This window comes from Pseudohalocynthiibacter aestuariivivens (assembly GCF_018457175.1).
In the GTDB taxonomy this organism is placed as follows: Bacteria; Pseudomonadota; Alphaproteobacteria; order Rhodobacterales; family Rhodobacteraceae; genus Pseudohalocynthiibacter; species Pseudohalocynthiibacter aestuariivivens.
The window spans coordinates 1-41,990 of the sequence record NZ_JAGFNU010000017.1 but is presented as its reverse complement, the minus strand read 5'-3'; the positions used below and the strand labels follow the sequence as shown (position 1 = coordinate 41,990).

The following is a 41,990-nucleotide window of genomic DNA, read 5'->3' as shown; positions in this document are numbered from 1 at the left end:
TCCACACCCAGCCAACCCCATCATGAGCCCGTCAGCTCGAAGAGAACCAAGGCAACCTCAGACGTCAATTACCCTGCAAATATGAAAAGTGCACATTGACAGATTAGAGAACAAAATAAGCTCAATTCGGTCGTTCGCCGCAGTATTCACCGATGACCGCTATGCAGGGCGGTTTCAACGGGTTGACGCAACACTTTAATCTTTAAGAAAAGATGGAGTGTAACATGGCCAATCGCCGCCGGATATTTTTCACGGATAAACAGAGGTCGGAGATTTGGGATCGCTGGCAACGCGGAGAGTCGATGAGTTTGATTGGACGCAGATTTGATCGCCCCTCTTCTTCGATTTACCCATTGTTGACCCGTAAGCATTTGCATTCGTCGGATCGATCTCCGTGGCTTTGTCAAAGTTGGCTAGCGCATCCATGAATGCTTTGAGCTCATAGCGATAATACGCCGCTGCAGGACGAGGGCTTGTTTGTCGTCATGCAGGGGCAGATCGCGCAGTTTCCAGATCAGGGCGTCGCCGATCGAGATTTTCCGCTCTTCGTCCCGGATCCGAACCTTCCGCTTTAGCACCCGCTTCAAGACCATGTTCAGTTCATCTCGCTTCCGGGGGCGATCGCGCGGATTGCATGACAGGTCAATTAATGTGTAAAGAACATGATCAATGAAGTTCCCATTGACTACTTGATTACTGATGGTTACGCATATAAGCGATGTACTTTGCGGTAACCTGGCAGCTAGATATGGCACTTAAGATGCGACATAATCGGAGCCCTAACCCTCCACAGCCCTGCATGCTGACCGAATGCATGTCGATCATCGCGGGAGCTTGGGCCCCGAATGTAATATGGTCATTGCGTGCCGGGCCGCGGCGGTTTAGCGAGCTTCGGTCTGACATTCCGCCGATTTCTGCGAAAGTGCTCTCAACGCGACTGTCAGAGCTAGAGAAGCGGGGTATTCTTCTTCGCCATGTCCGCAGAACTTCTCCGCCGTCGACGGAATATGAACTGACACCACTGGGCGAGGAACTGATCCCTGCGCTCGATGGGATTGTACAGGTTGGCCATCGGTTAAAGCAATTGCAGTCGGCTGATACGGATCTCGCGGGCACTAGCACCTGACTACCCAATAATCGATCAAACGGATCTAGTGAGGGATGTTTCCTCATTCGCCGAGGTTGAGTTCGATCAATAAAATCGTTCAGCATTCGGCGACCGATTCTATCAATTCGATAACCCGCCCGATGTGCTGGCTACCACGTAAGGTGCTGCGACACCTCATTGATACCGTGCTAGCCTCCACCATCCACTTGCAGGCTTAGCTCGGCGGGATGCGCGGTTCAATTCCCGTTATTGCTGTGCGGTTCCGGTCGACATCGTATCCACGATCGGCGCGCAGCCAACAAGCGTCTGGCAGGTGCCCCCACGATCTCCCCAGTGTGGTGCAGATTGAACAGTTGATAGCGGTCAGAAACTGCTTGGCTAGCGGCCCACGCACGCTATTTGCGCTCCAAGTCGATCAAAAGAGATCGTTGATGTCACCGCGGCGTACTCTGATGGAAATAGAGACTTCTTTTTGTGTCACGCGAGGCGCGCCACTCAGCGCGCTTCGGTGTTTTACTGCTAATCAGAGGCTTGAACCGTCGATACGGATGCTCTGTTCCATTGCGAGGCATTGGTCGTAGATGTAAACGTCGAATCCCGCCATGCGATCTTCCCAATTTGGTGTCAGCGTGTTCACGCATTCGATCACCACTCGGTCGATGTAGTTGTCGAAGACGGCCCACGGGTTCGCCAGATCTTCGGGATTGACCGTTTCGCCGGGTGTGACAGATCCCAGCGCACCGGCTGCGGCATTGTGCAGGTCGGTCATAAACTCTACTTGCAAATCGACGTCGGCTTTAGTGCCGGGGCGCCCAACGTGACCGGCAATTAGCGTCTCGAAGTCGTACCTGTCATTAAGCGAGCGGATTGTGTCAAATGTGCCTGGAATATCCTCGGCCAACGCCAGTCGGCGCCACATCATCCAGCCTGGAAATACAACGTCGATCAGCATCAGGGTCGAACTGGCTTCGTGCCAAATCTCGATATTGCCGTGCTGATGATTGGGTGCCGGGTAGGTCAGCGATAGCGCTTGCCCACCGACGTTAAACTCAAAAACTTTGCCCTCAGTATCGAACGTGACGGATGGCAATGGCCGACGCGCGTCTCCAGCCCGTTCCAACTTGTCCAGAGTCAAAGCGTGCGCAACGATCTCGACATCGGGGAACGTAGCAGCTATTTCTGCGGCAAAGCCGATGTGATCCACATGAGCGTGGCTGTAGATCATGTGTGTGATCGGTTTGCCGGGCGCGATCTCCTCTGCGGCAGTGAGAAGGCGAGAACCGATATTGGGCGGTGCGTCCGCGAGGATCAGCCCGTCGTCATGTTCAATGAACATCACCTGATAGACGCCTTCAGTTACAAAATACGCCCCGTCACCAAGATCAACAACGGCATAGCCTTTGTCAGGGTCGATAGGTATACCCGCCGAAGCGTCGGGGATGTCGGCGTATTTCTCAATATAGGTTAGTGGTGTCGCGATAGACCCTGTGTTCGTGTATGGCGTCAGCAAGGCATCGTGATCGCCGTGCGCGTGCTCCTGTGACACTGCTGCCGTTGCAAAGATGCTTGCAGCGAGGGCTGCGCCAAGCCGTTGTGAAGTCTTCATTAGAGATCCTTTCAAGTCCAGATGGGAGATCAAGTTTCGTGAGATTTCCGGAGCCATCGGCAAGTCCCCAGCGAGTACCCCATCTGCGATCGGGAATGTTGCCGGCAAATGCCAATTTTCTCCGCGCCGGGGAGGGCATAGAATCATTTTCCATAAACCCAAGACCAAGCCCGTACACGCATGTCAAAGACTGTTTCTAATCGCAACCTGATTACCATCAGAAACTTTTAAAAATAAGTTACTTTACAGTAAGTTGGTATCTTTAATGGCTAAAAATATGCGGCAGATCAAAGCATATGATTCACAGTGACGTGATGCCCAAGTCAGCCATTCTTTTACTTAGAGATCGACCTTGTGTCCCATCAGCCTTTTCAGACTGTCGTCCTTCAAAATGAAGATGTGGGTAAATGCGCCATAAAGGTGGAGAACCAGCCCGCCGAGAAAGAAAGCGACTCCAAGCCAGAACAGCGGAGTGAGCCACCAGCTACTCGCGGTCGCTACAACCTCCTTGGTCCAATACAGGATCGGAAGGACGACGCCTGCCAGCAGCATTCCCATTGCAACACCACGCCCGGCCAGCACTTGTGCCGGATTTGCGCCGCCGAGAGGCGCAGGATGGAAGTTTGTAACTCTCCAATAAAGGCGAAATGCATAAATCGGAGCCGTGAGCAGGGCTATCCAGAGTGTGACATCTCGCGTAGAATTAAACTTAGCGTCAAAGAACTCCGTTGCTGCAGCGCTTAAAAGAAACGCCGCAAGTATCGTCGCGCCTCCCCAGTGACCAACTACGGAAACAAGCCCAAAGTGCAGCCCATTGTCTCTTAGTCTCATCGTTCATACCTCGCTAATGCACGAAAACTAGCAGGTCATTACATTTTTAATAGATAGCAATATTCGCATGTATCCTTCTTAAAAAGAGAATGAAATAACTTCTATCTCACGCGATCGCTAGGTCTGAATCATTAGGCAAAAGGATGAATTTGAGGAACTCCCCGACGGCTCCGTTCCGATGCTGCTCCGCATTATGCATCGCGTATGTATCAATGAAACGCTCTGGATCATCCAGAGGATGTATTGTGAGTAGCTCACTGTACTGGCTTCCCTCGATGACCGAACGCGGAAGACAACTGATGCCCACACTCGACGCCACACATCCAAGGATCCCATCCAAAGTTCCAAGCTCAAAGATGTCGTTTGGGGCCAAACCCGACATGCGCATCCACCTTCTCGTGTAGTCGCGATACGAGCACCCCTGCTTGAACACGACTATAGGTAGCGAACGAAGCCGATCCACTTCCTTCAATTCAGCGGAGGAAACCATGACCATTTCCTCTGCGAATAGTGCTTGCCTCTTTAACCCGGGCCGGGTGAATTTTCCTCCAACGAAGGCGACGTCAATCTGATCCTGCACCAGTTTGTGGAGAAGTTCTTCCGTCGGACCTGAATCAATCTGAAGGCGCATCTCGGGGTGCTTATTGCGAAATGACGCAATGATCTTCGGCAGGCGAACAGCAAGTGTGCTTTCCATACTGCCTATCCGGAGGAACTTGACCGAGTTGCCAAAATCCTCGACCGATGCCCGAGCACGCCTCTCAGCGCGCATTACGTCAAGAGCATAGGGCATGAAGGCAGTGCCAGCGGCTGTCAGGGCCATACCTGATCGGCTACGATTAAACAGTTCCACTCCCAATTCAGCTTCAAGTGACTTGATCCTCGTTGTCACGTTGGATTGGACGCAATGAAGTTTCTTTGAGGCGTTAGCCACAGACCCGGTGTCCGCTACTGCGGCGAAAGTTCGGAGATTTTTCAGTTCCATCATCATTCTCAATTATAAAACGTTACATTCTATTTAATTCACTTTAACTGATCGATATCATCCTGTCTACTCCACGCACCCGCTCTACAATTAGGTGAGAGATTTCGATGCCAAATCCTAGGAAAAGCCAGCCAACTCTCGGCCACGAAAACTCTCCCGAAACATCAGCCGGCTCTCTTGCGGAAATGTGTGAAATTGCTGTGCCAGTCTTTCAGGCAGGGATGGCTGGGCTCAGCGGGCCTTCTCTTGTCGCTGCAGTCAGCGAGGCCGGTGGTCTGGGACATTTAGGCGCGCTGCGCGTACTTCCTAAAACACTGAGAGGTTGGATCAGGCAAACAAGGGAACAGACGGACAAACCCTTTGGAGTAAATCTGGTGCCGCAATACGGAGGACCTGAGTTTTTCGAGGCAGGCTTCAGCGTTGTTCTCGAGGAAAGGCCGAAGGTCGTTTCATTGTTTTACGGTGACTTTCGGGAAGTTATTCCTCGCGCGAAGGACGCCGGCATCATTACTATGGTACAGGTTGGGACCGTTGCCGAGGCGAAGAAGGCCGTTGCAGACGGCGCAGATATCATTATTGCTCAGGGCATCGAGGGCGGTGGGCATCTCACGCAGGGTAGGGTAGGATTGATGGCCCTCTTGCCAGCCGTGGTGGATATTGCCGAAGGCCGCCCAGTGATTGCAGCCGGTGCGATAAACGAGACGCGGGCGGTTCGTGCCGCCAGGTGTTTGGGTGCCGCGGGTGTTTGGTGCGGAACCGCGTTTCTTGCCTCACGGGAGTGCGATGCGCACGGTGCCTACAAGGAAAAGATTGTTATCGCCGACACCGATAAGCCCAAGTTTTTGACCGGTTACTCTTACGGTTGGCGATATGGCACACCCCATCGTGCAATTGTCGGTCGTGGTGGATGGAACCTGCTTCGCTTCATGGGAGGGGGGCTCCGTCAAATTGACGATGCGACCATGGCAGAAAAACTCAGCCTTTATGCCGGTCAGGGCGTAGGCCAAATCACTAGCATCAAACCTGCTGCAGACATCGTTCGCGAACTCGCCGCTGGGTTTTTGGATTAATGCACAATTTGGAGCAAAAAGATTGCTTGGCGCACGCTGCATTGTTGGAGTTTGGTTTCGGAGCTAGCGCCGACAGCCTCTGCCGAAAGTATGGCATCGAAGCACGAGAACTCGAGACCCTCATTCTTCAAACAAGCGGCATGCCGATTTTAGATGACAGCACGCTGTCCGACCTGGAAGCCGCGTTACGCGACCTGGCCGCCAAAACGCCACCCGCCCATCGGCATCCGTCATTCAAATCAGTGAGCGTATTGACCAAAGACAGGTCCGGAACAGCGGCGCTCAGTACAACAGGCCAAAAAAAGGACGAAAAATGACCCTCAATAAGTATCTCAGAGAAGCAAACTTGGTCGGCGGAGAATGGATTTCCGCTGACAGCGGGGAAGCAATTGACGTCACGAATCCGGCAACGGGTGAACTAGTTGGGACGGTTCCGAATTGCGGCGCGGACGAGACCAACCGCGCCATTGATGCCGCTTCCGCGGCTCTTGCGGGATTTGCATCTATGCCGTTGCTTGAACGCGTTGGCTTGCTCTGGAACTTGCACGATGCTCTGTTGGACAACCAGCAAAGCCTGGCCGAACTCCTGACCATCGAGCAGGGCAAGCCACTCGCCGAATCAAAGGGTGAAATAGCAATCGGTGCCGCGTATATCCGTTGGTTTGCTGAAGAGATTAGACGGGCCAAAGGCGAAATTGTCCCAGCACCAACGAATGGTCGGCGATTTCTCGTGACGAGGCATCCCGTAGGTGTGGTCGGAATGATAACGCCCTGGAACTTCCCATCATCCATGCTTGCGCGCAAACTCGGCCCCGCACTTGCGGCGGGTTGTACCGTTGTCGCGAAGCCAGCAACCTCGACACCTTACTCAGGCTTGGCGTGGGGCGTTCTCTGCAAAGAGGCAGGCATTCCCAAAGGTGTGGTGAACATCCTGACAGGCTCAGCGCGCAAAATCGGAGGGGCGATCATGGCGTCGCCGGACGTTCGTAAGGTTACGTTTACTGGGTCTACCGAGGTTGGCAAGGAACTGATCCGGCAGTCGGCGGACACGGTCAAAAAGGTCAGCATGGAGCTGGGAGGCAATGCACCGTTCCTCGTCTTTGAAGACGCCGATCTGGATGCGGCCGTCGAAGGTGCGATGATTTCGAAGTTTCGAAACGCTGGTCAAACCTGCGTATGCGCCAATCGGATTTATGTGCATGCGAACGTACAAGAAGAGTTTCTTGCCAAGCTCGTTGAGAAAACCAGAAAGCTGAAAGTGGGCGACGGTCTTGACGCCGGGACAGAGCAGGGTCCGATGATTGATTTGGAGAGCATGAAAAAGGTCGAAGCGATGATCGCCGATGCAACGGAAAAAGGCGCGCAGATTGTGCTTGGAGGAAACCGTCATCCAAGGGGCCATTCGTTTTTTGAGCCGACGATCCTCACCCACACCACCCAGAATATGCGCGTTGCCAAAGAAGAGATTTTCGGACCCGTGGCGCCCGTCTTCACATTCAACTCTGAGACGGAAGCCATCGACATGGCGAACGACACGGAGTTTGGGCTATGTGCGTATGCTTATACCCGCGATATCGGCCGCATCTTCCGCCTGAACGAGGGGCTTCAATACGGGATGATTGGAATCAATTCCGGGCTGATCACTACAGTTGAAGCGCCATTTGGCGGAGTGAAAGAGAGCGGATTGGGAAAGGAGGGCGGCAGCCAGGGACTCGACGACTATTTGGACACCAAATACACCGCCGTGGATTTCTGATTGAATGGCTTTCTCGCGACGCGGAAGCGAGTCAAGGACGTGAAAGGAGTGATTTCGGCAAGTCCACGCCCGTCGGTGAATTGGTGTCCCACGGGAACAGGCATTTCTTGAACACTGAAAATGGAGACTGTCGAAGCGCTGCAATGCCCTGATTATTCTCGAGTCATAAGGTCAGGTGAATTCTCTCAGTGTCTCGAGGAGACGATCCGTGTGAGCGATAGTTGAACTGCGACTTTTGTCGGGGTCAGGGTAGCGTTTTCACTACAATTCCTTCAACGTGTTTTCACGGAAGACTTCGGCGGGTGTTTTCCTGCCCAAGCATTTACGGGGCGTGTTGTTGTGGCGGTCGCAGATCACTTTTATATGGTGATCTGAGAACCGCCGGATGTCTCGCTTGCGCGGAACCGACATCAGTTTGGTGTCCGGTCAGAAAACTTGGGCCAACTTAATCTGACCTTCAAAGGAGACGAGCATATCGCCCACTCCGTGGAGGAATAGACCAAACCCGCCGTCAGATCTGAAGATGGCAAGCAGCGTAACAGCGTCTGCAGGAACACGCTAGAGGGGGTTCAACGGACGGGCACGATCAGCTTACGCAGTCTGTGCATCCACGAGTTGCTGTAGAATTCGCGCGTAATTCTCCTCGCCCTGCGCCCCGGTGACCAGGTGGCGGCGCTCGAAAATCATCGCCGGCACTCCGGTCACGCCGCGCGATGTCCAGAATTGCTCCTTCTGCCGGACGGCCTCCACCCGCCCTCCGCTTTCGAGAATTGCGAGCGCCGCTGCGCAGTCGAGACCGACGCCCTCGGCTGAATCGGCCAGCACGGATATGTCGTTCAGGTTCTCGCGCCGGGTGAAGAAGGCGGCGAAGAGGGCGAGCTTCATATCATGCGCGCGGCCCTGATCCTCGGCCCAGTCGATCAGTTGGTGCGCGCGGAAGGTGTTCACCATACGCATATCATCGGCGTAATTGAAGGTGAACCCAAGCGCAGCACCCATCTCAGCCAAACGTGCACGTGCCTTGATCGAGCCTTCCAACGTGGTGCCGTATTTGGCAGCGAGGTGCTCGCGCAAATTCTCGCCTTCTTCGGCCATGCCTGAGTTCAACTCGAACGGATGCCAATGCACCTCGATGCCGATACCGGTTTCGCGCGTGGCTTTTGCCAGCTGGTGATACCCGATCACGCACCAGGGGCAGACCACGTCCGAGACGAAGTCGATTCGAATTTGACGGCTCATGGGATCACTCCTTGCAATTGATAGCTTTGGCATCAGCGGTATGGATTTAGCCTTCTCCGAATACCGAGGGCCGTGGGATGGACAGTTGAACCGCTGCCTGCGAGGCCAAGCGGTTGAGGGAGGTTCGTGACTAATGGCGCGGTGCTATTTCCTCGCACGGGTGTTTTGGACCGTTGTCGACGCGGGTGACCAATGGCAAACAACATTCAGCCGAAGAGAAGATCACGATCGTGTTGTATGGCCTTAAAAGTTCCCTCATGCGTAACGAGAGCTTGCGGGGATCAGATCAGTTGGTCAGCTATGAGGGTATCAAGGCCGCAATACTGGTCGAAGGAATTGACGATCATATCGACGAATGCAGTTACTTTTTTCGGCCAGTTCATATGCGGCTTTGCAGTCATCATCTTTCATACTATCGATGCGATAGGTCTCGTAGTCTGCCATCGAAGGAAATGAAAAAAGAGTTACGGCTAAATCGTTCGCACTCTCGTGCGGAAGAAAATAACCGTGGTGAACGCCTCCAAATTTCTCAACAAGTGGAATCCAAAGTTTAGCGTAATTTTCAAAATCAACGATTTTTGAAGGGTCGATTTCATATCGCACGTAGCATGTGATCATCGGGTTTCTACTTTCTTTGTTAGTAATTGTGGCGACATCTACGAAAAAGTAACTTTAAGGCGGAACAAAGATGCCAGATTCAGCGCCTTCTCTCGGAGCATTTTCGCACGACCTAACTTTACTCGTGTGGAAAAGAACTAAAAATCTCAGCTGTGTCTGCTAATTTATCCCACTCGGCACGTTCAACATGGAAAATTCTACTCGAGGAAGTGAATTTAGGTTCGGTATCCAATGAGCCAGCAGGTACAACAATTGCTGTGCTGCTTTGGTTTAGATAGGGAACGCCAGATCCGCACTCACCACAAAAAGCATTGGTAAATCCCCGATTGGGATAATCAAAGCGCTTTACAATTTTTTCTCCTGCGGTCCAGTTAAACCCTTCCGGGTCGCCGAACAAATTTGATGCATGAGCGGACCCGGTAATTTTTCGACACTGGGCGCAGTGACAAAGGAAAAACCGTTCAAACTTATTTTTGATCTCGTATTTGACTTTGCCGCAGAGGCAGCTGCCCATAATATTTTCAGACATTGTTTTCTCCATCCCCATATTGCCATGCCGCTTTCCGGCGACAGATAGTCTCTAAGCCGTTCTAAATATCAACGAATTTGGAAATTTCTTTCGCTCTCTCGCTGTCGGACACAATTTCGGAATCAGGTGGAATGTTCACACCGCGCGCACATGCGGGGCGTTCGGCCATAGCTTGCATCCAGCGCTGTAAATGTGTCAGGCCGTCAATTGAAATCCCCGACCATTCATGACGACGCACCCAACACCAGTTGGCAATATCTGCGATAGAATAGTCATCAGCTAGCCAGGTATTCTCTGCAAGTCGACGGTCCAGAACCTCGAATAGCCTGCGGGATTCTTTCTGATATCGATCGATGGCGGGTTGAATTTTTTCAGGATGGTATCGGTAAAAGACGTTTGCCTGCCCCATCATCGGGCCGATGCCACCCATCTGGAACATCAACCACTGAATTACCCGACTGCGCGCTTCTGTTTCGGTTGGCAGTAATCTCCCCGCTTTGTCGGCGAGATACATCATGATGGCTCCGCTTTCGAAGATTGCAAAATCGCCGGCATCCCGGTCGATTATCGCTGGAATTCTACCATTAGGGTTAATCTTAAGGAACCAGTCCTCTTTCTGTTCCAGCGCCGATAAGTCAAGTTCATGATAGGTGTAGGGTAAGTCGAGCTCTTCGAGAGTTACCGAAACCTTGTAGCCATTCGGCGTTTTCGCTGTGTATAGGTCAATCATAGTTGATCATCACTCATTGTGTGTTGGGCCGTATCCGTCAGATTATCGAGGGAAATAAAATCGCGTATCCGTTTGCACCCCTCGCGAACATCGTCATCTGAGGCGGCTGTGGATATTCGAATACTTGATCGTGTCGAATGTCCGAAGGTTTCGCCTGGGGCAGTGGCGACGCCTTTCTCTTCGAGCAAACGACGCACAAATTGATCCGAGTTAAGATTGGATTTTGAGATATCGACCATGGCATAGAATGCACCCATCGGTTTACTGATGAGTAGCCCCGCAGGTTCAAGAATCGAAACGGCTATTTCGGCGCGTCTTTTATAGGCAGCTTTCATTTCCGCGACACAGTCCTGCGGGCCATTTATGGCCGCCTCAACGGCGGCTTGCGCAACTGAAGAAGGACACGAAGCGATTGGCTCCACCAGTTTTGAAACTGCTTGTATTACCTCTTCACGTGCGACTACCCAACCAAGCCGCCAACCTGTCATGGAATAGGACTTGGAGGCGCCGGATATCATGATTACCCGCTCCTGAGAGGCATGAGACAAGGCAGAAACATGTGTCCCCTCAAAGACGAAATCTTCGTAAACTTCATCCGAGATAACCTGCAAATCGTGATCTTCTGCAAATTTTACTAGTTTTGACATTTTTTCAACAGAAACAGTCGCGCCAGTCGGATTACTTGGATAGTTGATCATGATCGCGCGGCAGCGAGGTGAAACCTTTGACGATAGCGCATCCAGATCCATCCAATAACCATCCGATGGGTCGAGCTTGTAAGGAACCACCGTACCGCCGACCATTTCAACTGCGCTGATGTAATTAGGCCAGCCGGGGTCCGGCACCAGAACCTCATCTCCAGGTTCGATTACAGCCATGAGCGTTAAGTACAATGCCATGACAGCACCAGACGTAATACAAACGTTCGCGCCGCTAACCCTGATCCCCGAGCTTGCTGAGACCTTCGCGGCGACACTATCTCTCAAACTCTGCACGCCCGCGTTTGGTGTGTAACCGGTAAATCCGTTCCGCGCGGCCGCAAAGCCAGCCTCAGTAATATGAGCTGGAGTTGGGAAATCTGGCTGCCCGACCTCCATATGAATAACAGGCAGCTCACGCTTCTGCCGCTCTGCCGCCAGGGCCATAACTGTACGAATACCGGAAAGATGGAGTTGTGAGACGCGTGCAGCAATTGGCATTTCGGAGTCCTTAAATTTGTGCGAGCGCTTGCTCGATCTCCTGAAGAATGTCAGCAGTATTTTCGATACCCGCCGCAAACCGGATCATGCCCGGGGTAATTCCCTGTTTCGCGACGATTTCTTCAGAAAGCCGTCCGCCGAACATAACAGCGGGTTGAATGAGCACCGAGTGCACACCACCCAGACTTCCTGCATTTCTGGCTAGGTCCAGGTTTTCTATAAATTTTTTCCCCGCCTCATATCCGCCAGCAAGTTCGAACGTTAGCAATCCGCCAAAGTCAGACATCTGAGTTTCGGCGAGATCGTATTGGGGGTGAGAAGGTAAACCTGGATAATAAACACGGTTGACCGCAGGGTGTTCCTCCAGAAATTTCGCGATTGCCATGGCGTTGGCATTTTGCTGACGAACACGAAGCTCTAAGGTCCGGATTCCGCGCAGTGCCAACCATGAGTTAAATGGCGCCGGAATTGCTCCGGTATTCATACTCATTTCCCAAATGCGTTCCGCCAACTTTTGAGAGGTTGTGATGCTCCCACTCAGAAGATCATGGTGACCACCGATATATTTGGTAGCACTATGCATAACGATATCAACGCCTAGCTCCATTGGCCTTTGATTTATCGGAGTGGCAAAAGTGTTATCGCAAAAAGTGAGGATACCCCTGGAGCGTGCTAAGTCGCTGACTGCTTTTAGATCGGTCAAATGCATTAACGGATTTACCGGACTCTCAAGCAAAATTAGTTGGGTGTTCGGCTTGAGGGCACGTTCAAAGTCATCGACTGAACGTTGGTCTACCAGCGTCACCTCAATGCCATACTGAGGCAGTATGTGGCGCACCATTTCAGTTGTGCCTATATAGTGACTTTCCTGAGCGACGACATGGTCTCCGGCCTTTAAGAAAGTTAATAACGTCGTCGTAATCGCACCCATTCCAGATGCAAAAATGAGTCCGCTTGGCCCGCCTTCAAGATCGGAAATTACCTTGGCAAGGCGTGATGTTGTCGGATTTCCATGTCGGGCATAGAACTGATCGCCAAGGGGAACAGACGACATTTCAGCAAATTCATGCGCATCGGCCGCAACGCCATTTACCGATTGATGTATGGGTGGCGAAACACCCCAATCATCAGATAAATCCATGTCGGAGTAAAGTAATTGAGTGGTTGCCCCATATCGCCTATTTTCGCGAAAATGGGTCATCCTGCGCCTCCATCAAGTTGCTGCTCTACAAAGCGATCGCTCACGGAGTTTCGTAGAACTCCGATCCCCTCAATTTTCACTTCGCAAATATCCCCTGGTTGCATGAATATTTGTGGTGTTCGACTGATCCCAACGCCAGCCGGCGTGCCTGTCAAAATGAGATCGCCAGGGAGCAGCGTCATGATTTGGCTAATTTCCGACACAAGATCTGCGACAGGAAAAATGAGTTGGTTGGTATTTGAAGATTGTATTTTTTCGCCGTTTAGTCGGGTCTCGATTTTTAACCCATCGGCTCCCGGCGGGACGTCATCCGCCGAGACGATTGAGGGCCCAAGCCCCCCGCTTTTGTCGAATATTTTGCCCGAAATCCATTGCTGGGAGCGAAATTGGAAATCTCTGGCCGACCCGTCGTTAGCGATCGTGTACCCGAAAACATATTCAAGTGCGTGTGCGGCTGAAACGGAACGCGCCTTTTTTCCAATGACGACGGCAAGTTCACCCTCAAAGTCAAACTGGCTCGACCCGGCGGGATAAAACAGAACCTGCTCATGCCCTGTAAAGCTACTTAAAAACCGCACAAAAAGGGCTGGATATTCCGGATCCGGTTCACCCAGCTCGGCTGCGTGATCACTATAATTTAATCCTACGCAAATAATTCGAGCCGTATTTGAAACAGGCACTCCCCACCCGTCGTGTTCTTCCGTAGGTAATGCAGCTTCTTCAAGCCACTCGACTTTGGCAGGCCCTAACACACGGCCGTCCGGCCCAGTCTCGACGAGCCGCGCACGGCCATTCTCTATTCGGTTTGAAAATCTCAAAAAATTCTCCTGACGTTCCTTGAAAGTTGGACGTTCTAAATTACGCCCATTGCGCTGCTAGGCCCGTCGTGAAGCATTTCAGCCAGTGGCTCTAACTCTGAGCTTTTCATTGTCTCATTCCTCTGTAACGGGCCTAACCGATTGGCGCATATGCCGTATGCGCTTCTCCGCTTGCTAAATCACTCCATGAAGGGTGGCTTGCGCGGCGGGCGCACAGTCGAGGACCAGATCCAGCAAGTGCGGCTGACGCGCCAGAGACCACGTGATGAAACCTACCCCGATCCGTGCATCGCCCGCAGCGTCGAACTCGCGGGCGAGCCAGTCTGCGTCGCCGTAGACACCACCGATCAGACCCAAACCGCCCGCCCTGCTTATTGCCGCAGCAAGCGCCCCGCCGCTGACACCCGCCATCGGTGCCAGCAGGACGGGATGTTTGATACCGAGGAGATCACAAAGAGGCCTGCGAATGGTCATTACGGTCAACTCACACGTGCGCGCCGGTATTGTTCGACTGGCACACCGCCGACCCCCCAATCCTCAAGCGAGACCTCATCGATCACCACGACGGTCGTCTTCGGGTTTTTGTTGAGAACCCGGACCAGCAAGTCGGTAACACCGCTTATGAGTTCGGCTTTCTGATCGGCGGTAACGCCTTCGCGCGTCACCTTGATGTTTACATAAGGCATTACGGTTCCTTTCAGATTTCACGTTCAGTGATCTGGAAAATCTTGGCCATGATCCGCCATGCGCCATCAGTTCGCACAAGGGTCAGGAAGTCGATAAAATCCTTCGTGCCGATGGAACACCGCACGCGGGCAAAGGCAGTGTTCTCGCCCGCAAATTCTATGGACTCGATCACATCACGCCGGGGTTCATCTCGAGAGGCCGGGGATACGCGCTTTGCCACTACAGGGAAATATTCATCCATCGTGCGATAAAGCAACGGCGTTTCGTCTGCCGTTGCATAGATCGCTTTTGGATGAAACGCGATGGCCAACTTGTCGGTGTCAGCGTGATAGAGACCGTCGAAATAGGTCTCTAACACGCCAGCTACTGCGGCGAACTCGATCATGCAGCCTGCTCCATAAGACCCTCTGCAACCATCGCTTTGATTGCGGCGGGACGCGCTGCGATACGCGCCACGTAAGCTTGGGTTTTCGGATGCGCGTCAAGGCTCACCCCGACAAAACCAGCCCAATTGAGCACTACGAATGCATAGGCGTCCGCAATGTTGAATGTATCGCCGAGAAGAAAGGTACGGCCATCAGCAAGGATTCGTTCGATGTGTGCTGCGCGGCGTCCGACACCGGCCTCGGCCTTCTGCCTTGCGTCGCCATCAAGTTCCTTACCCGAGAAAAACGGACCGAAGGATTTATGTAGTTCTGACGATACGAAGTTGAGGGCTTCCTGAAGACGTGTGCGCTCCAACGTACCGTTTGGCGGCGCAAGCCCGGCTTCGGGTGACTGATCGGCAAGATACTGAAGCACGGCAGGATTTTCCGTGATGATCTCACCGTCGTCGGTGACCAGCGCCGGAACATAGCCGTTCGGGCTGATTTTGCGGAAATCTCCGCCTGTTTCAGTTTTACCCGCATCGGTGTCTGTCTTGTCGAGGTCAAACGAGACGCCGAGTTCGTTGAGGATGATATGGGATGCCATCGAGCATGCGCCGGGTTTGTAATGAAGTTTCATTTGAGGTTCCCTTTCCGAGGTTTCACCATGTGCTTTCGCAGTACCGTACCGATAATCCTGCTTCATTAATAATATTGAATTCTCATTAAAATGATCTAAAATATCGATCATCTAAAGCGAAAGGTCGGGTTGCGTGATTACATATGAACAATTGGTCGTGCTGCACGCCATAGTTACAGAAGGGACCTTTCGGGGCGCGGCTGAGCGGCTGAACAAATCCCAATCAGCCATTAGTCACATGCTCAAGAAACTTGAGACAGAGATCGATGTCATTCTGCTATCGCGTGAATCGTACAGACCAACCCTGACCCCGGAAGGAGAGGTGTTTTATCGGCAGGCAACACGCGTAATGCTGCAGATGAAAGAGCTGAGTACCGTTGCGAAAAACCTAAGCGCCAAACAGGAGCCGGAGGTCTTTCTGGCTGTGACTGCGACGTTTCCCTTGAAGCCGGTTCTCGAAATCATCGGCAGCATCAGGGATCAATTTCCAGCTACGCATATTCGATTGTCCCGCGAAAGCATGGGGGGACCGATTGAACGATTGCTACGCAATGACGCCGACATCATCATTGCATCTATGGATGGCGTTCCTGTTGAGCAGGTAGAGGCATTGGCCTTTGCGCAGGTCACAATTGTGCCTGTGGCCCATCCAGATTTTGAGCCTGCGCGCAGTTCGCACATGAAAACGATCCGCGAGATGCAAAGTTATACTCAAGTGGTCGTTGCCGACAGCAGTAGTGGCGAATTTGTCCAAAGCAGAGACTTGCTGCCAGGCGGTCTTCGCTGGACCGTTTCGGACTTTGCAGCAAAAAAGGAGATATTGTTGGCGAATCTGGGTTGGGGCGGTATTCCCACACACATGATCGACAATGAATTGGCCCAAGGCGAGTTGGTAATTCTCAATGTTGAAGGCTATCAAAAGCGTCAATCACATCTGTTTCAAATGCGCAAACGAGACAAAGACGTTGGCATTGTCGCACAGTCTATCTGGGAGCAACTTTCGACGATAGCGGTGCATTTGCCCCTTGGGCCTTTTCAGAGCAAAACTGTTTGAGGCGAACCCGGTGGTTTCGTAGCGTTCGGGCATGACAAAATACGACCCATTCAAGTATTTCACCTCCCGAGACTGCCTGCAGAACACAATCAGCGGCCGCTACTGCGTCCTTTGTCAGCTTCATGTGTGGCAGATCAAATTGAATTGGAGCGTCTTTTCTGGGCAGCTCGACGCGTTCCGTACACAGGCGCAGAGCCGTAATGTCTCCATCAAGAGCGAGTTCGATGGCCTTGCGGGCCAATCCTTCCGCTTCACCCTCAAGCAAGCCTTCGACTGCAAGTACGTATTTGTGCCGTGAACCCTTGGGGCGACCGGGGTTGCCAGCAGCGAGCTATCACGTTTCATAGACAAGACCCCAGTTTCCAAATGCAGGGGCTGCAACACGTCATCATCAAAAGCCGCCAATATCGTTCAAATTGTGAACTTCACGCCAACGCGCGATTGCGACCTTCAGCTGGTATAGAGTTCCAGGACGATAGCCTTGCTGGAACGCGCTGCCATTATAGACTTCGGGCACTGCGCTGGAGAGTTGTTCGAACGAAGAATTTGATCCATCCAGAGCATAAGCCTTATGCAAATTTATCCATGCCAATGCATTTGCCCGTGTAAGCGGTTCTAAGGTTTCCACCTGCAATTTTCCGATATCAAGGCGCTCAAGCGAAGGCATGTCTGCCAAAGGTGAAAGATCGGAGACCCAAGAGCCGCCGATGTCCAAATTGGTTAGCCGTGGATGGCTGGCTATCGGCATAAGATCAACAACCCATGTGTCACGGAGCGTGAGGCGCGTGAGGTCTTGATGTACCACAAGTGCGCTTAGGTCAGAGATCTTGGTTCCCGATAAATCAAGCGTGAAGAGAGAACCGACTTCAGCTAAGTTAGAGGGCAGAATTTTTAGCTCTGGAAAGCCCGTTAGATTAATTGTCCTATCGCCCTCTGCAATGAGGTTGGCAATATATTTATGAGCGTTTGATGCGGCAGCATTCGATAGGTGTTGCTGTTGTAAGTAGCGATTGCCGACCAACATTGCGAACACGGCAAAGCAGACCAGGATGGCAATCAATAGTATGCGGGTATTCACTTTAAATTGTCCGTCGTCATATGAGGTGGGTATTTTGAGCGTTCTGAGTTTTAGAGGCTCTGGTTCGTTTATATGATTGATTATACTGCTTGTTTTTGATGTTGCAAGCGGCCATGTCGGGTTGTCTGTTTCTTGATCTTCTCCCTTTCTCTGATGATGGCTTTTTCGCGGCCAAAGTAAACGTCGGCTGGTGTGACGTTGTTCAGGCTCTCGTGGTAGCGCTGGTTGTTGTAGTAGTCGAAAAAGATGCCGATCTGGTGTTCAAGATCGCCTAGCAGGTAATAGTTTTCCAGCAGAACACGGTTTTTCATGGTTTGGTGCCAGCGTTCGATTTTGCCTTGCGTCTGTGGGTGGAACGGTGCGCCGCGCACGTGACCCATCTTCCGTTTGTCCAGCCATTGGGCCAAATCGCCAGAGATTTAACAGGACCCATTGTCACTGAGCAGTCGTGGTTTGTGTCGAACGACGGCTTGATCACAGCCAGAAGTCGTAAGAGCCATCTCAATTGTGTCGGTCACATCATGCGCTCGCATAGTAGTGCAGAGTTTCCAGGCAATGATATAGCGGCTGTAGTCGTCCAGGATCGTGCTGAGATAATACCAGCCCCAGCCAATGATCTTGAAGTATGTGAAGTCAGTCTGCCACATCTCGTTGATAGCGGTCGTCTTGTCGTGGAATTCCGCTGCTGCTTTGATCACCACATGGCTTGGTGCGGTGATCAGGTCCGCGGCCTTCAAAATGCGATACGCCGAAGATTCTGAGATAAAATACCGCTTCTCGTCGGTGTATTTAACCGCCAATTCCCGTGACGTCAGGGCTTCAAAATCCAAGGCAAACTCAACAAAATCATCCCGTATCTGTTCAGGAATACGGTTCCAGACGGGCTTGGGGCATGGCGATCTATCTGCCAAGGCATCCAAGCCACCATCAAGGTAAAGGTCATACCAGCGATAATAGGTGGTGCGTGGAATGCTCGGTATATCCAGAGTTTTCTTTGTCGGCAGGTGAGAGTTTTCAACGGTGCGGATAATCTCCAGCTTTTCTGATTCAGGATGTCTCATTCCTCGAACTCCCCATCTGTCACCCGGCAGGTGATGCCTGCATCATCGAGAGGGCCCGATCATGCTTTTTTTGAGCGGGCGGTTTTCAAGAGTAAGGTCAGCAACGCATTCCTTCAGGTCCAAGGACTCTGAGCGCAGTTCCTTCACCTCCGGTGACGTGGCTTGACGACGGACAACACTCCCGCTTCCTCGCTACGGTCGCAAAGGTACGCCTGTGGGCATGAGGACCCCATTTCATCCGCTCGGGTTTGCCAACATATCCTGATGAAGATTTGGGAGACGGAAACACCCACTCCCGACTGAGCCCACGCAAGGGTGCCAGGATTTCATGGTGGAACTGCAGTATGGGCAAATCAAAGCTACGCCCATTTTTCGTCAGCGGTAGGTGGATGTGATCTTCACACACATTCTTCCACTCCAGAGACAGCGCCTCGGCCTTCCGAAGCCCCGTAAACAGAACAAGTTCATAGAAGACCTTGTGAATTGGATTGTGGAGGTTGTTCACCGTCACGCGCCATTGCTTGAGGTCTTCAATGATCGTGCCGTTGGGCCGCTCTTCATACCATTCGATTGCCATCGTCGGGCATTCCGGCAAGCCGATCGTCCGGCGCGTGTGATTGTAGACAGTTCGAAAGTACTTCAGCGTATGGTTGGCCGCCGACGGTGTCTTCGCCATTTCCCGATGACGGGTGGCAACCATTGATTTGCTGATCTCATCCAGCGGCAGTTTTAACCAATCCTTCAAATGTCGACTGAACTGCAATCTCATCCCGGTCTTGTGCGCTTCCGATCGCAGTTTCGGCCGCATCAAATAGGCTTCCATCGCAGCCTCCAGCGTGGGTGCCCCAATCTGGATTTGCTTACCAGCCCCCCTGCCCCAATCCAGGGCAAACGCAAGTGCGGTCTGTCGGGCCGCCTGCGCCGAGATAACCGGAAAGCGCCCGATCAAAACCCGCTTGGTCTGACCGCCTACATCCTTCTGAAAATACCAAGTCTTGGAACGTTTGCCGACAAACAGCACAAGCCCCCGGATCTCGCTGTCCCGGTGCTTGTCCGTGCCCGCTTTTGTCTGGGGAACCTTGAGGGCGAAGGTCTCTGTGAGCTTTGGCATTTTGTCTGCTTTTTGTAGTCCCTGAAGTTTCAAAAATCTCAGAAAAACACGGCGAGAAATTTGTGTGCAAGTAACGAAGCGGTTTAACCGTTCAAACGGATTAACAAACTTAGCTTAGGCAAGGGCAAGCAATGCATTGATATTATTAGCAATTAAATGGTCTAAAATCTTTCAGGACTTCTGCATCCACAATTACTCAAGCGTCCTTAAACAAAATAGACTTACCAGCCCGTAAATTCGGCAACAGCTTCATCTGAAACATTTCCTGCAATCGCATCTTCGATTGAACGTAGAATTATTTCTGTTCCTTTGTCCGCTTCTTCGCGGGTCAAAGTTAGCGGAGGGGTTAATTCCAACACATTTGACTGCATGCCAACGTAGTAGAAAACCGCACCAAGTTCCCAGGCGCGGTAAACAACTTTGCGGGTAAGGTCCGTCGCTGGCGTTTTTGCGTCATTGAGGACTAGCTCGATCCCAATTGCGAGACCACGCCCCCGCACATCACCTATCACCGGTTGTCCGGACTGCACGCTCTTAAAGGTTTTTATCAGGTAATCACCTGTTTCAGCGGCTTGCGTGATCAGGTTTTCGCGTTGAATTGTATCCAGAACAGCCAGAGCCGCTGATGCGCAAACCGGGTTTCCATGCAAGGTTTGCATCGAAAACGAGACTGTAACATTCATGATTTCTGCGGGGCCAATAACCGCAGAAATTGGCAAACCACCGCCAAGACCCTTGCCCAAAACAACGATATCGGGCGTAAAATCTTCCCACTCAAAACAATTCATCTTACCGGGGCGGGCAAGCCCTACTTTGACCTCGTCGCATACTGTCAGAATTTCGTATCGCGCACAGAGCTTTGCCAGCTTTCGCAAAAACCCCGCAGGAGGAACGATCAACCCACCATCAGCTTGTATCGGCTCGATGAAAAATGCAGCGACCTCTTCTCCGGGACAAGAGGTTTCAAGCAGAGTTTCGATATGAACAAGCAAGGCATTGCCGTTTGGGTCACCCTCATAGGGTCGGTACGGGTTTGGATAAGGCACAAGGGTGAGACCGCCGGATTTCGCAACACCTTCTTGCGCAGAATGGCCCGATATCGCCATCGAGCCCTGCGTGCCGCCATGATAGGCCCCCGTGAAAGCAAGAATTCGGTTGCGACCTGTCGCAGCGACCACTGCCCGTGCGACAGTTTCATTCGCGTCGCTTCCGGAATGCCCCAACCAGACGCGTCGCTCGCCCGACCCCGGAACAATTTGCAACAAACGTTCCGCTAACATTACTGCGGGCGCATTGGTGGAGGACAATATCGACGCGCCGGCCTGCGATTGCAGTGCAGAGTCAACACTCTGACGGATAGCCGGGTGACCATACCCAAGGCTGGCAGCACCCCAAGCACCCGAGAGATCAAGCAAACGTCGGTCGGAATCGTCGATCACATAGCGCCCATCGCCGCCTCTCAGCGCTAATGGAAAGAACCGCAATTTTTGCAACGCCGAAACGGACTTCCGGTCGCGATCATAGAGCGTTGCGTCTGACGTCATGGTTCCACCGTTTATGCTTGTAGTTCCGAGATCAGCTCGTCTGTTGTGACTTGCCGACAGTATCCTTTGATCGTTGAGACAGAATTATCGTGCCGTGCCTGAGTATAGGTCAGGCAGGCGTCCGTTACCTGCGTAACCAGATAGCCCAAATCACAAGCATCCCGGATTGCGCTTTCGACACACTGGTCGGTCAGAAGCCCAGAAAGCACCAATTGCTTAACTCCAAGATTGCGCAGAACGTAGTCGATATGCGTAGAAACAAAAACTGAAGAGGATGACTTTGGAAATACCATCTCGTCCCCCTCGGGTGCGATCTGGTCAATCACTTTGCCGTCCCATGATCCCTTTGGCACGTTAAAACCGGTTATCTTGTAATCAAGACTGCGGTCACGCCCATCCAGCGTCAGACTTTCAATGGTTGTATACATGACTTCGACGCCGGCCTTTCTGGAAAAAGCCTGTAGCCGTTGCATGTTTGAAATAATACGCGTTTCAAGCTGATCAAAATACCAGCCATATTTTTCTTCAAACTTTGCGGGAAGCAAATCTGAAAACTCGGCGCCATCACGATGCGCACTGAAATTCTGAACATCTATGAACAGAAGTGCAGAGTCTTCCGGCACCAGAGGAATATCTCTTGTAAGGGTCATCTCATATTTCCTTGAGTAAGCGATCAAATGCGTCCGAGAGTATCTCAGCCCAAAAAGCCTGCCCTTCAGACGTTTCGATATGGTCATTGCGAATTTCGATGAGGCTGTGTGACAGCCCGCACGCTTCGCCGTGATTTGGCACGAACCAATCAGAGACATCGTCTATCTGATAGGGCTGATTCATGCCTATTTTCAGTTCCGGTCGCGCGTCGGCCACAAACTTTGCCAAACATTCTGATGTGCGGGTGTCCCTGCGATAAAGAAACCCAATATCCCAAGGACGGTTCACACCGCTCATGGACCTAGTGAAACTATGTATCGAAAACGTGGCGCGGCGGGGGAAACTGGAAAGCTGTTTGGACACAACATCCTGAAACGGATCAAAAATCTCCTGTACGCGTGCGTTGCGGGATTGTGCATCCAGTAACGAATTCCCCGGAATTGATATTCCGTCACTGATCTCCGGAATTGCGTCTGGTGCTCCCGTCGGTCTGTTGCAATCAATCACCAGACGGCTGTAGCGCTGAAGCACGGCAGGTGCCCCCAAAATATGCGCTATGCGCCGGGTCACACCCTCGGCCCCGATGTCCCAACCAATGTGGCTATCCAGCGCTTCAGTGCTTATTCCCAAATCGCCCAGCCGTTTTGGAAGAGCTTGCCCGGCATGTTCGCAAACCAGAAGAACCGGATGGGTGGCTTCCGCATTCACAACTTCGACCGGGGCTGGATCATCAGGCCCAAGAAGTTGGGTATCAGTTACGTCAAAATGAACGAGGCTCATACCTTTATTGCTTTCAGGGCGGCTGACGGTATCAACCCATTCGGCCGGAACAGCAAAACAAGAACGACGATCCCAAGGCCTATAGGTTCACGGAATTCTTGAAATTCATGTGGTAAAAACGCCGCTAGGTAAATTTCGATAAAGCCGAGCAGGAACCCTCCGGCCACCGCTCCACGTAAACTGCCCAACCCACCAAGAATTGCGGCAATAAAAGCTTTTAGAACTGGCATAAATCCCATCAACGGGTCTACTGACGCGCGCTGACTTACCCAAAGCACAGCAGCAACACCTGCCAGCAGACCTGACAAAGCAAAGGCCCCGGCAATTACCGTATTCGCGCGAATACCCATCAATCGCGCCACACCAAAATCCTCGGCGGCTGCGCGCATGGCGATTCCGGTTTTCTGGTGTTTCATAAACCGATCAAGAACAACCAGCATCACGAGGGTTGAGACGATCGCAGCAATTTTGTTAACACCGATTACAAGACCACCAATCGTTACACTGTCAGACAAAAGTTGAGGAAGCAGAACCGGTTGCGATCGCGTTGAAATCAGGTTTTGAAAGAGTACCTGCAAAATCATCGCGACAGCAAAGCTCGTCACAAGCATTGTCGCCCCGGAACTGTTCCTGACAGGGCGAAACGCAATACGCTCCATAAGGACCGCAGCAACCATCGAGGCCGAAATAGCAAGCGGGACAGACAACAGGAACGGCAATCCCGCCAACCCACAATACATCAAGACATACCCGGCAATTGTCATCAGTTCGCCGTGGGCGAAGTTGATCAGGCCCATGATCGAAAACACCACCGCGAGCCCAAGTGCCAAGAGGGCGTAAGTGCCGCCTAGGGCAAATGCATTGACGGTTTGTTGTAAAAACAGGTCCATATCATTCACCTCCCAGATAGGCAGATTGCAAGGCATCTGATTGTGAAAGCTCAGATGCGCTGCCTGCCGCAACGATCTTTCCACTTGAAAGGACATATCCGCGGTCTGCGATGTTCAAAGCCATCGAGACATTCTGCTCAACAAGGGCAAGCGTGACACCTTGTTCGCGCAGCAAAGATATCAAATCAAATATCTGCCCAACAATTTTGGGCGCAAGCCCAAGGGATGGTTCATCAAGCAAAAGAAGGCGTGGATTGCTCATCAGCGCGCGGCCTACGGCCAGCATTTGTTGTTGGCCGCCCGAAAGAGTACCTGCAAATTGGTCTCTTCGTTCGTGGAGGATCGGAAAAAGCGTATACACACGCTCCCAGGCGTCGTTGACAGCGTCTTTGTCTTTGATGCTGTAAGCCCCCATTAACAGGTTCTCTGAAACGCTTAGTGTTCCAAAAACATGCCGACCTTCGGGTGACAAAGTCATCCCTGCTGGCGCAAGTGTTTCGGGCGGCCAATCGGTGATATCGGAACCGTTAAATGTAACTGTCCCGCTTGCAACGGGCACAAGCCCGACAAGCGCATTAAGTGTCGAAGATTTGCCAGCGCCATTAGCGCCAAGGAAGGCGACGATCTCGCCTTCCTTGATTTCAAAGTCGATTCCAAGCACCGCTTCGATAGGGCCGTACCGTACTTGCAACGACTGAACTGAAAGAAGAGGTGCCATGATATCTGACCTTACTGCATGCGTGGTGCTGGGATCAGCGAGGCGTCCGGGCTGGGCTGACCTACAAGTTCACGCGCACCGTCTTTCACACGAATAAGGGTGACTTCACGCACTGGCATGCCGTCTGTCCCCTTGTAGGTGATAAGGCTGGTTGCGCCCTGTACGTTTTCAAGATTTGCAATCGCATCCCGCAGTTCTTTTGGATCAGTGGAACCGCCCGCCGCGATCACCGCAGCTTCCAGCACTTTCACCAGATCGTAACCAACTGCGTTGAACACGGTTTCCGACGGGTTGCCGGTAATTTGCTCGTACTTGGCGTTAAAGGCTGCCAAAGGGCTGCCCTCGGTCGCGTGACCTGCGGTGGTGAAAACTACGCCTTCCCCAACATCACCAAGCGAGAAGGTCGTCGGGCTGTCAATCCCGTCAGATCCTATCACCTGGCTTGTCACACCTGCTGCCCGCAACGCTTTCAGCATCGATGGAAAATCAGGCTCGTAGGACGATGTCATAATTACGTCAGGTTGCGGTGACAATGCCGCGATCCGCGTTGCTATAGCTGAAAAATCCTGTTGGCCGATGGAATGTGTATCCTGCCCCAGTATTGTTCCGCCAAGCTTTTCAAACACTTCAGAGAAATAGAGCGGCATTGTCGTGTACTGAGTATCAGGTGAGTAAACAATGTAAGCAGAGGTATGCCCCTGTTCATATGCCCAGCTGGCGGAGACTGTCGCCTGAACGTTGTCTCCTGGGAAATTGGCGAACATGTACTCCCCACCAATCATAGGCAGCGTTGGCGAAGAGGCGCAGGTTGAAATGGCCGGTATTTCCGCCGAGGAAACGATACCGATAGCTGCAAGCGCCGGATCTGCATCGCAGGGCAGAATCAGCACAGATACGCCTTCGTCCACCAGCTCCTGCGCTGCAATTGACGTTTGCGCAGCATCAGAACGTACATCTTTTTCAATGAGCTCAATCATCACATTGCCGCCGATTCCACCGGCAGTGTTGATTTCGTCAACAGCTATGTGGAAACCCTCGACGACAGGCGAGTCATAGCCAGCAAGCCCACCCGACTGGGCCGTGGCTAAACCGATGCGCAGCGTTTCTGCTGCTGCTGGCATGCTAAACGCTGCTGCACCAAGCATTGTTGAGATAAGCAGGAATTTTTTCATTGGTTTTCTCCATCTGTTGTAGTGACAGTCAGTCTTTGTTTGGGCCCAGATAGGCCTCGATTACGGCGGGGTTGTTGCGAATTTCTGACGGTGAACCTTCGGCTATCAGGTGCCCTTCGTTCAAAACCGCGATGCGGTCACATAACTGGTTGATCAGCTTAAGATCATGGTCGACCAACAGAACCCCGATCCCCAACTCTTTCGCTAGCATCCGCAGCGTTTCCATGAGGCTGTCCGTTTCTTCCCAGTTCATTCCCGCTGCAGGTTCATCGAGGAACAGAAGCGACGGCAGACAAGCGAGCGCACGCGCGATTTCTACGCGGCGCTGATCTCCGTAAGACAACGTCCCGGCGTCATCATGCGCATGTCCGATGACACCCATTCGTTCAAGCGCAGCATCCGCACGAGCGGCGGCATTTACACCGCCTTTAGTTGACAACGCTGCAACCAGTACATTCTGATGTACGGTAAGATTTGGAAACAAACGAATGTTCTGAAAGGTGCGCGCGATACCCCGATCCGCAATTTCGTATGACACCAACCCAGACAACAATTCCTTGCCCCGGTGAAACTTTCCACTCGAAGGCTCTAAAACACCGGACAACATGTTCATCAAGGTTGTTTTGCCGGAACCGTTCGGCCCGATAAGTCCCATAATCTCGCCCGGCCGCAATGAGATTGATACATCGTTTACGGCGGTCAAACCGCCAAATCGCATGGTCATTCCTTTGGCAATCAAAGGCTGCGTGTCTTTTGTAGGCTGTTCAGTAGATGCAGTGACTTTGACGGCATGTGGGCGGGAAAAAACTCTTTCTTCCCATTCTTTCAAACCAGCAAGGCCTTCAGGCTTGCGAAACATGGCAAATAAAATAATTGCCCCGATGCCGATCTGCGTCGTTCCAAAGACTGCAGGCATCTCAAAACCAGCGAGTGAAAACCCACCTTCAAAACGGCGCAAAACCTCTGTCACAACTGTTATCGCGACGGCCCCTGTTACGGCACCTGTAACCGTGCTCATTCCACCGACAATCAACATTGCAAGCAGTAGGAATGTATCTGTGAAAAAGAACTTCTTAGGGCTGATCGCGCCAAGAAAATGCGCAATGAGAGCGCCAGACAATGCCATCAGGGCCGCGCTCAGCACCCAGGACACAAGGCGTTCTCGCCGTATACGAACGCCGACCGCACTTGCGGCAATTGCATTCTCCCGGCCAGCACGAAGACGCAAACCTGAGACGGAATCCCGATAGAGCCGCGCAATGATCAGCGCAAACATGCACCCGATAGCTGCTGACCAGAGTGTGGTTTCACGAGGGATTCCGAAAAACGTTTGTGACCCGCGCGTAACATCACGCCATCCGATCAACACACCATGTATAATGATCAACAACCCAAGCGTCGATATTGTGGCGGCGGACCCTTCAAGCTTTCCAAGAGCGATACCAATCAGCAAAGCCACAAAAACTGTAAGCATGATTGCGATGACTGAGGCCGGGAACAAGCCAATCTCTGTCGTTGCAAGCCAGTCTGGCAACTTAGGCAGGGTCGCCACTTTGAGATTGGCCGGCAAGGTAAGAAGCGATGCTGTATAGGCCCCGATCCCCATAAAGGACAGATGCCCAAAACTCAGAATGCCGCTATTACCACTATAGACCCCCATTCCGACCACAGCGATCAGTGAGATGAAAAACACGGTCAGTATCCGCTCGCTTGCCGCGCCGAGCGCACTTGCCAACAGCGAAGCGAGAACGATAGCAATCACAATCGCAAGAACAGAAGAAATTATGTGCTGGCGCGGTGAAGTTAGCATAACGAATCCCAGAAATTTTACCCTTTCAGTTTTGACTATATTTTTTCATAGTCAAGTTTTTTTATAAATTTGACAATTTATTTCCAAAATGCTTTTTGGTACATAAAAGGAGTCATGATGCAAGTTCGAGATCGAATTGAAGAACTCTCTGAAGAGCTGACCGTGACAGAACGCAAGCTGTGCACCGCATTGCTGTCAGACTATCCTTTTGCCGGACTCGAACCGATTCAATCCCTTGCCGAGATGACCAAAACATCCCCTCCAACAGTGTCACGCTTTGTGACCAAACTTGGATTCAACGGGTATCTGGACTTCCAGCGCCACTTGATCAGCGAATTGAAAGAGGGGCAGCGTTCTCCGGTTGATCTGCAAAAAACCAGCAAACCAGTTCAGGGTGCATTTCTGGCGAGCTTTCTCGGGCGCGCGAATGCATTGCTTCAGGAAACCTCCAATGCTGTATCCGAAGCCCAGTTCGAACGGATTTGCAGCTTGCTGTCGGACGAAAAGCGCAACATTTACGTCGTTGGTGGACGGATGAGCGACGCACTTGGCCTTTATTTGTCGCGCCATCTGCGACAAGTCAGAAGTAAAGTATATCACCTGCCATCTGATCCAGAAGTCTGGCCTGAATACCTGCTGAGGATGCGGCCAAAAGACGTGCTGGTTGTCGCAGATTTCCGCCGCTACCAACGCAGTCTTCACGCACTTTCGGAAAAGGCAGCAAACACGCGCAATGTGCAAATTGTCCTGATGACCGACAAATGGCTTTCACCGGTTTCCAAACACGCGTCCGAGGTACTGGCTGTTCCGATTGACAGCGGCACTCTGTGGGACAGTTATGCTGGCGCGATGGCACTGATTGAGGCGATAGTGACCCGAATCGCGGAAGCGAGTTGGAGCAAGACAAAAACCCGTATCGAAGCATGGGATTCGATGAGACTGGACTTTGGAGAACCGACCGATGATCAATAACCCGCTGATTTTTGCTGCTACTTCTGACCTTGCCGGAAAAACGCGCGGCAAAGCCTTTCCTGTTGCTGATCTTGAAAAACGGTTGCGAAAAGGTGTTGGTTGGACCCCAACAAACGTTATGATCACCTGCTTTGATGCCATCGCTGACGGCCCATTTGGAGCTTTGGGAGATTTGTTGCTGATCCCCGACTCCGGCACAAATGTCGAGGTGGATTTTCAGGATGGCGGCCCAACAGAGCGCCTTATGCTGGGTGACATCACGGATCTTGAAGGCAATCCGTGGGAATGCTGCACGCGTTCAATTCTGAAAGGTGCTCTGGAGCGGTTGAAAGCAGTGGGCGGTATCAGCCTCGTTTCAGCTTTTGAGCATGAGTTTCAATTCAAAGGCCCAACATCAAACCGAGGTGAAGCTTACTCTTTAGCTGGGTTCAGCGATCGCCGCGTCTTTGGCGAAGCGCTGATGTCAGCACTCGAATTTTGTGGGCTTGAGCCAGATACTTTCATGAAAGAATACGGTGCCAACCAGTACGAAGTCACCAACGGTCCCGATCAGGGTGTTCGTTCTGCTGACGCGGCTGTGATTTTACGGGAACTGACCCGCATGACCGCAAAACGTCTGGGAGAGGAAGTGACCTTCACCCCAATCCGCGATCCTGCTGGTGTCGGTAACGGCGTGCATATCCACATGAGTTTTCTGGATCAGAGCGGCGAACCAGCCACCTACGCCGGCGACGGGCCTGCTGGAATGTCGCCAGTCACTGCCTCTTTCATAGCCGGAGTTCTTAAATATCTTGATAGCATCATTGCATTGACAGCGCCCTCTGATGTCTCCTATCTACGCCTAACCCCGCATCGTTGGAGCGCGGCGTTCAACAATCTCGGTTTCCGAGATCGGGAAGCATCCGTGCGCATCTGCCCAGTCACGGGGACCGATCCGAAAAGTATCGCGCGTCAATACAACTTCGAGTACCGGGCTGCAGATGCGGCAGCATCCCCTTATTTGGCCCTGTCGTCAATTCTTCATGCCGGTGCGCAAGGGATTGAAGACGCGCTACCTGCCCCGGCTGTGACTGAAGAAGACCTCTCACTTCTAACAACCGAGGAATTGGAGCAACGCGGATACGTCCGCTTGCCCCAGTCTTTGGAAGAAGCATTGCAGCGATTTGAGAACAACAAAACTGTTTGCAACTGGTTCCCAAAAAACTTCGCGGCGGTGTACATCGCCCACAAAAGAGGTGAATTATCGGTCCTCGACGGGATGAACGAAGAAGATAGATGTGCCGCTTACGAAGCTGTTTATTAATTTCTGAATGGAGAAAAGCGTTCTACTTGTTGATCAGTAAATCTTATTTCCAGATTTCAGTCGTAAATGCGTTTGGCCATCGGCACTTCTTTCAGCAATAGGTTGATCGATGCAACCAACGCCATTTCTGCCGGGTTCATACTTCGCATTGGGTTCGTCAAAAAGTAAAGATCAACCGCTGGTAAGTTCGAGTATGGTGGCAATTGCCACAACTGGCCAAGATCGACGTCTTTTTGTGCAACATGCACGGGCAAAGCACCCACTCCAATCCCGGCTATAATCATGCGACGTACCTCGGGTAAGTTTGCTGAAATTCCCTTGAGATCGGGCTTCAGCAAAGCCATCTCTCTGAGTTGCGTAACTGAATAGAGCGGACCACTTTCCACATCGGTTTGAAATGAAACGGAACTTTCACCCTGCAACTCGGAAATCTTGATCCGCTCTTTCCCAAATAGTCGATGGTGCGGCCCACAGTATAGTCCAAAGTATTCGCGAAACAGGACACTGGCTTTCAGTGCGGGGTCTGGCTCTCTCATCAGACACAAGCCCATAGTTGCCCGGTTTTGTCGAAGGCGGTTAAGTACCTCCAGGCTTTCTGCAACCGAAATGGAATATGTAGCATCAGGGTGGACTTCATTGAAACGTTCAAGCGTTTCGTCGAAATGCGGTGACACCACATGGCTGGTCATCACAATACTTATGTGACCACTTATCCGGCTCTCTGCTTCCGTCATTAAACTCGGAATTTGTGACACCGACCCAAACATGGTGCTGCATTCACGATAAAGGATCTGTCCTGCCTCAGTGACAGCAAAATGACTCGGACGACGGTCGACCAAACGCTTGCCCACCGTGTCTTCCAATCGTTTCAAAGCGCTGCTTATTGTGGGTTGAGTAACGCCCAGAAAATCGGCTGCGCGGGTGATGCCCCTTCGGTCCACAACCACCATGAATGTGCGAAGCAAATTCCAATCCAGATTCCAAGGGAACCTCTGCTCGTAGGGTTTCATTATTAATCTCATCAATGTACTAAATAGATAGTATTTGTTTGCATTATGTAGAGCCGGCATGCAACAGATTTATGAGAGCGAAAACGAGAGCCGCTTCTGTTCACGCGGCCCGCTCACGGAAACACTGACAGGAAAGGACGCGACATGAATGCGTTTAGAAATATCTTCAGGGCGGTGGCTGTGGCCGGGTCCCTTACAGTTGCAATCGCAGGCTCTGCTTCGACTGCTTTTGCGGATGAGTTGGATGCCATCAAAGAAGCTGGTGTTATGCGTATAGCAATGAGCGGCGCTTACCCTCCGTTCAACTTCGTTAACGAGCAAAATGAAGTCGTCGGGTTTGACCCGTCAATCGGTGCGGAAATTGGCAAGCGCATGGGCATTGAGGTCGAGATTGTCACAACGGCCTGGGATGGCATCATCGGTGGTTTGCTTGCGAATAAGTATGACGCCATCGTCGGTTCCATGTCGATCACTGCAGAACGTGACGAAGTCGTTGATTTTGTTGGCCCTTATTACACAACAAAGCGCGCCATTTTCACAAAAGCTGGATCTGACATAACCAGTGTTTCGCAATTGGGTGATGCGACACTTGGCGTCACGCTGGGTGAAACGCACGAAGAATGGGCGCGTGACCTGGGATATACAATCCGCACGTACAAAGGATTACCCGAACTGCTGCTCGAACTCGACAACGGTCGTGTGGACGCCATCGTGAACGACTCGATCGCTGCAATTCTGGCGATGAAAGAAGTCGGTTATGACTTTGTCATGATACCTGACCTTGAAACCGAAGTTATCGGCGCGGGCATTGCTATCCGCGAAGGCAACCCCGAGCTGGCTGCGGCTATGCAAGCAGCCCTCGATTCAATGATGGATGACGGCACATACCTTGAAATTGCCAATAAATGGGTCGGCGGCGACATTCGCTGACCTCATCAACTTTGTGTCTGCCGGATAACTTCGGCAGACACGTTTGGCTAGGAAACCCCAAGATGACACCCGAATACGGCAAACTGACATGGGAAGAGGTGCGCGACGCAGACAAAGATCGCGTGGTTATCCTGAATGTGTCAGCGACCGAAGACCATGGTCCCCATATGCCGCTCGATACAGACACAGTGCTAGGAATGGCCGTGGCGAATGGCGTTGCCAAGATGGCCCCTGATGAAGTCTTCGTCATGCCCCCGATTGCCTACGGGTTCAACGAGCATCACAAGGATTTCCCCGGTGTCATATGGATTCAGCCTGAAACGCTGATCGCATTTGTAACCGACATAACCGCATCGCTGGCGCATCACGGATTTCGCCGCATCCTTCTTCTAAACTCGCACGGCTCAAATCATCCGGTACTTGATCTTGCGGCGCGCAAAACCGTGATTGCGAATGAAATCATCTGTGTCTCCGCTTCCTACTGGAATTTATGCGCCGACCGGATAAACGAACATCGAATGTCCGAGATTGGTGGCATCGCGCATGCTGGTGAATTTGAAGCTGCTATGTACATGCATCTGCAGCCCGAGTTTGTGCATATTGAAAAATCGACAAATCAAAACAAGCACAACCCCAGCAGCAAGTTTTTCAATCTGGATCTAGCCAAAGGTGGCGGCAAGGCCATGTTGATGCGCTGGTGGTCAGAAGCGTCACCCGATGGAACGATGGGTGATCCGACCGTCGCTGATCCGGAAACCGGGGCTAAGTTTCTTCAGGCAGCGATCGAAGAAACCACTGCGCTCGTTCGCGAAATTCGTGCGTTGCCAATATTGGCACGTGAAGACCACCATTAGGATGGAAAGAGAGAAAAATGGATTTTGATCTCATGATGAGAGTTTTTCCCTTCTTTCTTGAAGCGGCTTTGGTGACTGTCCAGCTCTCCATTCTGACTGCCATACTGGGTTTGATCTGTGGTTCGCTTGGTGCGGCGGCGCGATTGTCGCGCCTTCGTTTCTTCCGTGCGATCGGGGCAACATATGTCAGCATCATCCGGGGAACGCCTGCGCTTATCCAAATTTTCATCCTCTACTTCGGAGGGCCACAGATCGGCATACAGCTGGATGCTTTTTCAGCTGGCGTGATTGGCCTGAGCGTGAACATCGGTGCGTATATGACCGAGACTATACGTGGTGCGATCATCTCGGTTGACAAAGGCCAGATGGAAGCCGCACGCACGCTGGGCATGAGCCGCTGGCAAACGATGCGCAATGTCATAATACCCCAGGCCGCGCGCCTGATGGTTCGCCCGCTGGGTGTGAACATTAACGCTTTGATAAAGGGCACTGCACTGGTCGCCGCAATTTCAGTGATCGAGCTTACCTACACCGCTCAACGCTATATCGGCTCCACCTACAAACCGTTCGAGATGTTTCTGATCTCGGGCGCACTCTACATGATCATTATTTATGTAACGGGTCGCGGAATTGCCTGGCTCGACCGGAAAGTGCAGATCACATGATTATTCTGAACCACAGCGGGAGCTACCACTATGGGGCTTGATTTTACAGTTGTGCCAAAATTTTTCGACGTCATTTTCATCGGCGTCGGATGGACAGTTGCTATAACAATAGCTGCTGGCTTGCTTAGCTTTTTCGGTGGGATCGTTTTTGCAGTTGTTGCGCTCTATGGTCCTTTGCTGGTCCGCCTGCCCTTTCGGTTGTTCGCTTGGTTGTTCATGGGCACACCGCTGCTTCTTCAACTCTTCCTGATTTATTTTGGCCTCATACAGATCGGGATCGACTTGCCTGCCTTTGTGGCTGGGGTCGTCGGGTTGGGCCTGCATTTTGCCGTCTACAATTCAGAATTAATACAAGCCAGCATTCTGGCCGTCGACAAGGGCCAGAATGAAGCTGCAAGAACACTGGGCCTGAGTCGCGGTCAGGCTCTGCGCAAGGTCGTTATTCCGCAAGCTGTGCGCGCGGTCATTCCGCCAATCGGAAACAACATGATCGCATTGCTGAAGGATTCAGCCCTCGTGTCTGTCATCGGTGTCGCTGAACTAACGCTTGCAGCGCAACAGGCCATCGGGCGTACATTCCGGCCCTTCGAGTTCTATGTAACGGCTGCGGTTTGTTACTACTTCATCAACCTGGCTTTAGAAGCTGGTTTGCGGCGGATCGAACGCCACATCCAGTTGTCACGCTAGGCCCGAGCAAGGAGACAGATCATGTCAGATGCCCCATTTATAGAAATCCGGAACGCAGCAAAAAGCTTCGGTGCGCTCGAAGTACTCAAAGACATTAATCTGACTGTGGAAAAAGGCCAGATCGTTGCCATTATTGGCCCTAGCGGTTCAGGGAAATCTACGTTGCTGCGCGCGATAAATGAGCTTGACCCGTTGACCTCGGGTGAGGTGTGGCTTGACGGGGTGCAGATCAACAAGGACCTTCCATTTAGGCAATATGAAAAGCATGTAAATCAGGTTCGGCAAGACATCGGCATGGTGTTCCAGCACTTCAACCTATTTCCGCATTTAACGGTTCGCGGCAATATCACGCTTGCGCCCAAGATGCTCAAAGGTCTCTCCGACAAAGAGGTTAATGAACTTGCTGAAGAGCAACTGAAACGCGTCGGCATGCTGGAGAGGATTGACTACTACCCCAGCCAGCTTTCGGGTGGCCAGAAACAACGCGTCGCCATTGCCCGCGCGCTCGCGATGAAACCCAAAGTGATGCTGTTTGATGAGGCAACGTCCGCGCTCGACCCCGAATTGGTGGAAGAGGTTAACCTCGTCATGAAACAGCTTGCTGAAGAGCATATGACGATGATCATCGTGACCCATGAAATGGGCTTTGCGCAGGATGTCTGTGACCGTGTTCTATTCATGGACCAAGGATATGTTGTCGAGGAAGGCTCTCCGGATGTTGTGTTTCGCAATCCAACCCAGGACCGCACAAAAGATTTTCTGAAAAAGCACCTTCAAGGCCAGAACTGAAGTGAAAGACCTGCACATGACACGATCGTCGAATTTGTTCTATCAGTCGCGCCTCGCGCGTCCGATGCTGGATCGTGCTGAAGGGATTTACCTTTGGGACACATCGGGCAAGCGCTACCTTGATGGGTCAAGCGGGGCTATGGTCAGCAACATCGGCCACTCCAACCCCCGCGTGATCGAGGCGATGAAGAAACAGTTGGATAAATCTTCATTTGGCTACCGTCTGCATTTTCAAAACGAACCTGCCGAAAAACTTGCCCGGATGACGGCTGAATTGATGCCCGAAGGGTTGGACCGTGTGTTTTTTGTTTCCGGCGGATCGGAAGCTGTGGAAAGTTCTGTTAAGCTTGCGCGTCAGTATGCGATCACACAGGGCAATGATAAACGCTGGAAAGTAATCTCTCGCTTTCCGTCGTACCACGGGGGCACATTGGGGGCCGTCGCACTAACCGGGTATGACCCCCTTACCAAGCCTTTTGCTCCTATGATGCGAGAGATGCCGAAGATTCCGGCGCCCCTGTGCTATCTGGATCAAGACAATCTGGATGACGAAGCTCGCGGGTTGAAATACGCTGAGATGCTGCGGGACGAAATCATTGCGCAGGGCCCGGAAACTGTGTTGGCTTTTATCATGGAGCCCATTGGCGGCGCCTCTACCGGGGCCTTGGTGGCACCCGACAGCTACTACGGCCGTATCCGCGAAATCTGCGACGAATTTGGCATTTTGCTGATCTACGACGAGGTTATGACCGGCGCTGGTCGCACGGGTAAATTTGTGGCTTCAGAGCATTGGGGAATCACACCTGATATCGTGGCCCTGTCCAAGGGGTTTGCCGCTGGATATTCACCGCTTGGTGCCATGGTTGCAAAATCTGACATTGTTGATGCGGTACTGGACGCGGGTGGCTTCCTGCACGGCTTTACCTACGCAGGTAATCCGCTTGCCTGCGCTGCCGGGACTGCCGTTTTGACAGAGCTTCAGAGACTGGATCTGATCACAAATGCAGCGGCTATGGGTGAGATCCTGAAAAGTGAGCTTACCACCCTAATGGATCGATATCCGTTCATCGGGGATGTACGCGGCAAAGGTCTTTTGCTTGCGTTTGAGCTGGTTTCTGACCGCGAAACCATGGTGCCTTTGCCCAAGGGCCTTAACGCTTACAACAGGCTGGTCGATCTCGCTTATGAACGCGGCTTGATCATCTACTCACGCCGTACACGTGGCGGGATTGAGGGTGACCACTTTCTTGTCTGCCCGCCTTTGATCATAAACCGGCCTCAAATCGATGAAATCACAGCAACCCTAATCGAAAGCCTTGATTCGATGGCTGCCGAGATGAACCTGCCGGTGAATGTCTGATGCCGATGCCCGACAAAACCACCGACATGGCAGGCGTCATCACCCTGATCCCGGATGGGGCCAGTATCATGGTCGGTGGCTTTGGGGTGCCCGGCTCACCATTCTGTCTGATTGAGGAACTGGTTAGACAGGGCCAGAAAAACTTGACCATTATCAAGAATGATAGCAACGAGGCTGGCATGGGTGTCGACTGGTTGCTGCAATCAGGACAGGTCAAAAAGCTTATCACCAGCCACATCGGGCTAAATCCCAACGCCGTGCGACTAATGAACGAAGGCCTGATAGAGGTAGAATTCGTTGCACAGGGCATTTTGGCTGAACGCATCCGTGTCGCGGGCGCCGGTCTGATGGGATTTGTGACAGATATCGGGATGGGTACCCCTCTTGCCGAAGGTAAACAACGTGTTACTTTTGAAGGGAAAGAAGGAATTTTCGAACCTGCCCTGAAAGCAGACTTCGCGCTTGTACATGCGGATACGGCTGACCCATTTGGGAACCTGACCTTTAACGCAACAGCAAGGAATTTCAATCCGCTGATTGCAATGGCAGCCCGCTGCACTATTGCCGAGGCGGAAAGGGTGGTGCCTCTTGGAAAGATAGATCCAGGGCATGTGCAAACCCCTGCCCCCTTTGTCGACCACGTCGTGGCTTTACCAGATCTGCCGGAGGTCTATGGCATTGTTGAACGCTAAGGAACGGATGCTGCGCCGCGCAGCGAAAGATATTGAGGCAGGCATGACCGTCAATCTGGGGATTGGACTGCCGACACAGGTGATGACCTATGTTTCCAAGGATTTGCCCGTTTGCCTGCATTCTGAAAACGGCATTGCCGGTGTTGGTGCGCTTGTGACGAAAGACAAGGCAGACCGCAATCTGATTGACGCGGGTGGCGCTTATATTTCACCAGTTCCAGGGGCTTCCTATTTCGATAGCGCGGTCTCTTTCGCACTGGTGCGTAGCGGACGGCTTGACCTGACACTTCTGGGCGCCTTCGAAGTGGCAGCCAACGGGGATCTTGCGAATTGGATCATTCCAGGACGTTTTGCAGCGGGGGTTGGCGGTGCAATTGAACTGGCGCAAAAGGCGCGTAAAGTGGGTGTGATCACCACCCATACCGACAAGCACGGGAACCCAAAAATACTTGAGCGCTGCACATTGCCCCTGACCGCAATCAACTGTGTGGATCGAATTTACACTGACATGGCCGTCTGTGACATCACCTCGGAAGGCCTGATCCTAAAGGAGATCGCTGAGGGTGTTTCTGTCGAGGACGTCGTGAACGCCACCGGTGCTGATCTCACCATCCCAAGCGCTCCACTGCCTACGTTCTAATCGGGAAAGACCAATGGAAGCCTTAGAAAAATCCGCAATCCTGAACGCGGTTGATACGTTATTTGATAGCGAAATCGAGTTTCTTTCTGAACTCAGCAGTCATCCGTCAACACGCGGCAACGAACAATCCGCACAGGATTTCATGGCAAATGAGCTGCGGAATCGAGGGTATGACGTCGACCGCTGGAATATAGAGGTCGAAGATATTTGCCACCTGCCCGGCTTTTCTCCGGTCATCGGCAACTATGACGATGCGGTGAACGTTGTTGGCACACATAAAAGTACGACCAATAAAGGTAAAAGCCTTATCCTGAACGGCCATATCGACGTGGTTCCTGAAGGGCCGCTAGATATGTGGGACACGCCACCTTTCTCACCCCGCGTAGACGATGGTTGGATGTATGGTCGTGGTACCGGTGACATGAAAGCCGGACTGGCAAGCAATCTGTTCGCATTGGATGCGCTGCGCGAAATCGGTTACGTCCCGGCGGCTAATGTGCATTTTCAGTCGGTTGTCGAGGAAGAATGCACCGGAAACGGTGCGTTGGCGTGCTTGCAGCGCGGCTACAAAGCGGATGCCGCGCTTATCCCTGAACCATTCGATGAACAGCTCGTCAGTGCACAACTGGGGGTCCTTTGGTTTCAGGTGCATCTCAAGGGCATTCCTGTGCACGTTGCCTACGCCGGAAGTGGTTCTAACGCGATCGAGGCTGCGATTCCGCTGATTGATGCGCTTCACAAAATGGAAGCACGCTGGAATGAACCGCAATTCAGGCACGCCCAATATTGCAATCATGAACATGCGCTGAACTTGAATGTTGGCAAGATTGAAGGTGGCGACTGGACAAGCTCTGTCCCGGCATGGTGCGTATTTGACGTTCGAATGGGCCTGTTCCCTGGCCAAAGCATTGACGACGCTAAGCGCGAAATCGAAGAGGTGCTGATAGAGGCTGCGCAGGGGCATTCTTTCCTGCGAAACAACAAGCCCGAGATTGTTTATCATGGTTTTCACGCCGAAGGTTACGCCTTGAAGGACCACAAGGTCGCCTCAGCGCGTCAGGCTATCTCAAAACTCGAAAATGCCCATCACTTAGTCACAGGCAACGCTTTGAATATGGCCCCGATCACAGCCACCACCGATGGGCGGTTCTTCGGGCTTTATGCAGACACCCCTTCCTTGGTTTATGGACCTGCGGCTGAATCAATTCATGGCTTCAATGAACGCGTCGATCTTGAATCCGTGCGCCGTATTACCCAAACAACAGCGCTGTTTATCGCCGACTGGTGCGGTCTGGAAAAACTCTGAAAGGGTCTGAAATGCGCGAAGCTGTCATCGTTTCCACCGCTCGAACACCTCTTGGCAAAGCCTATAGGGGAGCCTTCAACAATACTCAGGGGCCTGTTTTGGCGGCGCATGCGATACGCGCGGCGGTGACGCGTGCTTGGCTGGAAGGGGGTGAGATTGAAGATTTCACCATGGGGTGTGCGCTGACCCAAGGCACCACAGGTATCAATGCAGCCCGTCATGCGGTTTTTGCTGCGGGCTTGCCTGATACGATCGCTGCCGCAACAATCGACCGGCAGTGCGCCAGCGGGCTTTCAGCCATCGCCACCGCCGCACATCAGGTAATGCATGAAGGTGTCGATGTTACCCTTGCAGGAGGTGTGGACAGCATTTCTCTGGTTCAGAACGACAAATGGAACGGGCACCGATATAAAATCAGATCGGTGGCAGATAACTATTATATACCCATGCTTGAAACTGCCGAGGTTGTCGCGAAACGCTATGATATCAGCCGCGAAGCGCAGGACGAATATGCACTTTCAAGCCAACAAAGAACGGCCAAAGCCCAAGCAACTGGCCTCTTTGACAATGAGATAATTCCCGTCAAAACAATGAAGTCGGTCAAGGATAACGCCACAGGTGAAACGTGCGAAGAACCCGTGATGCTTAGCGCGGATGAGTGCAACCGACCGGGCACTACCCTTGAAGCTTTGCAGGGGCTTGCTCCGGTTATGGGCGAAGATCACTGTGTTACTGCGGGCAACGCCAGCCAGATGTCAGACGGGGCGTCGGCCTGCGTTATCATGTCGTCCAACGAAGCGGCCCAGCGCAATCTGGAACCCTTGGGTATCTTCAGAGGCATGGCTGTTGCAGGATGCGCACCCGAAGAGATGGGCATTGGTCCAGTTCTTGCGATCCCGCGTTTACTTGAACGGCACGCTCTTAAGGTGCAGGACATCGACCTTTGGGAAATCAACGAAGCTTTCGCTTCACAGCTTCTCTATTGTCGTGAGAAACTTGAAATCGATCCTGATCGGCTCAATGTCAACGGCGGCGCTATCTCTATCGGTCACCCCTATGGGATGAGCGGCGCGCGTATGACCGGGCATGTTTTGCTGGAAGGGAAACGTCGCAACGCGAAACTGGCTGTCGTGAGCATGTGCGTCGGTTGGGGCATGGGTGCCGCTGCGTTGTTCGAGGTTCTCTGTTAGGTAAGCGAAATAAAATAAGAAATATGGAACTTACGCGGCAAATTACGTTCAACAGGAGATCCGAGAATTCAGATGTTCGCCTCAGAAACCCGTACAAATCTCGTTGGATTAAGTAACTGAATTAGCTTTGGCGCCACCGGTAGATGCTTGAACGGCTGACACCATAAATTTCGCCCTGCCCTGGCGACGTGGCCAGCCACTTCAGTGTGTCTAAGTATCCGCAATTTTCACTGTATCTACGTCAATCCTTGGCCATGAACTTCTTCGTCTTCCCAAACCAGAGAGGTTAAAGAAAATGCCCCGCGAGAGCGCCTTGGGTGTGGTGCAATCAATGCCCGCTTCATGTTCAGGCAACCACTGCACTCCAAGCTTTGTAGGACTCCTGCTACTGCTCGCCCACCCCTCACGCCATGCCCTTCAATCATGTCCATGTCGTCCCCGGTCTCCCGGTTCTCCGCACAGACGTAAGGCGTGTCTTCGGCACCGAAGCAGTAGATAATCCAGGTTTCATGTCGCGTTGTCTCGTCCCATTCTAAACCCTGAAGAAATTCGATGATCGGGTGTCAGGAACTCTTGACGCAAAAAATCCAGATGGCATCCAAGAGTTTCTTCTTTGAATGCCGTCGTTAAAGTTCGTCTTGCCATATGGGATTAGTCCAAGCACGTTTGCCTGCTCCGTCGATTATCGTCACGCGCAACCACGGGCTTCGATCCGGCACCAGCCAACCGACGTCAAGGTCAGCAAGATTGAGCGTTGCACGGGTAATGGATTTGCCGTGTGATTTAACGGAACGCGATGTGCCGCCGACAACGGAAATAGAATCTACGGGCGAGCACTCAATATTGATCTGATCTTCGGAAATGGACAGAGAATGGATTTGCGGGCCTTGGCTGGAGTAGTAGTTTCCTAATTTGAGCGCATTGAGCAAATCGTCAGGTTCCAGGCTTTCCGCTTTCACATGAACCCAACCGCCAAAAGCATCATCATGGCCACTTGAAAAATGAGCATCATCAGCTGCATAAGCAGTGAGGCGTTTTCCTTCATTTGCCATTTGGTCAAGCAAATATCAACCTTCACCCCGGTCGGTTTGAACCGCACTGCCATGATTGTATATTTCCACCGCTTGAGCCACATTGATATTGCGCGCATCTTCCATTGTGAACTGTGACCATGCCGGATGTGCGATAGCAACAAAAGCACCCGCTTCAACTGCTCTACGAGCAATTTCAGGGCCTGTTTCCTCGTCACCGCACGGTTCAAAATCCAGTGGGAGACCGGCAGCAAGTATGTGCCATAGCTCCCCGACGCTTGTTTTAGGCGCGTGCAACTCAGCCCCGAGTATTGTTGTAAAACTGTTTGAGCGCATACTTCGCGTATCAGCCATCGGCCATTTAATTTGTTCAACAAAATGCTCCGACATCATGAGAAAATCATAGCCGGCATTCTTGTATGCTTCGACCACACTCTCTATGGGTAAAGCTCCGTCAGAAAGTGTCGAATGTGTATGGAGATTGCCGCGCCAGAAACGCCCCGGCAAAGAGAAAGGTGATATGTTTTTCATTAATTTACCTTTGAAAGCGGGTGCTTATTATAAAATGTCATATATGGACGGCGTTACTGCACAAATCGGCCTGAGTTCAGGTTGTCCCTCCATCTTCAGTGGGGATCAGCTATAAAACCACAGTTTCTCAATTTCATGATCAGAACGATCCCATCTACACCCATGCTCGGTCGTTCGTTGTTGTAAGTCCATAGCCATTTATGGAGTGCTATCAGAAGAAACTTGCTTCAGGCGGATCAAGTGATTTCGTAACCTTGGGCACGAGCACATGCAGCACATTTCACTCCGGCAAAGCGTCACTTGAAGCAACCCTTCTGGCGGTGACGTTCTATGCCCGCTTCCCACTATCGTTACACAACACTGAAAACCGGCGACACGAACGCGGGATCGACATCAGCCACCAGGCCGGTGGCTTTGGTGGAACGGTTTGTTCCAATATTTTGCCACCCTCTTGCCAAGTGGTGCGATCTTTGTGTGGTCTAACGAATTGCCTGAGTTGGGAAATTGAGGCGAGTTGGAATTCCTTTGGCTACCCAAATTCGCGTTTCAATCGTATAGGTATTCTCGGCTCACGCCCGATTCAAACGCATTTATTACCTAAATCGTGACACCTCCCATTTAGCCGTCAATAACACACGCGCTCAAGTCAGACACTTCTGACCGCCGGGATTTTTGGCTGGCTGATGTGGTATCTGGTCGCCAACACCGCCCATAACCTTGAAGTGCGCGGCATGAACACCGGCTTTGGCTTTATCAAAAGCTCGGCCGGGTTTGATATT

44 protein-coding genes and 4 pseudogenes are annotated in these 41,990 nt (G+C 52.1%); 19 read left to right on the top strand and 29 right to left on the bottom strand.

All coding sequences use genetic code 11. The features are described from left to right. Nucleotides 1–224: 224 nt before the first annotated feature. Nucleotides 225–365: pseudogene (locus tag J4E70_RS19740) on the top strand (IS30 family transposase); the annotation flags it as partial. Nucleotides 366–413: 48 nt separating this feature from the next. Here J4E70_RS19740 and J4E70_RS17770 read toward each other — a convergent pair. Then, the gene (locus tag J4E70_RS17770) at nt 414–593 is read right to left on the bottom strand and encodes a hypothetical protein (protein WP_213891038.1); all 180 of its coding nucleotides are present in this window, start codon (nt 591–593) and stop codon (nt 414–416) included. Nucleotides 594–760: 167 nt separating this feature from the next. On the opposite strand from J4E70_RS17770, the gene J4E70_RS17765 reads away from it, so the two are divergent. Further along, nucleotides 761–1,126: a winged helix-turn-helix transcriptional regulator gene (locus J4E70_RS17765; RefSeq protein ID WP_246531845.1), complete on the top strand. Its 366-nt coding sequence runs from the start codon at nt 761–763 to the stop codon at nt 1,124–1,126. A gap of 505 nt (nt 1,127–1,631) precedes the next feature. On the opposite strand, the gene J4E70_RS17760 is transcribed toward J4E70_RS17765, so the two are convergent. The 3 genes from J4E70_RS17760 to J4E70_RS17750 form a co-directional block, all read right to left on the bottom strand. Beyond that, on the bottom strand, nt 1,632–2,714 hold the full coding sequence (locus tag J4E70_RS17760) for an MBL fold metallo-hydrolase (RefSeq protein WP_213891034.1): 1,083 nt from the start codon (nt 2,712–2,714) through the stop codon (nt 1,632–1,634). A 339-nt stretch (nt 2,715–3,053) separates the two neighbouring features. After that, nucleotides 3,054–3,545, bottom strand: a complete 492-nt coding sequence (locus J4E70_RS17755; RefSeq protein WP_213891032.1) for a cytochrome b/b6 domain-containing protein — start codon at nt 3,543–3,545, stop codon at nt 3,054–3,056. Between the two features lie 106 nt (nt 3,546–3,651). Beyond that, on the bottom strand, nt 3,652–4,530 hold the full coding sequence (locus J4E70_RS17750; RefSeq protein ID WP_213891030.1) for a LysR family transcriptional regulator: 879 nt from the start codon (nt 4,528–4,530) through the stop codon (nt 3,652–3,654). Between the two features lie 107 nt (nt 4,531–4,637). Between J4E70_RS17750 and J4E70_RS17745 the strand changes: the two genes are divergently transcribed. The 3 genes from J4E70_RS17745 to J4E70_RS17735 are packed head-to-tail and all read left to right on the top strand — an operon-like array spanning nt 4,638 to nt 7,356. Then, nucleotides 4,638–5,600, top strand: a complete 963-nt coding sequence (locus J4E70_RS17745; protein WP_213891028.1) for an NAD(P)H-dependent flavin oxidoreductase — start codon at nt 4,638–4,640, stop codon at nt 5,598–5,600. Beyond that, nucleotides 5,600–5,917, top strand: coding sequence for a hypothetical protein (locus tag J4E70_RS17740; protein WP_213891026.1), 318 nt, complete (start codon nt 5,600–5,602; stop codon nt 5,915–5,917). Before J4E70_RS17745 ends, J4E70_RS17740 begins: the two co-directional genes overlap by 1 nt. Next, a complete protein-coding gene (locus tag J4E70_RS17735; RefSeq protein ID WP_213891024.1) occupies nt 5,914–7,356 on the top strand; it encodes an NAD-dependent succinate-semialdehyde dehydrogenase in 1,443 nt (480 codons plus the stop codon). The genes J4E70_RS17740 and J4E70_RS17735 overlap by 4 nt, the downstream gene beginning before the upstream one ends. A gap of 261 nt (nt 7,357–7,617) precedes the next feature. On the opposite strand, the pseudogene J4E70_RS19445 reads toward J4E70_RS17735, so the two are convergent. From J4E70_RS19445 to J4E70_RS17680, 12 genes and pseudogenes are all read right to left on the bottom strand, one after another. Beyond that, nucleotides 7,618–7,761: pseudogene (locus J4E70_RS19445) on the bottom strand (IS30 family transposase); the annotation flags it as partial. Between the two features lie 186 nt (nt 7,762–7,947). Then, nucleotides 7,948–8,595, bottom strand: a complete 648-nt coding sequence (locus tag J4E70_RS17730) for a DsbA family oxidoreductase (RefSeq protein ID WP_246531844.1) — start codon at nt 8,593–8,595, stop codon at nt 7,948–7,950. 309 nt (nt 8,596–8,904) lie between these two features. Then, nucleotides 8,905–9,213 carry an NIPSNAP family protein gene (locus J4E70_RS17725; RefSeq protein WP_213891020.1) on the bottom strand — a complete coding sequence of 103 codons (309 nt, stop codon included), beginning with the start codon at nt 9,211–9,213 and terminating at the stop codon, nt 8,905–8,907. A gap of 118 nt (nt 9,214–9,331) precedes the next feature. After that, nucleotides 9,332–9,742, bottom strand: coding sequence for a GFA family protein (locus J4E70_RS17720; protein ID WP_213891019.1), 411 nt, complete (start codon nt 9,740–9,742; stop codon nt 9,332–9,334). 61 nt (nt 9,743–9,803) lie between these two features. Then, a complete protein-coding gene (locus J4E70_RS17715) occupies nt 9,804–10,472 on the bottom strand; it encodes a glutathione S-transferase family protein (RefSeq protein WP_213891017.1) in 669 nt (222 codons plus the stop codon). Beyond that, entirely contained in the window at nt 10,469–11,671 is a 1,203-nt protein-coding gene (locus tag J4E70_RS17710; protein WP_213891015.1) for a pyridoxal phosphate-dependent aminotransferase, read from the bottom strand. The genes J4E70_RS17715 and J4E70_RS17710 overlap by 4 nt, the downstream gene beginning before the upstream one ends. Before the next feature lie 10 nt (nt 11,672–11,681). Beyond that, a complete protein-coding gene (locus J4E70_RS17705; protein ID WP_213891014.1) occupies nt 11,682–12,872 on the bottom strand; it encodes a trans-sulfuration enzyme family protein in 1,191 nt (396 codons plus the stop codon). After that, complete coding sequence (locus J4E70_RS17700) at nt 12,869–13,690, bottom strand: fumarylacetoacetate hydrolase family protein (RefSeq protein ID WP_213891012.1); 822 nt, start codon at nt 13,688–13,690, stop codon at nt 12,869–12,871. Before J4E70_RS17700 ends, J4E70_RS17705 begins: the two co-directional genes overlap by 4 nt. Before the next feature lie 174 nt (nt 13,691–13,864). Next, on the bottom strand, nt 13,865–14,164 hold the full coding sequence (locus J4E70_RS19570; RefSeq protein WP_213891010.1) for a nitronate monooxygenase: 300 nt from the start codon (nt 14,162–14,164) through the stop codon (nt 13,865–13,867). Between the two features lie 5 nt (nt 14,165–14,169). Then, complete coding sequence (locus J4E70_RS17690) at nt 14,170–14,376, bottom strand: tautomerase family protein (RefSeq protein WP_213891008.1); 207 nt, start codon at nt 14,374–14,376, stop codon at nt 14,170–14,172. An 11-nt stretch (nt 14,377–14,387) separates the two neighbouring features. Continuing rightward, the gene (locus J4E70_RS17685; protein WP_213891006.1) at nt 14,388–14,762 is read right to left on the bottom strand and encodes a nuclear transport factor 2 family protein; all 375 of its coding nucleotides are present in this window, start codon (nt 14,760–14,762) and stop codon (nt 14,388–14,390) included. After that, nucleotides 14,759–15,382: a glutathione S-transferase C-terminal domain-containing protein gene (locus J4E70_RS17680; protein ID WP_213891004.1), complete on the bottom strand. Its 624-nt coding sequence runs from the start codon at nt 15,380–15,382 to the stop codon at nt 14,759–14,761. Before J4E70_RS17680 ends, J4E70_RS17685 begins: the two co-directional genes overlap by 4 nt. A 133-nt stretch (nt 15,383–15,515) precedes the next feature. On the opposite strand from J4E70_RS17680, the gene J4E70_RS17675 reads away from it, so the two are divergent. Both J4E70_RS17675 and J4E70_RS17670 read left to right on the top strand, forming a co-directional pair. After that, nucleotides 15,516–16,436, top strand: a complete 921-nt coding sequence (locus J4E70_RS17675; RefSeq protein WP_343229485.1) for a LysR family transcriptional regulator — start codon at nt 15,516–15,518, stop codon at nt 16,434–16,436. A 31-nt stretch (nt 16,437–16,467) separates the two neighbouring features. Further along, complete coding sequence (locus J4E70_RS17670; RefSeq protein ID WP_213891003.1) at nt 16,468–16,734, top strand: hypothetical protein; 267 nt, start codon at nt 16,468–16,470, stop codon at nt 16,732–16,734. 93 nt (nt 16,735–16,827) lie between these two features. On the opposite strand, the gene J4E70_RS17665 is transcribed toward J4E70_RS17670, so the two are convergent. The 10 genes and pseudogenes from J4E70_RS17665 to J4E70_RS17615 all read right to left on the bottom strand — a co-directional run bounded on the left by J4E70_RS17665 (nt 16,828) and on the right by J4E70_RS17615 (nt 27,251). Further along, nucleotides 16,828–17,514: a leucine-rich repeat domain-containing protein gene (locus J4E70_RS17665; protein WP_213891001.1), complete on the bottom strand. Its 687-nt coding sequence runs from the start codon at nt 17,512–17,514 to the stop codon at nt 16,828–16,830. 80 nt (nt 17,515–17,594) lie between these two features. Continuing rightward, a pseudogene (locus J4E70_RS19435) lies at nt 17,595–18,743 on the bottom strand (IS3 family transposase); the annotation flags it as partial. Next, nucleotides 18,731–19,686 (bottom strand): annotated as a pseudogene (locus J4E70_RS17650) (tyrosine-type recombinase/integrase); the annotation flags it as partial. The pseudogenes J4E70_RS17650 and J4E70_RS19435, both read right to left, overlap by 13 nt. A gap of 221 nt (nt 19,687–19,907) precedes the next feature. Beyond that, nucleotides 19,908–21,230 (bottom strand): aspartate aminotransferase family protein, encoded by a 1,323-nt coding sequence (locus J4E70_RS17645; RefSeq protein WP_213890995.1) that lies wholly within the window; start codon nt 21,228–21,230, stop codon nt 19,908–19,910. Between the two features lie 11 nt (nt 21,231–21,241). Continuing rightward, a complete protein-coding gene (locus J4E70_RS17640) occupies nt 21,242–21,880 on the bottom strand; it encodes a cysteine hydrolase family protein (protein WP_213890993.1) in 639 nt (212 codons plus the stop codon). 1 nt (nt 21,881) lies between these two features. After that, nucleotides 21,882–22,661: an N-formylglutamate amidohydrolase gene (locus J4E70_RS17635; RefSeq protein WP_213890991.1), complete on the bottom strand. Its 780-nt coding sequence runs from the start codon at nt 22,659–22,661 to the stop codon at nt 21,882–21,884. Further along, nucleotides 22,658–23,551, bottom strand: coding sequence for a branched-chain amino acid ABC transporter permease (locus J4E70_RS17630; RefSeq protein ID WP_213890989.1), 894 nt, complete (start codon nt 23,549–23,551; stop codon nt 22,658–22,660). Before J4E70_RS17630 ends, J4E70_RS17635 begins: the two co-directional genes overlap by 4 nt. A gap of 1 nt (nt 23,552) precedes the next feature. After that, a complete protein-coding gene (locus tag J4E70_RS17625; RefSeq protein ID WP_213890987.1) occupies nt 23,553–24,269 on the bottom strand; it encodes an ABC transporter ATP-binding protein in 717 nt (238 codons plus the stop codon). 11 nt (nt 24,270–24,280) lie between these two features. Then, nucleotides 24,281–25,441 (bottom strand): ABC transporter substrate-binding protein, encoded by a 1,161-nt coding sequence (locus tag J4E70_RS17620; RefSeq protein WP_246531842.1) that lies wholly within the window; start codon nt 25,439–25,441, stop codon nt 24,281–24,283. Between the two features lie 28 nt (nt 25,442–25,469). Next, on the bottom strand, nt 25,470–27,251 hold the full coding sequence (locus J4E70_RS17615; protein ID WP_213890985.1) for a branched-chain amino acid ABC transporter ATP-binding protein/permease: 1,782 nt from the start codon (nt 27,249–27,251) through the stop codon (nt 25,470–25,472). 114 nt (nt 27,252–27,365) lie between these two features. Between J4E70_RS17615 and J4E70_RS17610 the strand changes: the two genes are divergently transcribed. Together J4E70_RS17610 and J4E70_RS17605 are read left to right on the top strand one after the other, a co-directional pair. Continuing rightward, entirely contained in the window at nt 27,366–28,223 is an 858-nt protein-coding gene (locus J4E70_RS17610) for a MurR/RpiR family transcriptional regulator (protein WP_343229484.1), read from the top strand. Continuing rightward, the gene (locus tag J4E70_RS17605) at nt 28,213–29,526 is read left to right on the top strand and encodes a glutamine synthetase family protein (protein ID WP_213890983.1); all 1,314 of its coding nucleotides are present in this window, start codon (nt 28,213–28,215) and stop codon (nt 29,524–29,526) included. Before J4E70_RS17610 ends, J4E70_RS17605 begins: the two co-directional genes overlap by 11 nt. A 56-nt stretch (nt 29,527–29,582) precedes the next feature. Here J4E70_RS17605 and J4E70_RS17600 read toward each other — a convergent pair whose 3' ends face one another. Continuing rightward, nucleotides 29,583–30,536 carry a LysR family transcriptional regulator gene (locus J4E70_RS17600; protein ID WP_246531841.1) on the bottom strand — a complete coding sequence of 318 codons (954 nt, stop codon included), beginning with the start codon at nt 30,534–30,536 and terminating at the stop codon, nt 29,583–29,585. A gap of 144 nt (nt 30,537–30,680) precedes the next feature. Here J4E70_RS17600 and J4E70_RS17595 point away from each other — a divergent pair, with 144 nt between their 5' ends. The 10 genes from J4E70_RS17595 (at nt 30,681) to J4E70_RS17550 (ending at nt 39,649) form a co-directional block, all read left to right on the top strand. Beyond that, nucleotides 30,681–31,466, top strand: coding sequence for a transporter substrate-binding domain-containing protein (locus J4E70_RS17595; RefSeq protein ID WP_213890981.1), 786 nt, complete (start codon nt 30,681–30,683; stop codon nt 31,464–31,466). 62 nt (nt 31,467–31,528) lie between these two features. Next, entirely contained in the window at nt 31,529–32,320 is a 792-nt protein-coding gene (locus J4E70_RS17590) for a creatininase family protein (protein ID WP_213890980.1), read from the top strand. Nucleotides 32,321–32,337: 17 nt separating this feature from the next. Further along, complete coding sequence (locus J4E70_RS17585; protein WP_213890978.1) at nt 32,338–32,985, top strand: amino acid ABC transporter permease; 648 nt, start codon at nt 32,338–32,340, stop codon at nt 32,983–32,985. A 30-nt stretch (nt 32,986–33,015) separates the two neighbouring features. Beyond that, nucleotides 33,016–33,672: an amino acid ABC transporter permease gene (locus J4E70_RS17580; RefSeq protein ID WP_213890976.1), complete on the top strand. Its 657-nt coding sequence runs from the start codon at nt 33,016–33,018 to the stop codon at nt 33,670–33,672. A 21-nt stretch (nt 33,673–33,693) separates the two neighbouring features. After that, on the top strand, nt 33,694–34,461 hold the full coding sequence (locus tag J4E70_RS17575; RefSeq protein WP_213890974.1) for an amino acid ABC transporter ATP-binding protein: 768 nt from the start codon (nt 33,694–33,696) through the stop codon (nt 34,459–34,461). Between the two features lie 16 nt (nt 34,462–34,477). Continuing rightward, nucleotides 34,478–35,821 carry an aminotransferase family protein gene (locus J4E70_RS17570; RefSeq protein ID WP_213890972.1) on the top strand — a complete coding sequence of 448 codons (1,344 nt, stop codon included), beginning with the start codon at nt 34,478–34,480 and terminating at the stop codon, nt 35,819–35,821. After that, nucleotides 35,821–36,513 (top strand): CoA transferase subunit A, encoded by a 693-nt coding sequence (locus J4E70_RS17565; RefSeq protein WP_213890970.1) that lies wholly within the window; start codon nt 35,821–35,823, stop codon nt 36,511–36,513. The genes J4E70_RS17570 and J4E70_RS17565 overlap by 1 nt, the downstream gene beginning before the upstream one ends. Then, on the top strand, nt 36,494–37,153 hold the full coding sequence (locus J4E70_RS17560) for a 3-oxoacid CoA-transferase subunit B (RefSeq protein WP_213890968.1): 660 nt from the start codon (nt 36,494–36,496) through the stop codon (nt 37,151–37,153). Before J4E70_RS17565 ends, J4E70_RS17560 begins: the two co-directional genes overlap by 20 nt. A 13-nt stretch (nt 37,154–37,166) precedes the next feature. Further along, the gene (locus tag J4E70_RS17555; RefSeq protein WP_213890966.1) at nt 37,167–38,459 is read left to right on the top strand and encodes an ArgE/DapE family deacylase; all 1,293 of its coding nucleotides are present in this window, start codon (nt 37,167–37,169) and stop codon (nt 38,457–38,459) included. An 11-nt stretch (nt 38,460–38,470) separates the two neighbouring features. Beyond that, nucleotides 38,471–39,649: an acetyl-CoA C-acyltransferase gene (locus J4E70_RS17550; protein WP_213890964.1), complete on the top strand. Its 1,179-nt coding sequence runs from the start codon at nt 38,471–38,473 to the stop codon at nt 39,647–39,649. Between the two features lie 626 nt (nt 39,650–40,275). Here J4E70_RS17550 and J4E70_RS19650 read toward each other — a convergent pair. After that, nucleotides 40,276–40,713, bottom strand: a complete 438-nt coding sequence (locus J4E70_RS19650) for a CehA/McbA family metallohydrolase domain-containing protein (protein WP_343229483.1) — start codon at nt 40,711–40,713, stop codon at nt 40,276–40,278. Nucleotides 40,714–40,716: 3 nt separating this feature from the next. Then, a complete protein-coding gene (locus tag J4E70_RS19645) occupies nt 40,717–41,211 on the bottom strand; it encodes a PHP domain-containing protein (protein ID WP_343229482.1) in 495 nt (164 codons plus the stop codon). Nucleotides 41,212–41,990: the final 779 nt, after the last annotated feature.

What these genes read in the sequence shown, in the direction of transcription:
- J4E70_RS17770 (WP_213891038.1), bottom strand. Translation starts at nt 593, where the DNA reads ATGGTCTTGAAGCGGGTGCTAAAGCGGAAGGTTCGGATCCGGGACGAA.
- J4E70_RS17765 (WP_246531845.1), top strand. Translation starts at nt 761, where the DNA reads ATGCGACATAATCGGAGCCCTAACCCTCCACAGCCCTGCATGCTGACC.
- J4E70_RS17760 (WP_213891034.1), bottom strand. Translation starts at nt 2,714, where the DNA reads ATGAAGACTTCACAACGGCTTGGCGCAGCCCTCGCTGCAAGCATCTTT.
- J4E70_RS17755 (WP_213891032.1), bottom strand. Translation starts at nt 3,545, where the DNA reads ATGAGACTAAGAGACAATGGGCTGCACTTTGGGCTTGTTTCCGTAGTT.
- J4E70_RS17750 (WP_213891030.1), bottom strand. Translation starts at nt 4,530, where the DNA reads ATGGAACTGAAAAATCTCCGAACTTTCGCCGCAGTAGCGGACACCGGG.
- J4E70_RS17745 (WP_213891028.1), top strand. Translation starts at nt 4,638, where the DNA reads ATGCCAAATCCTAGGAAAAGCCAGCCAACTCTCGGCCACGAAAACTCT.
- J4E70_RS17740 (WP_213891026.1), top strand. Translation starts at nt 5,600, where the DNA reads ATGCACAATTTGGAGCAAAAAGATTGCTTGGCGCACGCTGCATTGTTG.
- J4E70_RS17735 (WP_213891024.1), top strand. Translation starts at nt 5,914, where the DNA reads ATGACCCTCAATAAGTATCTCAGAGAAGCAAACTTGGTCGGCGGAGAA.
- J4E70_RS17730 (WP_246531844.1), bottom strand. Translation starts at nt 8,595, where the DNA reads ATGAGCCGTCAAATTCGAATCGACTTCGTCTCGGACGTGGTCTGCCCC.
- J4E70_RS17725 (WP_213891020.1), bottom strand. Translation starts at nt 9,213, where the DNA reads ATGATCACATGCTACGTGCGATATGAAATCGACCCTTCAAAAATCGTT.
- J4E70_RS17720 (WP_213891019.1), bottom strand. Translation starts at nt 9,742, where the DNA reads ATGTCTGAAAATATTATGGGCAGCTGCCTCTGCGGCAAAGTCAAATAC.
- J4E70_RS17715 (WP_213891017.1), bottom strand. Translation starts at nt 10,472, where the DNA reads ATGATTGACCTATACACAGCGAAAACGCCGAATGGCTACAAGGTTTCG.
- J4E70_RS17710 (WP_213891015.1), bottom strand. Translation starts at nt 11,671, where the DNA reads ATGCCAATTGCTGCACGCGTCTCACAACTCCATCTTTCCGGTATTCGT.
- J4E70_RS17705 (WP_213891014.1), bottom strand. Translation starts at nt 12,872, where the DNA reads ATGACCCATTTTCGCGAAAATAGGCGATATGGGGCAACCACTCAATTA.
- J4E70_RS19570 (WP_213891010.1), bottom strand. Translation starts at nt 14,164, where the DNA reads ATGACCATTCGCAGGCCTCTTTGTGATCTCCTCGGTATCAAACATCCC.
- J4E70_RS17690 (WP_213891008.1), bottom strand. Translation starts at nt 14,376, where the DNA reads ATGCCTTATGTAAACATCAAGGTGACGCGCGAAGGCGTTACCGCCGAT.
- J4E70_RS17685 (WP_213891006.1), bottom strand. Translation starts at nt 14,762, where the DNA reads ATGATCGAGTTCGCCGCAGTAGCTGGCGTGTTAGAGACCTATTTCGAC.
- J4E70_RS17680 (WP_213891004.1), bottom strand. Translation starts at nt 15,382, where the DNA reads ATGAAACTTCATTACAAACCCGGCGCATGCTCGATGGCATCCCATATC.
- J4E70_RS17670 (WP_213891003.1), top strand. Translation starts at nt 16,468, where the DNA reads ATGACAAAATACGACCCATTCAAGTATTTCACCTCCCGAGACTGCCTG.
- J4E70_RS17645 (WP_213890995.1), bottom strand. Translation starts at nt 21,230, where the DNA reads ATGACGTCAGACGCAACGCTCTATGATCGCGACCGGAAGTCCGTTTCG.
- J4E70_RS17640 (WP_213890993.1), bottom strand. Translation starts at nt 21,880, where the DNA reads ATGACCCTTACAAGAGATATTCCTCTGGTGCCGGAAGACTCTGCACTT.
- J4E70_RS17635 (WP_213890991.1), bottom strand. Translation starts at nt 22,661, where the DNA reads ATGAGCCTCGTTCATTTTGACGTAACTGATACCCAACTTCTTGGGCCT.
- J4E70_RS17630 (WP_213890989.1), bottom strand. Translation starts at nt 23,551, where the DNA reads ATGGACCTGTTTTTACAACAAACCGTCAATGCATTTGCCCTAGGCGGC.
- J4E70_RS17625 (WP_213890987.1), bottom strand. Translation starts at nt 24,269, where the DNA reads ATGGCACCTCTTCTTTCAGTTCAGTCGTTGCAAGTACGGTACGGCCCT.
- J4E70_RS17620 (WP_246531842.1), bottom strand. Translation starts at nt 25,441, where the DNA reads ATGAAAAAATTCCTGCTTATCTCAACAATGCTTGGTGCAGCAGCGTTT.
- J4E70_RS17615 (WP_213890985.1), bottom strand. Translation starts at nt 27,251, where the DNA reads ATGCTAACTTCACCGCGCCAGCACATAATTTCTTCTGTTCTTGCGATT.
- J4E70_RS17610 (WP_343229484.1), top strand. Translation starts at nt 27,366, where the DNA reads ATGATGCAAGTTCGAGATCGAATTGAAGAACTCTCTGAAGAGCTGACC.
- J4E70_RS17605 (WP_213890983.1), top strand. Translation starts at nt 28,213, where the DNA reads ATGATCAATAACCCGCTGATTTTTGCTGCTACTTCTGACCTTGCCGGA.
- J4E70_RS17600 (WP_246531841.1), bottom strand. Translation starts at nt 30,536, where the DNA reads ATGAAACCCTACGAGCAGAGGTTCCCTTGGAATCTGGATTGGAATTTG.
- J4E70_RS17595 (WP_213890981.1), top strand. Translation starts at nt 30,681, where the DNA reads ATGAATGCGTTTAGAAATATCTTCAGGGCGGTGGCTGTGGCCGGGTCC.
- J4E70_RS17590 (WP_213890980.1), top strand. Translation starts at nt 31,529, where the DNA reads ATGACACCCGAATACGGCAAACTGACATGGGAAGAGGTGCGCGACGCA.
- J4E70_RS17585 (WP_213890978.1), top strand. Translation starts at nt 32,338, where the DNA reads ATGGATTTTGATCTCATGATGAGAGTTTTTCCCTTCTTTCTTGAAGCG.
- J4E70_RS17580 (WP_213890976.1), top strand. Translation starts at nt 33,016, where the DNA reads ATGGGGCTTGATTTTACAGTTGTGCCAAAATTTTTCGACGTCATTTTC.
- J4E70_RS17575 (WP_213890974.1), top strand. Translation starts at nt 33,694, where the DNA reads ATGTCAGATGCCCCATTTATAGAAATCCGGAACGCAGCAAAAAGCTTC.
- J4E70_RS17570 (WP_213890972.1), top strand. Translation starts at nt 34,478, where the DNA reads ATGACACGATCGTCGAATTTGTTCTATCAGTCGCGCCTCGCGCGTCCG.
- J4E70_RS17565 (WP_213890970.1), top strand. Translation starts at nt 35,821, where the DNA reads ATGCCGATGCCCGACAAAACCACCGACATGGCAGGCGTCATCACCCTG.
- J4E70_RS17560 (WP_213890968.1), top strand. Translation starts at nt 36,494, where the DNA reads ATGGCATTGTTGAACGCTAAGGAACGGATGCTGCGCCGCGCAGCGAAA.
- J4E70_RS17555 (WP_213890966.1), top strand. Translation starts at nt 37,167, where the DNA reads ATGGAAGCCTTAGAAAAATCCGCAATCCTGAACGCGGTTGATACGTTA.
- J4E70_RS17550 (WP_213890964.1), top strand. Translation starts at nt 38,471, where the DNA reads ATGCGCGAAGCTGTCATCGTTTCCACCGCTCGAACACCTCTTGGCAAA.
- J4E70_RS19645 (WP_343229482.1), bottom strand. Translation starts at nt 41,211, where the DNA reads ATGAAAAACATATCACCTTTCTCTTTGCCGGGGCGTTTCTGGCGCGGC.